Origin of the sequence: Brevibacillus sp. NL20B1 (genome assembly GCF_018195675.1) — a bacterium.
Lineage (GTDB): Bacteria > Bacillota > Bacilli > Brevibacillales > Brevibacillaceae > Brevibacillus > Brevibacillus aydinogluensis.
Genome location: NZ_JAGTPT010000019.1, coordinates 1 through 56,285, shown reverse-complemented (window position 1 = coordinate 56,285; position 56,285 = coordinate 1). Strand labels below are relative to the sequence as shown.

The 56,285-nt window shown below is 45.8% G+C and carries 66 protein-coding genes and 2 pseudogenes (1 of these 68 running past the window's edge); 58 read left to right on the top strand and 10 right to left on the bottom strand.

The window, feature by feature from the left end:
- The 7 genes from KDN35_RS13800 to KDN35_RS13770 all read left to right on the top strand — a co-directional run.
- A protein-coding gene (locus KDN35_RS13800; RefSeq protein ID WP_212132988.1) for a CpaE/TadZ family protein crosses the window boundary here: on the top strand, positions 1-634 show its final stretch. 698 nt of this gene lie to the left of the window's left edge; only the last 634 of its 1,332 coding nucleotides appear in the window; its start codon lies off the left edge, out of view; it ends in the stop codon at positions 632-634.
- Positions 631-1,503 (top strand): S-layer homology domain-containing protein, encoded by an 873-nt coding sequence (locus KDN35_RS13795; RefSeq protein ID WP_212132987.1) that lies wholly within the window; start codon positions 631-633, stop codon positions 1,501-1,503. Before KDN35_RS13800 ends, KDN35_RS13795 begins: the two co-directional genes overlap by 4 nt.
- A 26-nt stretch (positions 1,504-1,529) precedes the next feature.
- Entirely contained in the window at positions 1,530-2,873 is a 1,344-nt protein-coding gene (locus KDN35_RS13790; RefSeq protein WP_212132986.1) for a hypothetical protein, read from the top strand.
- A gap of 14 nt (positions 2,874-2,887) precedes the next feature.
- Positions 2,888-4,063: a fibronectin type III domain-containing protein gene (locus KDN35_RS13785; protein WP_212132985.1), complete on the top strand. Its 1,176-nt coding sequence runs from the start codon at positions 2,888-2,890 to the stop codon at positions 4,061-4,063.
- 12 nt (positions 4,064-4,075) lie between these two features.
- Positions 4,076-5,623 (top strand): fibronectin type III domain-containing protein, encoded by a 1,548-nt coding sequence (locus KDN35_RS13780; protein WP_212132984.1) that lies wholly within the window; start codon positions 4,076-4,078, stop codon positions 5,621-5,623.
- 131 nt (positions 5,624-5,754) lie between these two features.
- Positions 5,755-6,306 (top strand): Panacea domain-containing protein, encoded by a 552-nt coding sequence (locus KDN35_RS13775; RefSeq protein ID WP_249179103.1) that lies wholly within the window; start codon positions 5,755-5,757, stop codon positions 6,304-6,306.
- Positions 6,307-6,337: 31 nt separating this feature from the next.
- Positions 6,338-8,365, top strand: a complete 2,028-nt coding sequence (locus KDN35_RS13770) for a hypothetical protein (protein WP_212132983.1) — start codon at positions 6,338-6,340, stop codon at positions 8,363-8,365.
- Between the two features lie 207 nt (positions 8,366-8,572).
- On the opposite strand, the gene KDN35_RS20245 is transcribed toward KDN35_RS13770, so the two are convergent.
- Together KDN35_RS20245 and KDN35_RS13765 are read right to left on the bottom strand one after the other, a co-directional pair.
- Entirely contained in the window at positions 8,573-8,656 is an 84-nt protein-coding gene (locus tag KDN35_RS20245; RefSeq protein ID WP_481752777.1) for a putative holin-like toxin, read from the bottom strand.
- Positions 8,657-8,888: 232 nt separating this feature from the next.
- Positions 8,889-8,996 carry a putative holin-like toxin gene (locus tag KDN35_RS13765; RefSeq protein ID WP_035296997.1) on the bottom strand — a complete coding sequence of 36 codons (108 nt, stop codon included), beginning with the start codon at positions 8,994-8,996 and terminating at the stop codon, positions 8,889-8,891.
- A 238-nt stretch (positions 8,997-9,234) separates the two neighbouring features.
- On the opposite strand from KDN35_RS13765, the gene KDN35_RS13760 reads away from it, so the two are divergent.
- The 41 genes from KDN35_RS13760 to KDN35_RS13565 all read left to right on the top strand — a co-directional run bounded on the left by KDN35_RS13760 (position 9,235) and on the right by KDN35_RS13565 (position 45,108).
- Positions 9,235-10,149, top strand: a complete 915-nt coding sequence (locus KDN35_RS13760) for a stalk domain-containing protein (protein WP_212132982.1) — start codon at positions 9,235-9,237, stop codon at positions 10,147-10,149.
- Positions 10,146-11,579, top strand: a complete 1,434-nt coding sequence (locus KDN35_RS13755) for a hypothetical protein (protein ID WP_212132981.1) — start codon at positions 10,146-10,148, stop codon at positions 11,577-11,579. The genes KDN35_RS13760 and KDN35_RS13755 overlap by 4 nt, the downstream gene beginning before the upstream one ends.
- A 42-nt stretch (positions 11,580-11,621) precedes the next feature.
- Positions 11,622-13,826, top strand: a complete 2,205-nt coding sequence (locus KDN35_RS13750) for a hypothetical protein (protein ID WP_212132980.1) — start codon at positions 11,622-11,624, stop codon at positions 13,824-13,826.
- A gap of 11 nt (positions 13,827-13,837) precedes the next feature.
- Complete coding sequence (locus tag KDN35_RS13745) at positions 13,838-14,278, top strand: hypothetical protein (RefSeq protein ID WP_212132979.1); 441 nt, start codon at positions 13,838-13,840, stop codon at positions 14,276-14,278.
- Between the two features lie 38 nt (positions 14,279-14,316).
- On the top strand, positions 14,317-15,162 hold the full coding sequence (locus tag KDN35_RS13740; RefSeq protein ID WP_212132978.1) for an RcpC/CpaB family pilus assembly protein: 846 nt from the start codon (positions 14,317-14,319) through the stop codon (positions 15,160-15,162).
- Complete coding sequence (locus KDN35_RS13735; RefSeq protein WP_212132977.1) at positions 15,159-16,358, top strand: CpaE/TadZ family protein; 1,200 nt, start codon at positions 15,159-15,161, stop codon at positions 16,356-16,358. The genes KDN35_RS13740 and KDN35_RS13735 overlap by 4 nt, the downstream gene beginning before the upstream one ends.
- Positions 16,359-16,370: 12 nt before the next feature.
- Positions 16,371-17,762: an ATPase, T2SS/T4P/T4SS family gene (locus KDN35_RS13730; RefSeq protein WP_212132976.1), complete on the top strand. Its 1,392-nt coding sequence runs from the start codon at positions 16,371-16,373 to the stop codon at positions 17,760-17,762.
- Positions 17,763-17,773: 11 nt separating this feature from the next.
- Positions 17,774-18,631, top strand: coding sequence for a type II secretion system F family protein (locus KDN35_RS13725; RefSeq protein ID WP_212132975.1), 858 nt, complete (start codon positions 17,774-17,776; stop codon positions 18,629-18,631).
- A 3-nt stretch (positions 18,632-18,634) separates the two neighbouring features.
- On the top strand, positions 18,635-19,507 hold the full coding sequence (locus KDN35_RS13720; RefSeq protein ID WP_212132974.1) for a hypothetical protein: 873 nt from the start codon (positions 18,635-18,637) through the stop codon (positions 19,505-19,507).
- 94 nt (positions 19,508-19,601) lie between these two features.
- Positions 19,602-19,820 carry a hypothetical protein gene (locus tag KDN35_RS13715; protein WP_212132973.1) on the top strand — a complete coding sequence of 73 codons (219 nt, stop codon included), beginning with the start codon at positions 19,602-19,604 and terminating at the stop codon, positions 19,818-19,820.
- Between the two features lie 310 nt (positions 19,821-20,130).
- Positions 20,131-20,496 (top strand): hypothetical protein, encoded by a 366-nt coding sequence (locus KDN35_RS13710; protein WP_212132972.1) that lies wholly within the window; start codon positions 20,131-20,133, stop codon positions 20,494-20,496.
- Between the two features lie 4 nt (positions 20,497-20,500).
- A complete protein-coding gene (locus KDN35_RS13705; protein WP_212132971.1) occupies positions 20,501-20,905 on the top strand; it encodes a prepilin peptidase in 405 nt (134 codons plus the stop codon).
- Positions 20,906-21,008: 103 nt separating this feature from the next.
- Positions 21,009-21,266, top strand: coding sequence for a helix-turn-helix transcriptional regulator (locus KDN35_RS13700; protein WP_212132970.1), 258 nt, complete (start codon positions 21,009-21,011; stop codon positions 21,264-21,266).
- Positions 21,267-21,559: 293 nt separating this feature from the next.
- Complete coding sequence (locus tag KDN35_RS13695) at positions 21,560-23,014, top strand: cell division protein FtsZ (protein WP_212132969.1); 1,455 nt, start codon at positions 21,560-21,562, stop codon at positions 23,012-23,014.
- A 159-nt stretch (positions 23,015-23,173) separates the two neighbouring features.
- On the top strand, positions 23,174-23,743 hold the full coding sequence (locus tag KDN35_RS13690; protein WP_212132968.1) for a hypothetical protein: 570 nt from the start codon (positions 23,174-23,176) through the stop codon (positions 23,741-23,743).
- 608 nt (positions 23,744-24,351) lie between these two features.
- A complete protein-coding gene (locus KDN35_RS13685) occupies positions 24,352-25,086 on the top strand; it encodes a replication-relaxation family protein (RefSeq protein ID WP_212132967.1) in 735 nt (244 codons plus the stop codon).
- Positions 25,083-25,586 carry a hypothetical protein gene (locus tag KDN35_RS13680; RefSeq protein ID WP_212132966.1) on the top strand — a complete coding sequence of 168 codons (504 nt, stop codon included), beginning with the start codon at positions 25,083-25,085 and terminating at the stop codon, positions 25,584-25,586. Before KDN35_RS13685 ends, KDN35_RS13680 begins: the two co-directional genes overlap by 4 nt.
- Positions 25,587-25,750: 164 nt before the next feature.
- On the top strand, positions 25,751-26,206 hold the full coding sequence (locus tag KDN35_RS13675; RefSeq protein ID WP_212132965.1) for a hypothetical protein: 456 nt from the start codon (positions 25,751-25,753) through the stop codon (positions 26,204-26,206).
- A 161-nt stretch (positions 26,207-26,367) separates the two neighbouring features.
- Complete coding sequence (locus KDN35_RS13670) at positions 26,368-27,837, top strand: type IV secretory system conjugative DNA transfer family protein (RefSeq protein WP_212132964.1); 1,470 nt, start codon at positions 26,368-26,370, stop codon at positions 27,835-27,837.
- Positions 27,838-27,998: 161 nt separating this feature from the next.
- Positions 27,999-28,178 carry a hypothetical protein gene (locus KDN35_RS13665; protein WP_212132963.1) on the top strand — a complete coding sequence of 60 codons (180 nt, stop codon included), beginning with the start codon at positions 27,999-28,001 and terminating at the stop codon, positions 28,176-28,178.
- 71 nt (positions 28,179-28,249) lie between these two features.
- Positions 28,250-29,128, top strand: a complete 879-nt coding sequence (locus tag KDN35_RS13660; protein ID WP_212132962.1) for a hypothetical protein — start codon at positions 28,250-28,252, stop codon at positions 29,126-29,128.
- 192 nt (positions 29,129-29,320) lie between these two features.
- On the top strand, positions 29,321-29,713 hold the full coding sequence (locus tag KDN35_RS13655; protein WP_212132961.1) for a hypothetical protein: 393 nt from the start codon (positions 29,321-29,323) through the stop codon (positions 29,711-29,713).
- Positions 29,714-30,288: 575 nt separating this feature from the next.
- On the top strand, positions 30,289-30,420 hold the full coding sequence (locus tag KDN35_RS20100) for a hypothetical protein (RefSeq protein ID WP_269320155.1): 132 nt from the start codon (positions 30,289-30,291) through the stop codon (positions 30,418-30,420).
- Positions 30,417-30,857, top strand: a complete 441-nt coding sequence (locus tag KDN35_RS13650; RefSeq protein WP_212132960.1) for a PIN domain-containing protein — start codon at positions 30,417-30,419, stop codon at positions 30,855-30,857. Before KDN35_RS20100 ends, KDN35_RS13650 begins: the two co-directional genes overlap by 4 nt.
- A 126-nt stretch (positions 30,858-30,983) precedes the next feature.
- Positions 30,984-31,424 carry a single-stranded DNA-binding protein gene (gene ssb, locus KDN35_RS13645; protein ID WP_035298771.1) on the top strand — a complete coding sequence of 147 codons (441 nt, stop codon included), beginning with the start codon at positions 30,984-30,986 and terminating at the stop codon, positions 31,422-31,424.
- A gap of 130 nt (positions 31,425-31,554) precedes the next feature.
- Complete coding sequence (locus KDN35_RS13640) at positions 31,555-32,604, top strand: hypothetical protein (protein ID WP_212132959.1); 1,050 nt, start codon at positions 31,555-31,557, stop codon at positions 32,602-32,604.
- A complete protein-coding gene (locus tag KDN35_RS13635; RefSeq protein ID WP_212132958.1) occupies positions 32,601-33,353 on the top strand; it encodes a hypothetical protein in 753 nt (250 codons plus the stop codon). The genes KDN35_RS13640 and KDN35_RS13635 overlap by 4 nt, the downstream gene beginning before the upstream one ends.
- A complete protein-coding gene (locus KDN35_RS13630; RefSeq protein WP_212132957.1) occupies positions 33,350-34,042 on the top strand; it encodes a PD-(D/E)XK nuclease family protein in 693 nt (230 codons plus the stop codon). Before KDN35_RS13635 ends, KDN35_RS13630 begins: the two co-directional genes overlap by 4 nt.
- A 13-nt stretch (positions 34,043-34,055) precedes the next feature.
- Positions 34,056-35,069, top strand: coding sequence for a DUF932 domain-containing protein (locus KDN35_RS13625; protein ID WP_212132956.1), 1,014 nt, complete (start codon positions 34,056-34,058; stop codon positions 35,067-35,069).
- 45 nt (positions 35,070-35,114) lie between these two features.
- Entirely contained in the window at positions 35,115-35,606 is a 492-nt protein-coding gene (locus KDN35_RS13620; RefSeq protein ID WP_212132955.1) for a hypothetical protein, read from the top strand.
- Positions 35,607-35,729: 123 nt separating this feature from the next.
- Complete coding sequence (locus KDN35_RS13615) at positions 35,730-36,131, top strand: DUF6573 family protein (protein WP_212132954.1); 402 nt, start codon at positions 35,730-35,732, stop codon at positions 36,129-36,131.
- 100 nt (positions 36,132-36,231) lie between these two features.
- Positions 36,232-37,356 (top strand): DNA polymerase III subunit beta, encoded by a 1,125-nt coding sequence (gene dnaN / locus KDN35_RS13610; protein ID WP_212132953.1) that lies wholly within the window; start codon positions 36,232-36,234, stop codon positions 37,354-37,356.
- A 59-nt stretch (positions 37,357-37,415) separates the two neighbouring features.
- On the top strand, positions 37,416-37,766 hold the full coding sequence (locus KDN35_RS13605) for a hypothetical protein (RefSeq protein ID WP_143864245.1): 351 nt from the start codon (positions 37,416-37,418) through the stop codon (positions 37,764-37,766).
- Between the two features lie 14 nt (positions 37,767-37,780).
- Positions 37,781-38,305, top strand: coding sequence for a hypothetical protein (locus tag KDN35_RS13600; protein WP_212132952.1), 525 nt, complete (start codon positions 37,781-37,783; stop codon positions 38,303-38,305).
- 196 nt (positions 38,306-38,501) lie between these two features.
- Positions 38,502-39,038 carry a hypothetical protein gene (locus KDN35_RS13595; protein WP_212132951.1) on the top strand — a complete coding sequence of 179 codons (537 nt, stop codon included), beginning with the start codon at positions 38,502-38,504 and terminating at the stop codon, positions 39,036-39,038.
- A 67-nt stretch (positions 39,039-39,105) separates the two neighbouring features.
- On the top strand, positions 39,106-40,221 hold the full coding sequence (locus KDN35_RS13590; protein ID WP_044899236.1) for a Mov34/MPN/PAD-1 family protein: 1,116 nt from the start codon (positions 39,106-39,108) through the stop codon (positions 40,219-40,221).
- The gene (locus KDN35_RS13585; protein WP_212132950.1) at positions 40,208-41,041 is read left to right on the top strand and encodes a ThiF family adenylyltransferase; all 834 of its coding nucleotides are present in this window, start codon (positions 40,208-40,210) and stop codon (positions 41,039-41,041) included. Before KDN35_RS13590 ends, KDN35_RS13585 begins: the two co-directional genes overlap by 14 nt.
- A 112-nt stretch (positions 41,042-41,153) precedes the next feature.
- Positions 41,154-41,708, top strand: a complete 555-nt coding sequence (locus KDN35_RS13580; RefSeq protein WP_212132949.1) for a hypothetical protein — start codon at positions 41,154-41,156, stop codon at positions 41,706-41,708.
- A 457-nt stretch (positions 41,709-42,165) separates the two neighbouring features.
- Positions 42,166-42,414: a LexA family transcriptional regulator gene (locus KDN35_RS13575; protein ID WP_238504249.1), complete on the top strand. Its 249-nt coding sequence runs from the start codon at positions 42,166-42,168 to the stop codon at positions 42,412-42,414.
- A gap of 209 nt (positions 42,415-42,623) precedes the next feature.
- The gene (locus KDN35_RS13570; RefSeq protein ID WP_122905062.1) at positions 42,624-42,995 is read left to right on the top strand and encodes an ArsR/SmtB family transcription factor; all 372 of its coding nucleotides are present in this window, start codon (positions 42,624-42,626) and stop codon (positions 42,993-42,995) included.
- Entirely contained in the window at positions 42,985-45,108 is a 2,124-nt protein-coding gene (locus tag KDN35_RS13565; RefSeq protein ID WP_212132948.1) for a heavy metal translocating P-type ATPase, read from the top strand. Before KDN35_RS13570 ends, KDN35_RS13565 begins: the two co-directional genes overlap by 11 nt.
- A 292-nt stretch (positions 45,109-45,400) precedes the next feature.
- Here KDN35_RS13565 and KDN35_RS13560 read toward each other — a convergent pair whose 3' ends face one another.
- Genes KDN35_RS13560 through KDN35_RS13545 form a run of 4 tightly spaced genes read right to left on the bottom strand, consistent with a single transcriptional unit; the run spans position 45,401 to position 47,454 of the window.
- Positions 45,401-45,895 carry an arsinothricin resistance N-acetyltransferase ArsN1 family A gene (locus KDN35_RS13560; RefSeq protein ID WP_212132947.1) on the bottom strand — a complete coding sequence of 165 codons (495 nt, stop codon included), beginning with the start codon at positions 45,893-45,895 and terminating at the stop codon, positions 45,401-45,403.
- Between the two features lie 26 nt (positions 45,896-45,921).
- Positions 45,922-46,068 carry a hypothetical protein gene (locus tag KDN35_RS13555; RefSeq protein ID WP_212132946.1) on the bottom strand — a complete coding sequence of 49 codons (147 nt, stop codon included), beginning with the start codon at positions 46,066-46,068 and terminating at the stop codon, positions 45,922-45,924.
- 14 nt (positions 46,069-46,082) lie between these two features.
- A complete protein-coding gene (locus KDN35_RS13550; protein WP_212132945.1) occupies positions 46,083-46,949 on the bottom strand; it encodes a permease in 867 nt (288 codons plus the stop codon).
- Positions 46,950-47,004: 55 nt separating this feature from the next.
- The gene (locus tag KDN35_RS13545) at positions 47,005-47,454 is read right to left on the bottom strand and encodes a MarR family winged helix-turn-helix transcriptional regulator (protein WP_143864386.1); all 450 of its coding nucleotides are present in this window, start codon (positions 47,452-47,454) and stop codon (positions 47,005-47,007) included.
- A gap of 206 nt (positions 47,455-47,660) precedes the next feature.
- Between KDN35_RS13545 and KDN35_RS13540 the strand changes: the two genes are divergently transcribed.
- The 6 genes and pseudogenes from KDN35_RS13540 (at position 47,661) to KDN35_RS13520 (ending at position 52,072) form a co-directional block, all read left to right on the top strand.
- Entirely contained in the window at positions 47,661-47,984 is a 324-nt protein-coding gene (locus KDN35_RS13540; protein ID WP_212132944.1) for an ArsR/SmtB family transcription factor, read from the top strand.
- Positions 47,985-48,005: 21 nt separating this feature from the next.
- Positions 48,006-49,304: an arsenic transporter gene (locus KDN35_RS13535; protein WP_212132943.1), complete on the top strand. Its 1,299-nt coding sequence runs from the start codon at positions 48,006-48,008 to the stop codon at positions 49,302-49,304.
- A 39-nt stretch (positions 49,305-49,343) separates the two neighbouring features.
- Complete coding sequence (gene arsC / locus KDN35_RS13530; protein WP_122905067.1) at positions 49,344-49,769, top strand: arsenate reductase (thioredoxin); 426 nt, start codon at positions 49,344-49,346, stop codon at positions 49,767-49,769.
- Between the two features lie 466 nt (positions 49,770-50,235).
- Positions 50,236-51,171, top strand: a pseudogene (gene trxB / locus KDN35_RS13525) (thioredoxin-disulfide reductase); the annotation flags it as partial.
- Positions 51,172-51,612 (top strand): protein-tyrosine phosphatase family protein, encoded by a 441-nt coding sequence (locus KDN35_RS19940; protein ID WP_283092143.1) that lies wholly within the window; start codon positions 51,172-51,174, stop codon positions 51,610-51,612. It begins immediately after the preceding pseudogene.
- Positions 51,613-51,628: 16 nt separating this feature from the next.
- Positions 51,629-52,072, top strand: a complete 444-nt coding sequence (locus tag KDN35_RS13520) for an arsenate reductase ArsC (protein WP_212133011.1) — start codon at positions 51,629-51,631, stop codon at positions 52,070-52,072.
- A 15-nt stretch (positions 52,073-52,087) separates the two neighbouring features.
- Here KDN35_RS13520 and KDN35_RS13515 read toward each other — a convergent pair whose 3' ends face one another.
- The 4 genes from KDN35_RS13515 to KDN35_RS13500 all read right to left on the bottom strand — a co-directional run bounded on the left by KDN35_RS13515 (position 52,088) and on the right by KDN35_RS13500 (position 54,112).
- Positions 52,088-52,288 (bottom strand): hypothetical protein, encoded by a 201-nt coding sequence (locus tag KDN35_RS13515; RefSeq protein ID WP_143864388.1) that lies wholly within the window; start codon positions 52,286-52,288, stop codon positions 52,088-52,090.
- A gap of 22 nt (positions 52,289-52,310) precedes the next feature.
- Positions 52,311-53,528: a M20/M25/M40 family metallo-hydrolase gene (locus tag KDN35_RS13510; protein ID WP_212132941.1), complete on the bottom strand. Its 1,218-nt coding sequence runs from the start codon at positions 53,526-53,528 to the stop codon at positions 52,311-52,313.
- Positions 53,529-53,541: 13 nt separating this feature from the next.
- On the bottom strand, positions 53,542-53,709 hold the full coding sequence (locus KDN35_RS13505; protein ID WP_212132940.1) for a hypothetical protein: 168 nt from the start codon (positions 53,707-53,709) through the stop codon (positions 53,542-53,544).
- Positions 53,710-53,782: 73 nt separating this feature from the next.
- Positions 53,783-54,112 carry an ArsR/SmtB family transcription factor gene (locus KDN35_RS13500; protein ID WP_143864390.1) on the bottom strand — a complete coding sequence of 110 codons (330 nt, stop codon included), beginning with the start codon at positions 54,110-54,112 and terminating at the stop codon, positions 53,783-53,785.
- Positions 54,113-54,205: 93 nt separating this feature from the next.
- Here KDN35_RS13500 and KDN35_RS19935 point away from each other — a divergent pair.
- From KDN35_RS19935 to KDN35_RS13485, 4 genes and pseudogenes are all read left to right on the top strand, one after another.
- Positions 54,206-54,388: pseudogene (locus KDN35_RS19935) on the top strand (hypothetical protein); the annotation flags it as partial.
- 200 nt (positions 54,389-54,588) lie between these two features.
- A complete protein-coding gene (locus tag KDN35_RS13495) occupies positions 54,589-54,831 on the top strand; it encodes a LexA family transcriptional regulator (RefSeq protein ID WP_212132939.1) in 243 nt (80 codons plus the stop codon).
- The gene (locus KDN35_RS13490) at positions 54,816-55,154 is read left to right on the top strand and encodes a YolD-like family protein (RefSeq protein WP_212132938.1); all 339 of its coding nucleotides are present in this window, start codon (positions 54,816-54,818) and stop codon (positions 55,152-55,154) included. The genes KDN35_RS13495 and KDN35_RS13490 overlap by 16 nt, the downstream gene beginning before the upstream one ends.
- A 57-nt stretch (positions 55,155-55,211) precedes the next feature.
- On the top strand, positions 55,212-56,087 hold the full coding sequence (locus KDN35_RS13485) for an ATP-dependent DNA ligase (protein ID WP_212132937.1): 876 nt from the start codon (positions 55,212-55,214) through the stop codon (positions 56,085-56,087).
- Positions 56,088-56,285: the final 198 nt, after the last annotated feature.

Below are 56,285 nucleotides of genomic sequence, written 5' to 3'. Positions count from 1 at the left end.
GGAAGTGAATTTGAAAACGTGGGAACCGTACTTTGAAAGCAATGCGCTGGTTACGGATCAAGTAGTTCTCACGAAACTGGTGGTCAAGCACCCTAATGGCCTGTATGTACTGCCAGGTGTGAATGTAGGACAATCTTGCTCTCCCGAACTTGTTGGCTACATTTTGACTCATCTCAGCCGCATATTTGACTATGTCGTGATTGATATCGGGCCAGAGCGGCAAGATCTGCTCAGTGTGGCGATGTCTATGGCGAACAGGACCTTGTTGATCGTTGACTACGATTTGGCAACCATCAAGGATACACAGGAATATCTGGAGCTGTGGAGCAGACGGCAACAATCCCTGGAAAAAGTCAGTGTGTTGGTCAATTTTGAACCAGCGAAGAAAGACCGAAATACACTTACGAGGGAAAAATGCAAAGCATACCTCAACGGATTGCCCATTATCGGCTTTCTTCCAGAGGCAGCTGGAATGCGGGCCATTCATAATGAGGGGAAGGTGCTGGTGCAAGAAGATAAATCTCATCCTTTTTCTGTTGCACTCATCCGAGTGATGGAATCGCTCGTATCTGGATTCGCGGTGAAAGAAAAACAAGGCTTTTTTGCAAGACTGTTTGGAGGAAAGAAATCATGAAGAAGTGTTTCGCAGTAATTTTGGCGCTTTCCCTAGTGGGAAGTGTCAATTCTTTTGCGGTTGCGCAAAAAAAGGCTACGGTATCAATTCCGGAAGGGACGAGCGCTTATAAAATCGTAGACAAGGAGGGGAATTTTGTAGATTTGGAGTTTACGTACAAAGAGGATGAAATTACTGTGGTGGTTACGGTTCCTGACACGAAAACCGCCCCCAAAATTATTTCAGTTCCTCTGAAAAAAACAGAAAAAACGAACGGAGACAATGCCGGGGGAGATAGAAAGAATGATTCGGTGTTCAGGGTACCAACGGATTCAACAAACCACTGGGCGAGAAACGACATTCTGATTATGAATCAGCTTGGTTTACTGAAAGGGTATCCAGATGGAACGTTTAAGCCGGAAAAAGCCATCACAAGAGCAGAGTATGCTGCACTTTTGGAGCGTGTTTTAAAAATGACATCAACTGTTCCTCGGCCGATAGAAACACAGGTCTTTTCGGACGTAAAGCCAAGCGACTGGTTTTTTGGATCAATTTCTTCTCTAGTGGTTCGCAAAAACATTGATCCAGCCGTATATTCAGAACGGCTTTTCTCGCCTAATACTGCGATCCCGCGTGAAGAGATTGCCCTATGGACAGCCATAGATGTTCCAAAAACCTCTTTGCAGCATGTAAAGTTCAAAGACGAGAGTGCCATAAAGTACCCATCAGACGTGAAGAAAGTGGTTTCTGCTGGCCTGTTAAAGGGCTTTCCAGATGGAACCTTTCGTCCCACCAGTAACACCACTCGGGCAGAAGCTGCGACCATGATGGTTCGTTTTTTGAAGATGAAAGGAATTATCACTGAACAAAACGAGGCAGAGAATTCTTGAATTGATTGGAAAGGGAGAGAAAGACATTGAATAAGATACCTAAAACTTTCTTGGTGTTTTTACTTGGAATCGTTCTTTTGACAACAAACGGCCATTTACCGAAGGTATCAGCGGCGACGCAATCAAAGACTTTTCCGGAAAGTACGTCTCGGACGCAAACACACTCTCTCAAGCTGCCTAACTTAAAATCGATTAGTAGCGTTTCAGTTAATACCGGGAATGTTTCGTATTCAGTGAGTGGAGAGACGGTCACGTTTACATTTTCCAATGGCGCCGTTTCCCGCACAGTCCAAACAGGAGGTACTTACACGCCAGCCGATTCTAAAACAGTTTCTACGAGCCGAACCTACTCATCAAGCGGAGCATGTTCTGCACCAACTTATCCATCTACTATCTATTATAATTACGATGGGTATTCTGGTATATTGAGTAAGACTTCTGCATCTTCGGGTGGGTTTCAATTATGTGAAGCTGATGGCCATTACTATGCCACAACTGCAACTGTTAGCTATAGTGGAACAGTAACGCGGCCAGCTTCTGACACCAGAACCTACGCATATTACTATCAGTACACCGTTACTATTAATTACGTTGATAATTTAGTTCCAAATCTAACGATAGTTTCACCTACGAATAATCAAACATTATCTGAAGTTCCCGGGTTCAACACTTACACAATTTCCGGGCAAGTGAACGACGCTGATGTCGGGGATGAGATCACAGTAAAGTATCAAGTTGATTCAAATCCCGCGAAAATCATTGCAATAAAAACTTCTACTGGGTCACCACAGTCATTTCATAAAACCATCACGATTGACTCAACAATTTCGGAAGGGAACCATGTTTTGAAAGTTTGGGCCGAGGATAATAAGGGGGGGATCAGCAGCATAGAATCCAGGAATTTTGTGGTGGACAAAACTCCTCCGGCAGCACCAACTTTTTCGGAAAATCCAATCGGACAGGCAGTCTCTAAAACCGTCACGATTAACTTTCCTCCCGATGCAAGTATAAAGGAGTATAAGATCGACGATGGAAACTGGACGACCTATACTGAACCGATCACGCTGACAAAAAATGCAACCATCTATGCAAGGGCGGTCGATATAACGGGCAACCAGAGTGATGCTTCACATTCCGTTACGTCGATCGGCCCGCCCAATCCGATTGTGAATGTTGTAGGGTTGTCGGAGAACAGCGTAAAAGTAACAGACACCCAAACATACTCTGAACCAGTAGAACGTAAGTTTAGTATTCTCAAAAGTGGGCAGATCGTCCAAAATTCAAACTGGACTGGCGAAGAAGAATATACATTCTCAGGGCTTGATCCAAACACCATATATGATATTCAAGTCGACGTCAGATTCAAGTAAGGGGGTGGGGTATTGTGAAAAAAGTACGTCAGATGGCAATTCTAACGCTGTTAGGTTGCTTTTCTTTTGCTCAACTTTCATTCGCTGCAAGTGGGGGTTCCACGACCACCATTACCGTTGTAACCTTGGCCAAAACACCAACAAACTTAACAATCGATAAAACGGCAGCGACAGATACGTCGCTGCCTTTGCGTTGGGATGCGAACGGAAACCCTACAAATACAGGGTATACTCTCGAAGTGTCTGAAGATAAAACCAGCTGGACGGTTGTGCAAGACAATAGCATTGACGACATGGAGGAGACAGTCTCAGGATTGGCGGAAAACAAGATGTACTACTTTCGGGTATCGTCGTTCAACCAGGATTCACCTCCAAAGACAAACGGGGAGTACTTGACCGGTCAATTTCTGACGAAACCTGCAAAACCTCCGACACCAACTGGGAGTGTCGATGGCCAAACCATCACGGTAAACTGGGAGAACGAGCCTGGTACGACGACCAAACTGTTTGACAGCAACGATCAACAGCTTATGATTAGCGATGGAGATACGAGCAAAACATTGGCCGACTTAACACCGGATACCGCATATGAGTTTTACATTGTTCATGCTAATGACACAGGTGATTCAGTGCCCTCAGATAAAGTGAAGCTCTGGACGGATGCCAAAGTTCCAGCTAACCTGCGAGTGACTGACAGCACAGAATCGTCTTTGACCATTGCGATTGATGCAAACGGAAATCCATCTACGACCCAATACAAATATCGGATCACCACAATCGATGGTACGGCCGTTGACGAAAGTGACTGGACTACAGACCTTACCTACAACTTTAGCTCCTTGTCGCCCGGAAGATATAAGGTATACGCAAAAGCCCGAAATAATCCGCAAAACCCGAATGCGAAGGAAACGGCTGAGATCGAGCTGGTGACGGGAACTGTACCGGCTACTCCTACAGTAGAAACTGCTCCGACAGAAGATTCGATCACAGTAACCCTTACACCGAATTCGGATCCAACGAATGTTGAATTCCGGATTGTTCTGCAGGATGAGAACGGCCAGGAGGTTGCGACTACGGATTGGGCACAAGCAGGAACAGGATGGGCTGCATCTGAACTGAAACACACCTTTACGAGTTTGCAGCCGAATAAGAAGTACAAGGTGCTTGGGGAAGCACGGTATGCAGAATAAGGAGGTTTCATGATGAAACAACGCTGGCGAAAAGTTGGCTTGGCCCTTGTATTCTTGGCTGGCCTACCTGCTCAAACGATATTGGCGGCCAATCCATCCATAGTTGCTGAACAAGAGGAATGGACCTTGGCAACTGTACCTAAGTTGCATGTCATCGGGGTATCGGGAAATACGCACACCGTTCAAATTGACACCAATAATCCACCGGGAACGGAAATGAAAATGGAGAAGTCGGGTTCTCCCGACTTCTCTGTTTTTGATGTCGTGCAAGATTGGACACCACACAATGACGGAGATACGTTCTCGCTTGATCTGCAAGATGCGGAAACCGTGTACGTTCGTATCAAAGCACGAAATGGTAAAGGGATTGAAACTTTGTACTCGGAGCCTCTTACACTCATTCAGGCGCCAGCCATGCCTACCTTGGCTTCCCAAGATAGTACGGATCGTAGTATAACCTTGGTTGTCAATCCTGTGAAGGGGGCGCATGTTTACAAGGTGAAACGCTCCGATTGGGATGAGGCGAAAGTGTCTACAGATACGACTTTTACAGATGATACGGTTTCGCCAGGAAGACCGTACACGTACGAGTTTTGGGCCGAAAATAGTGTCATGAGCAACAAAAATACGATCACCATTTGGACCAAGCCGGCGCCGCCAATCTTGAAAGTCCAAAACGTGACCGCAACAAGCATCACGTTAAAAGTTGACCTCAATGGAAACCCGGATGATGTTTTGGTAGAGGCCAAACGTGAAGGAGGAAACCCTGCCGTAAACGGAACCTTGATCGAAGAAACCGGACTCAAGGAGAATACGGAGTACACCTATGAAGTCCGGGTTGAGTCTTCTAATCACGAGTATTCCGAATGGGTATCCAAAACACTTCGGACAGGAACATTGCCTGTCACTTCTGACCCTGATGAGGAATTTGCCAAAGCTGCGGAGGACATTTTCTCCAGGGTTGTATACCATGTGGATGCTGACGATCATGGTGCATGGGTCGATGTCTCTGTGACAAACACCCGAGGAATAGATGTGCGTGGGACGGTCAACGGGATTACCCAATTTTTAAATGCCACGCCTGTTCGATATGGAGACCTTGAGTTGGATAAGGAATACCTCCTAACGGTAGTGGTGAGCGACGGCACCAGAATGAAGGAAAAGCAGTATTCGATTAAAACTCCGAAGAAAGGGACAACAGAAGAAGAGGCCTTCCGTAAAGAAGCAGAACAATTTATCCGATCGATCAATCTGGTCGCCGATGGTCTGATCAATTCCGGAAGAGCCTGGATCGACGTTGAGGCACCACAAACAAACTTCGCCGTCACAGCAACCATCGAAGGGGTATCCCAAGAGATCACAAAGAAAGTACGCTTTGACAATCTGGATGACAACGCTGTTTATGTGGTTTCGTTCGAGGTACGTAACGGCAAATACTCGTATCGCGGACAACGGGAGATCACAACCCCAAACCGGACTGCTCCAGAGGTGGTCAACATCACGAAGATCGGCGGTCAATTGCAGATTGAGGTTCTGACCTATTCGGAGCTGAAGAATTGATCGACATTGGCCCTTGTCAAGAAGACAGGGGCCTTTTCTATTGGATTCAGTGTACGTTGTAGGAGCAAGTCGAGTGTTGAGGAAATTGAAAGTCTATAAGCTGTTGAAGAAGGGATGAAGGAGGCAAACAATTGAATCTGGGTATTTTTGGGATAATGTTGGTGACATGTTTTTTTATCATGTGTACAATAAAATTAACCAATAAAGAAGGGGAGATTTGTATGGGGGTTAGCGTATTTGAAGTGGCGAGATACTTTCTTAGTAAAAGCATTCCTAACACTGAATATGCCATCACCCATCTAAAATTACAAAAACTTGTTTACTATGCTCAAGCATGGCATGTAGCCATCACTGGTGAAAAATTATTTAATGAAAAAATTGAAGCATGGACACATGGGCCTGTATGTAGGGAGTTATATAACGTATACAAAATCTTTGGTTATAGTGAGATTGTTGTGACTACTCATGTAAGCGAGTGGTCAATCCCACTTGAGTCAAGAAAAATTATTGATGATGTTTGGGAAGCTTATGGAAGTTTTAGGGGAGAATACTTAGAGCAACTAACTCATAGAGAAGATCCTTGGAAGCAAGCAAGAATTGGTTTAGGAGATCGTGAAATTTCAAACAACGAGATTGAAATAGAAAGCATGAAAAAGTATTATAGTCAATTTTTAAACAAATGAAATAATCACAAGACGTATAAGGGAGATACATATGATTTTTTATACGTTATACTTTCTGTTTATAGGAACTATAATAATTTTTTCTGTAATCCCTAGCGAGAAAAAGGAGATATGGGATCAATCATTTAGACAATGGCTGCTTTCCCTACCAAGAGGGAGTTCACTTGAACAAGTTTATTCCTTGACGAAGCGTTATATTAGATTAGGTCTTTATTTTGTATTACAAACAATTGTTACTGTAATTAGCTTTTTAATGGATATGTTAAACAGATATATATTTAAAAAACCCATAAACAGACTAATACTTTGGGGGATTTTCTTTTATTTAGCTCATTTTAATGTAGGAAAAGGTGGAGGTTTTTTTGTCTCATTTCTAAAGAATTTTTATCTGAAATGGGGGTTTGATAATGCATCGGATAAAACTACCTTGTTGATATTAGAGGGATTATTAGCGGGTTTAATAGTATTCTTACCCCTCAGTCTGACTTTGTATATTTTTACTTACAGGGAACAAAAAACAATGTCTGAGTCTGCAAGTAATATGACAACAGGGAAAATCCCGCTAATCCTTTTTATTGAATTTTCCTTGTTTACAATAATTTATGGAAAGCTGTTAAGCTTTTTAATTGGACAAGATCCCCGATTTGAAACAGGTACATTAATATTAACCTCTGAATATACCATCAAGTTGTGTCTCTGGACTCTCTTTTATTTATGTTCTCTGGGATTTGGGATAAAAACAGTATTAGAATTATTGAGGAATATCAATATATCAGCATTGCTAAATTCTACAATAAACAAGACAAGCCAAGAATTTATAAAGCTTCCATTGATCATGCCTTATTCAGGATTTAAAAAGCTTCGTAAACGAACGTTTGATATATTATGTAATAACATCGAAAGTATTTATCAAATGTTGTCTTTGACAATAGATAAAAATATGGATAGTTTATTTCATGAGTATTACGCAAAATGGGAAAAAGTTTTTCTTAATTTTCGTGATCGATTAATATTTATTCGGGATGACAGTTCCAATGTAACTATTTATTATATGCCTATAAATACAGACAGAGAAAACTTCCTTAAATTTTACCGCTCCATTATTAAGAATCACCTATCTCTTATAGCAACCTTATTCAAGAAACATAAATTGGGGGAGGTATCTAAATGTATTGATACATTATTCCAAATGAATCCCCGTGAAAATGAGATGTATCCAACATACTTAGATGGCTTAAGAGAATTAGCAATTTACATTTATGAGAATGATAGCAACAGTCTTAGATATTTTTTAAGAAAATTAGAGTTATTAAGTAAAGAGTTAAATGATAATGACAAAACTGGGATTATTTTAATTTATAAAGAACTTATTGTTCGTGCGAGTAATGAAAATAGTACACAACTTCTTTCAAATTTGTGCTATTCAATGACATTGATCTATAAAGAATTGAAACCTTCTAATCAGAGAGTCTCATCAATGCTTCAATCATTTCATGAGGAGCCAGTTGAGCGAGTTCAAAAAGCATGCATTTTCATAATGTTACAAGCTGCACTCAAATGTATTGAACTGCCTCACTATGCAAGTGTAGGGTTTTTAATGAAGTTCATGGTGTCCAATCTTAACCCTACTGTCCTTAGAGAAGTGGTTGAGAGTTTTGTGATGATGCGTGCTCAAAACAACCCATATTTAATTGATTTTGAAAACTATAGGGCTTTAAATAGTTCGTTTAATTTTAATCAAGTAACGATAGATTACTGTATGAAAAAATTGATTATCTTATTATCAGGGCAGCAACTTTATGTCATGAAAAATAAAATCGATTTCGGATATGTGCCGGATCATGTTATTAACTTGAGATCATTGTCATGTAACTATTTAGATTATCTGTTTTCTAAAATTGAAAAAGCTAAATCTAAGTATGGTTTGATGTACCTAGATGACAATATGTTCATGAAGGAATTCAAATTGGAGGTTTATTTTCAGACAAGAAAATTGGAGGAAGAACAGTTGGAAAAAAGTATTGTCGAGAATGAAAAAAAGGTTGCATATGTCGGGTAGATATGATAATGTAAATATTGACAATATGAAAGTGCTTGAATTGCGTTTGCTTTCTGGTTTATCTGCTAATTACCACAGTAATTGTACACAGAAAAGAAAACCAACAGCGCGGCAACGCTGTCGGTCTTGCACAATAGACGTTCCCCACAAGGGGGCGGCTCAAGTTCTTTCGGAGTAGACCGCGCGAGTTGTCAGCTCAAGGGCGGTCTATTTCCTTTTGTGGAAAGATAGTATGGCCACGGGCAGCATGACAAAGGCAATCATCAAAGAAAGAGCCTCGTATACTGTCATTGTCTCACCCCCTTCCCTGAGGGGGTAGAGAGTGAGCCGATCACCCTAATCTGGTCGGCAAAATGGACTTTTACACCAATTAGAAGTATAATATCCTCCAGAGGATGACATACAATAAAATGACCGCAGGTGCTGCGGACACCTACGGTCATACACAATAGACGTCCCCCAACAAGGGGGCGGCTCATATTATGGGAAAGTAGATCACCATGCTGCCAAGCTCAAGGGTGATCTACTTTTTTCTTCCGATGTTCAGCAGTGTTACGACCAAAGCGATCAACGCAACAACAAATGTTCCAAACTGGATCATCAGATTCATTGCGTCGTGTGCTGACATCATGGATCTCACCCCCTTCCCTAATGGGATAGAGAGTGAGCCGACCACCCTTGAGGAGCCGATTCTATTGTGCAAGTACCATTATACCATCAGTTGGTAGAAACTGCCTCGGTCTCAGCGACCGGGGCTTTTTCTTTTTTATAGAAACGGTTAACGACAACTTTCAAAGGGGGAACGATTATGAAATAATGGGGATTGCTAGGAAAAATTTAGAATTACATTTCTCAATGAGGTGATTTATATGAAAAAGTATCGTTTTGCTCAATATCTCCTTGGAGCAGCTCTGCTGACCGCCGCCGTTAGTCCGATCACTGTACTGGCAGACAGTAAAGATATCCAGGTGAAAGTGGACAATGTCTCTGTCCAGTTCCCAGATGCGAAGCCTTACATCGATCCCTCTACCAGCAGAACAATGATCCCAATTCGTTTCGTTAGTGAGAAGCTGGGTGCCTCTGTAGAATGGGACGGAGCGAACCGAACGGTTACTATGACCAAAGAAGGTAAACAAATCTCGCTTAAAATCGGGGAAAAGAAAGCAATTGTATCTGGCAAACAGATCGCATTTGATGCAGCAGCGACTTTACAAAACAATCGTACGTTCGTCCCGTTGCGCTTTGTCAGCGAAGCCTACGGTGCTAAAGTAGACTGGTTGGCAACTGAACGCCTTGTATTGATCACCACAAACCTGTCTGATGGGACTGGAACATCGGGTACCACACCGGTCGCTAGCCAACCGGGAACTACAAATCCGGGAAGTGGAAACACGTCAACTTCAGGGATAGGATCGAAAGTTGGAGTGGATGGGCAGTTTACGGTTGTTGATCCGTCTTATCCTGACCTCCTTCTCCCCAAAGATCCCACGACTGAGCCGGCAGTTGAAGCATTCCTTAATAGCTTGAAGTTCGAAAATGGAGTAATCACGGGTAAAATTCCTCAACTACCGAACGGGCATGTAATGGCACTTACGTATACGGACAATAAAGACAAAAATTTGAATCAAAATTTAACGAAAACCAAAGAAGGAGAAACTTTCTCAATTACCGTTAGTGGAAATGGAGGACAAATAAACTTTGCTATCTTCCAAGGAAATGTAGGGAAAAATGGAGTGTTTGTATATGTACCAGAAATGAGAGTCGAATGGGGTGCTAAAAGATGAAGCCCAAGAGAATAATTAGTTTGGCACTCGCTTTTATTTTCTTGTGTTCAACAATGGTTTCAGCAGTTGCAAATTATCCTTATGGAAAACATTATTATGGGGAAAAAGACATTTACTTGCAAGGTGATTTATCTTATTCCGGATTATCAGGAGTACAATTGAGACCTTCTATTGCGTATCGGCACGATTTGAAAGTCAGGAACGTTATTACTGGAGTGCAAACTCCAGCCAACGGTTACTTGAAAACAGTCCAATTCGACATTCAACCACTTCTTGGTATTGAACCAGTAGACAAGTTTAAAGACAAATCTGGGTATCACTTGATCCCGCTTGAGGAAGAACTCATTAAAGACCTAACGACGAAAGCGAACGGTAATGCGCAATGGGTGTGGGAGCAAGTCAGCAAGTCAAGTCCCCATCCGATTGTCAAGCGATACCTAGTTAACAACGTCCCCTATATCAACATAGGGGCCGTTTTTTATTTGTCCGGCGGTGGATTGAACAACATGGCGCGGGTAGCTAACGGCAATGGGATTACATCTCCTTTGTTCCAGACTCTTTATTACAGTACACCTTGGCCTTCAATCCCGATCCTGGAACAAAACTCGAATGGTAGTCTGCACATCAAAGCGCTGGCTCACTCGATTTTTGATACGGCTATCACCGGTGTCGTCACCGTGAATGGAACGGCTACCAAGCAGCTCTTTTCAAAAAATACGCCAGTTAGCAATTACACGGTGACTTATGAGGGGAATTTCCCCTTATCGGAACTGCCTGGTCTAAAACAGGGTCAAAATCAAGTCACACTCACGGTCAGTGACAAGTTTGGGAGAACCGCTTCGAAATCCATTGTTATTCAGAATGGAGCTACACAAGGCTGCCAGCCGGTTCTTGTGAAAATGAGGGATGCGACCCAGAAAATTTACTTCCCGGATGTGTCAGATGGCTCAAACATCAAATACGGAGGGCCTCTTGTATGGGGAATGCAATATAACTCCGCAGTTTGTTCGGTATTTGAATCGGTCAACAAAAACAACGGCATTGGCGACAAACTGAATCAACCCATTCGGGTGTCGGACATTCATACAAGCATCTTCCTGAACCGATGGGAATTCAAGCTCGGTAAGAGCAAAAATGGGGTCATCCTGGAAAATCACTCAAAAGATACAAAGCCATTGGTTGCCTATCTTATTGAGACAAAAGGAGAAAAGGTCTTGAAGCGGTATGTGGTGAACAAAGGCCAGTCGGTGGAGATCGTCCTTCCCTCTAAGAAGTACAAGGGGGAATATTCCATCCAATTCCCGTCCCCATTGGTTGATAGCGGTTTTTGGGCCAAGGCTACAGCAACTAGGGATGGAATGCCGGCCAGCAATACGTATCCAGACCAGGTAAGGGGAGCCATTCAAGCGATCGTTAATTTCAAGAAGTGAGAGGTGGGATAATTGAAGACCAGACAAAAAATCATGCTCCCTATGATCGTGATCGCGATCCTGATGGTCACAGTTCTTCCGGCGTCCGGCTTTTCAACGAGCAAGCCCCCTGTGATCTATTCGCTGACGATCAATGGACAAAATGCTCCGACTGTATACGCCGACGTTGGAGAAGTAAGTTATTCGATTTTGGTGGAAAGCTATTCGGCGAACAAGAAGGCGTTAGTCTCCTTGGAGTACCGAAACACTGAAACGAATCAAGTGACAACCGTATTTGAAGAACAATGGCTCGAAGAAAAAACAAACTCCGGAACCTTTGCACTTCAAAAGGGAACGTATGAGGTCACGCTTCATGCGAATGACGAAGAAGGAAATGTGGCGCAACCATACACAGTTACGGTTATTGTCGGGAGCGACACAAACTTGAAACTGCTTGAGATGAGTCCCAATCCGATCTTGGTCAAACAAGATAAGGAGACAAGAGACGTATCCGTTACTGTGGAAAATCAATCACCAAGTCCGAAAACAACGCAGGTAGCATGGAAATGGGAGGGGGATCAACAATGGCAGGAAGTCAAGCAAGTAACCTTGCCGGGGAGGTATGAGAACCTTGGGCGCAAAGCCATAACGTTTTCGATCATGTTTGACATGCAAGGGAAAAAGGAGAGGTCCATTGAATTTGAAGTAAATCCCAATCACAATCCGTTGGAAAAAGATTATGGGGATAATCACGCGAACACGCTCGTTCAGTTCGACCTCCCAGACTTAGAAATCGGGGAAGGGATTTTGACCGCAAAAACGGCCACTGGAATTACAGTTGAATTTCCTGTGAAGCAAAAGGATTTGCCGGGACGTACTCAAACCTTGATTACATCCATGGAGTACGGTCTGGGGGCAGAAGCAACCAAATTGGGCGAGATCTCCAATATTTCGCTTGGGGTTGGGGAAGAAAAAATCATTGCGGCAAAATTCCCGCTTCAAAATACTGTTTATGCTCGGCTCAATCCACATGAAAATGCTCCCCCGGTTGAGTTGTATGGATTCCATAACAACCTGGAAATCACCACGCTTGATTTGACGAAGGACGTGAACCTGTACGTCAAATCAGTCAAAGGTGGGGTATATCGTCAGGGAGAAAACGTTACGACCATCGTACAGGTCGGGAATATTCCAAATAGTGTCATGCCTGAAGCGGTTGATCTCGTTCTGCGTTTTGATGGAAAGGAGGTTGGCAGACAATCCGTTCATCTGAATCCGGGTGAAGAGCGGGAAATTCCTTTCGAGTGGAAGACGCCTGTAACCGGGAAATTGGAAAGGAAGACATATAAATTGGAGGCCGAGATTCATCCGAAGCCACGAAAATTTGACGAGATTACGTACTCGGACAATATCAAATCCGGAAATGTTGTGTTGCTGCCTGAAGAGGTGGTCGGGGCAGCATGTCGCGGGGCTAAGGTTCAGACGACAGCGGTTTCGGGCACCTATGAGTACTATTGCAATTGTACACCTACTGGCTGCAGCATTTGCACCGGTAAGTATTATGAGTCTATCGTGGTTACACCGGAATACCAACCGGCAACTGTGAAAGCTGGGATGGGTTTTGCCTACAAGCTGAAAACGGAGTACCACAACTCTAATCCCCACAACGGATCGAAACATGATTTTTCTAAGATCATAGCGGAGTTCGATACCGAAAAGGATCAGGGAGGTACGATCATCCTGCCGTCAGTTGAATTGGTGCCCAAACAGGCTCCGCCGGTATCATCAAACATCTGGCAGTTTCCACGAGCCAAGATTGAGCGGGGCCAGAAGGACATAGAGGCCATTGAGTACATTCACACACTTGATTCATTGGAGGTGGATGAAAGTCGGTACGTGGATGGGCAAAACAAGTATTACACCAGCTTTTATCAAAAGGATGGGGAGTATCCATTCGTGGTGAAGGGAGAAGGAGCGGGAGTAAACTACATCACTCACACAGATATTCATGGCAATACGACGGTAACTCCTGTTTCTCCGCGTCTCGCAACATGTATTGACCAAACATACAACATTCAAGGAAGCCCGCATGACGATTATATTTATCGACGGGTTGATCCAAACAATCCGTATCCTCAACACCTTCGGCCGGGATGGGATTGGCTGGGTCACGAAGGATACTTTGATAAACTTGTGCCTTGGTACAACAGCAACGGAAAAGAAAATGCCAATGGGATAGAGGTTGAGGAATTCTCCGTTTATCCATAAGAGGCGGGGAGGTGATCACGTTGACAGGGATACCCAAGATGGTAGCCTTTTTTATTTGCTTGGCTTTTGTGATTGCGTACTTTAAAGACATCTCTATCGTTGTATTCGGAAAAGAAGACTTTCGGAGTGCAGCGATCGCAGCGGCTCGACAGGCCATTATCAAACATCAGGATTGGGCTGCATTGCGAGTAGGAGATCCACCATATCTGATAAGGGAGGGATTGGAGGATACCATAAGTCGGGTATTGCAAAACAACCTGAACGTGGGGGCGAAGGAATTAAACGTGCGGATGAACGCACAAACGTCCCCCGCTCTTCTTTCTCTTGCGGTAGATGCGAACTATAGCAGCTCCCTTCTCAAACTGCTGAAGGAGGACAACATTCTTGTAAACGTTCCGGTCCAGACAACGGAAATCATCGAATCGAAATATGACGTGAAGAATTACGAATAAAAGGTGGTGAATGGGCGCATTACGGGCGCCTTTTTCTTATGCAAAGAAACCTCAGAATCATCATCCTGCTATTGCTTATCGCATTAGTGGGAGGGGGGGTTTACTTCGGGTATACCGAGTATGAAGAACGACAAAATGCATTGGTTCCAGTATTGACTGTTTCAAAAGAGATTCCTCCTCGCACCATGCTTACTCAAAAGATGTTTGATGACGGGGTAATCAAAGTGAGCATGCACCCGGCCAAGATCGTTCCACCAAATGTGTTCCGAAAACCGGAAGATGTCCTGAATAAGTTTACAGCCACAAACTATACGGTACCGCCGAACAGCTACTTATACGTCGGGAAGGTATTGACGGCTGAGGAAATGAAAGATGGTGCGGCAATGCTCCTTAACGAAGGGGAGAAGATGATTGCGATCAACACAAATTTGCGATCTTCCTTAGCGGCCCAGATTACGGAAGGGAGTTACATTGATCTGTGGCTGTCAGCGGTGGCCAAAGAGGATAAAAAGCCGGTGATCGGCCCGTTCTTGGAAAAAGTGAGAGTGATCGGGACGTATGCAACCAGTTCTCAAAAGTCGAGACCAACGACAGATACCGTTACCAAGAACAGTAGCGATGAGCAGCAGCCGGTAACCATCGGCGCAAATGTCGTGCCGCAAACGATACTTCTCGCGGTCAATAATGAACAGATCGCATTGATTCAACTGGCTGAGAAACTCGGAACGATACAAGTAGCGGGAGTAAGTTACAAGGATTATGACAAAACAACTTCAACTGCGGATAACGGGCTTTGGTCAGTTAATAGGATACGCGAATGGATGACAGCAGAATTGAGTAAAACGTTTCAAGTTCTCGAAACGACAAAGGGGGATGCTCAATGATTATTAACGCAAGCAGTTATGAGCAGATTACTCAGCTCGCACGATCTTATGGAATCGTGTGCGAAGAACGGTATGATCTTGGAGATGCACAATCACCTGTCATTTTGTCTGATTCAACCGACTCGACTGGTGAAGTGGCGAATACGTTGGCGAGCCAGGGAGTTCCTGTTCTTTACTTGGCGTGCGATCCTCCTGTTAATTTGTCCCCCTCTATCTCGATTTTGAAGGGGCAGGAAGTTAGGTGGGAGCAAATTTACGCCTGGATTCAGTCCTCCCTGCAAAGGCACGAGCAGAAACAGCAGATTGCCCATTTGAACGTAAAACGAACGATTGGGTTTTTTGGAATCCAACCGGGGGTAGGAGCTGGTTCGATTGCTCGAGCCTTGTCTTTTTATTCGGCCATGAATGGGAAGAAAACACTGTACATCGACATGGACATTCGATTCCCCAAGGCACCATATTTGATAGGGTATAAGGATTCTCGTTACACATTGGAAGGACTGCTAGAAACCCTGCGAAGCAAAGAGCGGCCTAACTTGGAACCCTACTTTTTGCATAAGTCCAAGATGGGGCAAGTCACCAAACATCTGGCGGAACACTTTAAGAAGATGCCGGATTTGTTGTATGTCTTGTCTCCGTCGGCCGACCTTGGTTTTGAATATTTTCCAAACGTGGGGACGGATCTCGATGAGATTACTGACTACATGAAGAAAATCGTGGAAGGTTCCAAACCATTCTTTGACAACATCATTTTTTCCATGGGAAGCGATCCGGATGAGCCGTTACACTTGGCCATACTGAGAGCTTGCGATCAACGTGTCTTTGTTACGGATACCAGTCCGTCTGCTGTGCGGCTGTTTCCACAACGAATCAAACTGCTGGAGAATACCGGTGTTCCAGTAGAAGGTGGCCAAGTAATAATCAACAAGCTTCCTGAGAAGATGAACAAAGCCATATTTGAAGAGTTCTTACAACGTCGTGTTACCTACACCATCCCGTATGATCCGCAGATGATTACCGAGATACACAAATTAAACCTGCTCGGTGGAAAGTCATTTGAATCCGCCATTGGTGAAATAGCAGAGGGATTATTAGGGCTAGAGAAGGAAGCGAAAAAACGGGAGGTCGGCTCGAGAAAGGCAGGACGTGGCAGCCTCCTTTCACCATTTTCTCTGTTTCGTGAAAAAACCGTGTGAGGTGGATCAACGATGTCACATGAAACGATCTTGTTAAATAGAGGTCGTGTAAATCTGCAACAACTGCAAAGCCAGCAAGCCGCTACGAAGATGGTTAGGGCAGAGGAAGAACAAACGGTGGAACCCACCAGTACCGACTATGAATTGGTGAGAAATGAGGTACGGAACTTTCTCATGAACGAACATAACAAACTCGTTCAAGATGCACTGTTCAATAAAAAACGAAAGCCGGAAGTAGAGCGGACTATCCGTAACTACCTGCAGATCGAACGAAAATTTGTAGCCGGCATGAGTATTGATGATGTTGTTCTTCGAATTTGGAAAGACATTTTTTCATTGGGGCCTTTGGATGATGCGTTGGAGGATAACTCCATCACCGAAATCATGATTAATGGGTACGATCAACCGTGGGTAAAGCAGAACGGAAAAGACCGACCTGCTGGTGATCTGATTCAATTTGACAATCAAAAGCACCTTGAGACCATCATCGTCACCAAAATCCTGAATTCTTGCGGGAAGTCTGTATCGGATAAAAATCCGATTGTGGATGCGCGAATCGGTGAATGCAGGGTAAATGTGGTGTGGCAACCCATCAGTCAAATGAAGGGGCCCATCTTGACCATCCGAAAGTTTCCTCCGATCACGTTGACCGAAAAGGAATTCCTGGAGAAAGGAACGGCGTCGCCTGAGATGTTTGAGTTTATCAAACTGATTGTAGAAGGGGGATGCTCCATTTGCATGGGCGGGAGTACCGGTTCCGGAAAAACCACGACCTTCAAACTCATGGCCGGTTTTATTAAAAAAGGCGAGCGGGTTATCGTTATCGAGGACACCGCAGAAATGCGATTGGAAAAGTTGTATCCCTACGAGGAAGGCTATCACTTTATTTCCGAGGAGTGTCGGATTATGGAAGATGAGGCGTTGGACGTTGTGATCCAAAAGTTGGTCGTAACCAGTTTGCGTCAGACGCCAAAGCGATTGATCATTGGGGAAATCCGTAAAGAGAAGGATCTCCTGGCGGCGATTGAAGCTGCCTTGATTGGACACCCGCTGTGGTTTACCATGCACGGCCTCAGTGCTTCAGAATTGGCAGAACGAATCAGTATGCTTTTGGCACGGTTTATGACCAAACAGGACGCCAACCGACTGTTATCCAAGTCGCTCAACATTATCATGATGCAGAAGCACTTTGCCGAAGATGACCGTCGTCGTGTGTTTGAAATTGTGGAGATTGTTGGCGTTGATAAGGATGGTGAATTGCACCTCAATCCGATTTTTGAGTTCGATTGGGAGAGTAAGGAGTTCGTACGCAGCAATCCCATCTCTGAACGCTTGGTCAAAATGTTCCAACATGCTGAAATTCCTAAAGCGAGATACGAAAAGTATCTCCAACCGGTTGGTTGAGGTGGACATTGATGAGCATGGCGGTTTTATTGGCCTTAGGAGTTGTGTTACTTTGTCTCCTCTTCTTGCTGTGGTTTGAATCAGGAAAAAGAGAGCCGATTAAGTGGATTGAACTGAACAAGCCAGCAAAAAAAGAGCGAAGCGGATTTTTTGCAGAGGGAGAAAGACTGGGGGTTTCGGTTCAGAAACAAGTCATTTGGTGGGGGCTTGCTTTTGGAATCGGAGTTGGCCTGTCTTTTCTTTTTCTTAACCCTTTTATCATGATACTCGTATTGATTGCCAATTACTTCTCGATCAAGATGTTTTATCTCAATAAGGAACGCCACATTCGGGATCTGGCGAAAGAGCAATTGGGACCGGCGCTTCAAAATTTAGGTGCCGCGTATCGCATTCAGAAAAACTGGAAACGTGCGTTGGAGACTACGATTCCAAGTCTGGATGAACCATTGAAAAGTGAGTTTATGCGTGTGTATCAACTCCACAGCAGTGATGTTTTGATCGGGGAAGCCTTACAAGAAATGATGGAACGGCTAAAGGTACCCGAAATGAAGCTGTTTGTGAAAATGGCCGAAATTAGTCAGTCGGTTGGTGATAGCGCAGCCGAGGGTGTCCTGGTAGCTGGTGCCTACTTCCAAACCAAGCGAGTGGCAAAAATGGATTTGGCCAATGCGATGTTAAGTGCCGTTCGAGAAAATCGTTGGCTTTCCTATTTGTTTATTGCTGCTGTGGCATTCTTCCGTTTCTTTCAGCCAGACATATTTGCCGTATACACAAAAAGTTTGGTTGGACAGTGTCTGTTGACTTTGTACCTGGGGATTGCTCTTTTTGTCCCCATTGTTAGCTATTTCATTATTCGAAAAGAGGTGTGATCGTTGATCTTCCTTGTGGTTGGGGGAGGGCTGTTGGCCTTCCTCCTTTTTCTCATGCTGTATTACCTGTTTCAACCTTCGTCCGCCTATCGGGCAGCGATCCTTTTGGAGGAAGTCAAACCCGATCAAACTTGGCATCGGTCATTTGAATTCCTTTTTCCTCTGACCCAAAAATATTTGCAGAAAACCAGAGCTGCGATTGAGCAAGAACTAGCGGATGCCGATTCCAAGAAGACGCCCGAGCAGATTGTCATTGAACAGTTTGTGTATTTGGTTGGTGTGTTGTTACTGTTTCTCATTGTTTACATGATCATGAAAGTCTGGCTCATTCTCGTCCTGGGGGTTTTATTAGCCGTATATTTTTTCTTAGAGCCAAGGAGAGAATTGAGAAACAAAGCAAAGAAATTGCGTGAAGAGATACGGAAGGAAACACCTAACTTTGCATTGACCGTAAGACTGTTGCTCAAGGGACAGAAAACCCCTTCGGACGCCCTGCGAATTGCCTGCGAACACGGAACAGGCAGTGGGTTGAAAGCATACACGGATGTACTCAAACAAGACTTGGAATTTCTGTCACCGCAGGAGGCAGTCCAAAAGTTTGCCAGGAGTACAAAAGTACCCGAGTTGATTGAGTTTAGTGCAGCTCTTTCTCAATACATGACGGTTGGGCCTGGGAAAGATGGGCAGGAAATTTTGGCCCAAATGGAATCGACTTTTCGGGAGATGGACAAAAAACTCATGGAGCGCGAAAAGCAAGTACGTCCCGCCAAGATAAAGTCGATGAATATGATTATTGCCTTAGATGGCATCCTGTTCATTGCCACACTGATGGCGTTGTATTTGGTCAGCATGCTGTCAAAAGGACCTGCCTTTTGAAAGGAGGGATTCGATTGAGAGATCCCCCTGAGCAGACGGTACCAACGAGGAAAGAAATCATACCCAATAATTTCTATGTAGGAGAGGATTTATTATGTGGAACAAAATGATTCAAAAAGGGAAAGCCTTGATTAAAACGATTCGTAATAACCGTGGTACGGTATTGATGGAAAAGAAAATTCTGTTGGTCGTAATTGTTGTAGGCGTATTTGGATTCAGCAGCCTTGGCTATATCTTCCTGAAAGACTATTGGGATCAAACGTCCAACTCCATTAAGAACAATAGCCAGATTAACGAAGAAGTGAGCTGGTAAGAGACGGTAACCGGGCTGAAACGCCCGGTTTTTCTATTTAATGAAATGATTTTCGAAAGGAGAGGTGGCGAATGCAAAGGTTTTTCCGACGATGGTATCTTGATACGTCTGGTACGGTTCTGATGGAAAAAAAGGTGATCCTTGTGGTTGCAGCTGTGATGATCTTCGGTATGGCTTCCATGATTTTGCCGTGGCTCCACTCGTATTTTTCCGACTATACAGCCAGTGTACGAAATGCCGGGAAGGTACATGAATTTCGGAGTGTGATCCTTCAATGAAAACGCTCAGAAATCAAAGTGGGTTCATCAGTATGGAGTATTTAATCATCTTCTCCCTAATTTTCCCGTTCTTCATCCTTATGGGCGACTTTGTTCAATGGGGAGGAAAATGGTTGAATGCTCAGGTTTGTATTAACGACACGGCTCAAAAGATGGGGGAACATGGCGGGCTGTTGGATGGCACGATTCCCTATTTGCAGAAACGGTTTGCTGATGCCGGACTTGACCCCGCTGAATGGGATTTGACGATTTCAGCCGGTCCAATGGCAAAAGGGGAGGAAGGTGTGATTGCCGTTTCGTCTACCTACACTTTCAAGTCTTTGAAAATCATCGGAATTACGGCTGAAGTTCCTTTACGAGCGTCGGCAACATTCACATCACAAATCTGGATGAGGTGAGGAAGTGATACTCATTGGGTACTCTCTCATTACCCTGCTCATTGCTGCTTGGGCCGATTGGAAATGGCGGATCATTCCGGATTGGTTGACCTATCCGTCAATGGTGGTTGCGCTCCTGTATCATTACATCCATAACCAATTGGGGAATTCTGTTTTCGGTGGATTGTTTGTGTTCTTGATGCTGATGCTACTCGCATTGTTCGTACCAAATGGGATTGGGGGAGGGGATATGAAACTCCTTACCTTTTTGGGATTTGCGCTCGGGTTCCCGCTTGTAAATGGGGTAATCTTATTGTCGTTTTTGTCAGGGCTCATCTTTTCAAAAGTGAAGAAACAGGTTCATATACCGTTTGCACCGTTTATCGCGGTTTCATTCGTAATCCTGCTGCCGACGATTTCAGTGAGCTAGCAAGGAAAAAGAGCTGCCAGAGGGGGAGTTGTCTCTGCCCGAAATCCATGTAGGCAAACGATCATTTTAATCTTTCCAGATGACAGATATGGAGGTGTTGACGATGACAGAAAACCAGTTGCTTGACAAACTGATGATCGGAGTTTCCGAAAAGTATCGCCTAACTCCCCAAGAATCAAAGGTGCTGTCCATGCTGCTTCAAGGGTACTCCATCCCTCAAGTTGCCGCTCATATGAAGATTTCTCCCTACACGGCGGAAAAACACAGCCAAACTGTGATAAGAAAGCTAAACATTATGTACAAGCGTGAACTGCCATTTTGGCTTCTAAAAGAAATCGAGACAACTAAAGGAATGGTGTGAATTTATGACACGATTGTATGAGGAGAAGCACTATGCCTTGTTTTCTAGCCGACTGACTGAACCCATGAAGGACGTTCTTTGCATTATAGGGGAGAGCGGAGAGATCAATAAACAATCGATCATTGATACGAGCAGATACAGTAAAACGGTTGTCCATGCTTGTGTTGAAGCACTGTATTTTTCCGGACTTCTTAAGTTGAGGACACCACGACGAGAAACGCTCTACTCGCTCTCTGAGGAAGGACAGGCGTTTGTGGATTATTTGTTACTGACTTCAAACGAGGGGGGATATCATGAGCTTGATGAACAGTAAGGAATTAGAGGTGATGACAAACAGCGGCCTTATCCGAGACGTGTCTTTGCGATTTGGTGTGATTGGCGCCGGCCAAAAAGGGAACAAGGATGCGGATATCTTTGCTGGTTATCGTTTTGCAGATGGGACACAGTGCTACCCAACGTTGGCAATCAACTTTGCCCAAGCGGATATGATTCACCTGAAAAATATCCCGGAAAAAGATCGCATTCACTTCGACGGAATGAAAGGAGCTGCCCGGACCCCTTCTCTTGTGGTCGAGTTGTTCGATCCAACGTTGAATCCCAAGGCGAATGAATTGAGAAGCCAGTTGGCTTTGGCCATGGAAAAGAAATTTGCAAATGTGGATCATCTGATTATTTCCCTTGGCGCAGGAGGTGGGGTAGGAACTGGATGGGGGTCGCTGACCCTCAATTTGATCAAAGAGGGATTTTTTCCTGTTCCGATCACCTTACTTATTTCCTTGCCGTTTGACGACCCAGATGAAATCGCGAACGCCTTGCTACTGTTGAAGGAAATTCAGGATTTTCTCAAAACACAGGAGGAGTTGTTTGAATCCTCTGACACGAAACCGTTAGCCAGTGTGATTTTAACCGACAACAAGAAGATATACCATGATTTTGAATTGAAAAAGGGATCACGGACACTCCAGCATACGAGCCTGTCCTGGAAAGACGAAGGGAATAACGCGGTCATTAGTACCATACACGAAGCCAATCTCATCCCGGCCAACTTTGGGAGTGACAACGTCACCTATGACCCTTCCGATTTTATCAAGCTGATGCAGCTATCCGGCAAGCTTCTGACGATCGCGAAAGCACGGTTGGAACCGGATTTTACTATTGAAAAGCTCGAAGCGAAGATGAAAGCGAGCATCGAAAAAGGGTACTTTTCTTGCGGACACCAGTACCAAACCGCAACGATGTACGGCGGTTTTATTTTGCGGCCGTCCAACGCGGACTTTTTCAAGGATGTCATCACGGAACGAACGATCAAAAAAGTGATAAGTGACTTTAATCCAATCACGCAGATGAGGGGCAAGTTTGGCGATCCGATCTGGAATGAAAATTACGCGGTCATCTACACCTTTTTTGCCGGGATGGGGATGCCAAGCCGATTCGCCGAGTTAGCGAAAGAACTCCAGACAATCAAGGAAAAGCAGGAGCAGATTCAACAAGAATCCGAAGTGGAAGTTGATGTGTCCGCTGCTATCAAAAATGTGAAACAGTCTACGTTCAACCCCTATCAGCCGAAATCGAACAAATTCGGAGGGAGTGGTTTTGGGGGAGGATTTCAGTCAGTGTTCAGTCGATCACAGTCGGCCGTCACCAAGAATCAGGAGGGGAGTAACGAAGGGCAGCCGAACCGTTTTGGTCAACGATCAGGAAACCGCTTTGATGCCCTTCGGAAAATTCGTCTTCATGAAAACCAGTAACAGCATCCAACAGCATCCCAATGGATACTGTCGGTATCCTAATACTATTACGAAGAAGAGCCGAGAATCCAGCATTTTGGGGCGAGTGGTACGTATGCCGATAGCATCCCAACGGATGGCGAAGGTATCCTCTGCCCAATCTATTGAGAAGGTGGTTTTATGTGGGAACGTACAGGGGTGGAACAAACCTATGAACTTCTTCTGCAAGTGCTGTATCAGCTAAAGGAATGGATGAAAGAAAGGAATTCCAAGAGACATCCATGCTCTTTTCAACCGGTGTTGGAACCATTGGAAGACCATTGTTTTCGGGTGGTCTATCCGGAATTGGCTCCTGTGTTCAGTCGATTGAAGAATCACGCACCAGGGTTGCGAGAGCAGATCAAGCAGGAGTGGTTGGTGGGAACAGAAGAAGCCTTGCGAGCATTCTGGCAGCCGGACCGCAGGAAGGCTTGGGACAGTTGTAACACGCGAGATGGAGTGGGAAGTTACTACTTCCAGGAGCCCGTAGCGGTCTGGATTCGGAACCATTATCCCTCCAATCTTCTCATCGACCTTGACAACCACGTGTACAAGTGGATGATCGATGCGTTGGTAAACGCCTATTTCATCCCCGACGACAACAAAAGTCGGGTGTCTCTTTTGTTTGATTATGAACCAAACGCCGATCACCCCCACACAGAAATGTACGTGCTGCCCAGACGAAAATTAATGGATTTTTTGGCGGTATAAACCCGAAAAACAGTGGGTGTTTACGTATGGAATCAAAGCGCCCTTTCATATGGAATCAAAAAAATCTACAGAAATTTCCACGCGACGTTAGCGGCTATCCTATGGAATCAAATTAGAATCCATACGATACAGAGGGTAAAAACAGGGGTTCGCTAGAAACATTTGATTCCCTATGTTTGAACGGTGCTATTTAAGGAAAGCAAAATTCAGGTGCCGGGTGTTGAGAAGATTCTTTGGTTCCATATCTGCCTTTCGGGGGTTAACTACAGGGAGGGAGCAAAAAGACAGATTCCATATGAAAGAAGTGTCCTTATCCCATGTCGTTCTAAGGGTTTTAGAGATTGGGGGTCGGGGTTGTGCAATCAAAGGGCAATTCCGGTGGGATTAGGGGCTAAGGCCGGAGGCTGAAGCCCCTAATCTGCCCAGGTGACCAGCAGCCAGGGGATCTCAATAATGCCGGGGGGAAGGCTACCATTCCACGGAGGTGGAAAGAGGGAATGTTGGCTATTCTGAAAGTTGATCGGTAAAAGAAAACGGGCGAGCAAGTGGGAGAGTGCCCAGCACTCGACGGTTGCGAGCCGTACAGCAACGCAGAAGGGGGAACGCTTTTGAGAACACCAGAAATCACGACAAATGACATTGCACTGTTTCGGATGATATGGGCGTATCGTGGTTGCACGTCAGATGTACTGCGGCAACGGATTTTTGACGGTCGAAGATACGGGTATACCCGAATCGCAACATTACAAGAGCGCGGATACATTGCCAAACGAGCAATCTACAACCGGGAGTGGCCGAGGGGATACTGTTGGTATCTACTGAAAAAAGGGCTAGAAGTGTTAGCTGAGGTAGAGGGATGGAGCCTGGAACGTTTGGAGATCGAGATTCGCCGATGGGAAGAATGGCGGAATGACAGCAAAGTTGCGCAATGGAACCGCCTATGGATTATGAACGTAGCAGTAGCGTGCGAAAAAGCCGGATGGAGATGGATACCGAAATATGAATTTGTCGGGTGGGGCCGCCAAGAACGAGAGCAATCTCGTATTGGCGGCATCCTTATTTGGGAAGAGCAAAAGTATGCCTTGTTCGTGATCGAACCGCAGGGAGGGAGATTGCCGATCTACCGGGCAAAAGAAGAATCCCGTCGGGTACGAGGTGTCGTGGACGGCGTGATCGTTCTCAGTCGAAATGGGTGGTGCATGGAACAGTGGGGTCTTCCTGATTATTGGGAGTACGTTCTTCCCTACGATGAAGGAATCGCCATTTTGAGTCTCGGCGCCGGATGGGAAGCAGCCATGAGAACAGCAGGGGGGAACACCTGGAAAGCGGAGGGGTCCTTATGACGGGTGAGGGTAGAGTATCGTTTCTCGTCATCGTCGTAGCAGGTTTTGTTCTCGCGAACACCCTCTCGATGACCTGGATTCCTCTTTTGCTTTGGTTGGGGATTTTGTGGATACTGGGGATAACTCTGTGGGTATGGAAAAAACAGGAGTCTTATTCCGGATGGTGGATGGGCGCGGCCTATTGGATTCTTATGGGATGGAAGGGAGATGAAGTGCGTCACGTCTTGTACCAGGTGGCCTTGGAGTATTGGAACGGGGATGGGTCAATGAACTGGATGTTGATCACGTTAGCGGTGACCATCTTATATGCTGTGGCCGGCATCAAGATGTGTCACCGCTTTACTGTTGCCCTTCCCCAATGGGTAACGTTGCCCATGGGGACGTTGACCCGCTCTGTAAAAAAGGCCATGGGACAAGATTGGGAGCTAATCGAATTCCAGTTGGGGGTAGACCGTACAAGCGAGATTTCAAGCGAACCATTCCGTCCAGGCGGGGAATGAGGGATGAATGAGTTCTTGGAAAGGTCCTTTCATGAGTGGGACTCGGTAACGTGTAAAGATAAGTTAACCTTCGGATAACGGCCAATTATTAAATCCATGATCGACTGGAGGTGTAACAAATGATGATATAATCAAGTTATATCAAGCAAGGGTGTGAGATCTTAATGGCGAATGATATGAGTTTGGAATTTGTTGTACGATACGCTGTACCCCAATTTAAGAGTGATGCTATACAAATTTTTGAATTAATTGAATTTATGAAAAGTAAAGAAGTTGCTCTTAACATCATAGCTAAGCTCCCATTAAACATACCAAATCCTTTTGAAGACAGTATACGCTATAGATACGTTATTGCTGTTGAATTTTTCAAGAAGGTTTCAAAATGTATCAAAAAGGCATATTCTTTTAAAGACTATGAAGAAATGAAACAAAAGATACTACCTAAAGAATTGCAAGATGCGATTAAACCTTCGTTAGATTTAAGAAATACTTTTGCGCATATTTTTGTTAGTGACGTTTTAGATTTTATTGATCTGGAAATTAGTGAAATTGTCACTAATTTAAATGCTCTAACTAAAATTTTGGAGATCTATGTTGCATATGTAAAATCTCGTTCTTGAATGTTGCTCATTCGGGCTGCTTTTTCTGAAGCGTTTGGTGAGGAACTTTTCGATGAGAGTAATGCAAGGAACAAAGGCCATTTACGATATAGGAAGGAGGAAGAACATGGAAACAAAACAAGTCCGTGACCGGTTGAATTTTGACGGAAAGGAGGAGGAATATGATCGTTACCTATGGCGGCTTGGATGCGTTTTTGCACACCTTGGTTGTGGGACCAACGGGGAGTGGGAAAACGAGTTACTTGCTCTCTCCCATGGCTATGCAGATCTTGGAGTCGTATAAGCGGGGAAACCGTGTCGGGATGCTGATTTTGGAGCCAAGCGGCGACTTTGTGGAGGATATTTACCAGGGGTGCCTTGCCTATGGAATTCCAGTACGACGCATTGATCCAACATGGGACGGGAGCGATGGTCTGAACCCGCTGCTGGGCGAACCTCAAGTCGTTGCGGAAATGACGAGGACCGTATTAAAAAGGCTTTTTGGCAAACAAGAAGCCTTTTTTGCATTGGTGCAGGAAATGGCCGCGCGAAATGCGGTTTTGCTGTTGAAGCGGCTGTACGGAGACGATGCCGATCTGCTGCATATTGTCCGCGCGCTCCGGAATCTCAAAACGCTGAAGGAACACATCACGGAGTATGAACGAAAACACAGGCGAGATGACCTTGTGGAGTTTTTTCAGGTTGAGGTTTTCGACAGTGAAAACTTCACCAAAATTTCTACCGGTCTTCGGATGCAGTTGGAAGATTTGGTGGGGAACGAGCTGGTGTTGAAACTGCTAACGAAAAAGAAAGAGGAAAGCGTCCGGTTTGATGAACATTTGGCTAACGGAGGGGTGATTCTCATCAACTCCGCATTGGGTGAGTTAGGGAATCTCAGCAGCATTTTCGGTCAGTTTGCCATCATGACCTTTCAAAACGCTGTTTTCCGTCGGCCAGGGAACCAATGGACGAGACGCCCACATTACACGTTTATAGATGAGCTGCCCGAATACCTCAATCCGGATTTTCGCCGACTATTGACGTTGGGACGGAAATATCGAAATGCGTGTACAATCGCCATTCAGAATATATCCCAGCTAAAGGTAGATGGTTATCCCGGATTGGAGGACACCATCATGACCAACTGCCGAAACAAGTTAATCTTCGCCTGCGAACACGAAGCGGATGCGAAGAAATTTAGTGCCTTATTTGGGACGGAAAAACGCGTAAATCAGACTAAAACGTACGACACCCATATGGGCATTAAGGCATTCATGGCGGAGAAAGTATCGCAAACGGAAAAGGAAGTACCGCGGTTTACCCCGACACAGCTCATGGAGTTGCCGGCTTATCACTTTGTCGCCAGGATCGTAAAAAATGGGCAATTACAGGTCCCCAAACTTGTGAAGGGGGAGTTTGTTCACATACCGGAAAGGAAGGAAGCACATCGGAAAGCATTCGCATGGATGGAGAAAGTGACGAGAAAGCAGAAGGAAGAGACGAGGGATTTCCCAAGCGAATCACAGGAGACAGCAGTCTCACAAGAGGTGGGAACGAGAAAGAAGATCACGATTGTGTTTCCAGAGCAGTCCAATCTTACAGGGGAAGAGACATGGTTTACGTTACGAAAAATCAAACGAAAAACAGGGTAATACGATTTCCTTTCAATGAAGTGGGGGTGTCCAGCGTATGAAAAGCCGATTTTTGACCCTGGTTTTGGTAGGAATCACGATCGTAGCGGGTTTAACTTTGATGGGGGCGTTCTCCTAGCGGAGACGACTCAAGATATTTGGTAAAGGTGGAGAGTTGGAATATGGCAAGACAAGCAGTTGTCAGTAAACAACAGTTGGTAGCAACTCAGAAGTCAGCAATCAGAAAGAAGCGATCGGCAAAAACCAGTGAGGAGGTACCGTTCATTCCTTTCTTTCGCGTGGATATAAAAACGGGTGAAATTATCCTGGACGAACGAGAAGAAAAATACTGGAAAGTTTGATCATAGCTACTCTCCATAAGGATGAGGGCTATTTTTATTTTCAAATTCATGTAAAAGAGGAGGAATTGTTTATGTTGGCAAACATTTTGGAGCGCAAAGGAGATCAGAAGAACATTTGGGCAGAGCTGTTCGCGGCCAAACAAAATAACATGGCCATTCAAGCAAATGTGGTCGGGTTGGAGACACACAAATTGAACGGAGAGCCTGTTCGTTGCTGGGTATTGGAAGTGGAACCGACTGGTACGGTGAAAGGAATCGTTCCACGTATGGAATCGGGCGTAGCAAAATCCTCCGAAATGAATGAATTCTTGGGACAGACCATTCCCGTCATGATCCTGCATATTGACCAGGACGCCGAACAAGTGTTGTGCAGTCGTACCCGTGCCATTGAACTGATGCAGGAAATTGCTCTGCGGCGAATGAAGGTGGGAGATCAATACACGGCAACGGTAACAAAAGTATCGCAAAACCGAATCGTGGTGGAAACCTCCGGGTTCTCTTTTTCGTTTACCAATTCCGATTTGAAATTACCCTATAAGGATTTGCGAGATGTGTATCAGGTCGGCCATGCGCTTACCGTTGAAGTCAAGAAGATCATTAGGGATGAGCAATCGGCGCAGCAGGATGCAGCAGCGGAAGAGGAAGAACAAGGCGAGAAAGTGGCTAACTCGTCCACTAAGCTCATCGTGGCCCCTGTTCTCCAGGACAAATGGGAGCTAATCGGAACTAAGTTTAACCTACGTGGTGTGTACAAAGGCGTGATTAAACGGCAATTCGATGCAGGGTATTGGGTCGAACTTGTACCTGGATTGGATGTATATTGCCTGCATCCGAAGCGAAGCCTGCACAAAGGTTTGCTGAAGGAGGGGCAAGTGGTGTTCATCCAGTTGCAGCGGATCAACAACAAAGAGCGACGGTTGAGTGGAGAAATTATTCGAGTAATCGGGTGAGATAGCATGTTTGAGAAATCATGGACATTCCACTGGGAACCTACACAAAGCTCATCCCTTGAAGTTCACTCACCGGTTCTGGAATGGATAAAAACCATTGGAATCATCACGGCCACCTCCGCCGACTGGTTTCATGCCACCAAAAGGGCAACGCGGGAAACGATCAAGCAACTTCTGTCGGCTGGGATCATCATGCGGGGCCAAGCCCAATCTGAAGACAACCAAAAGCTGACTGTTTACGCCATCGAACCAATTTCCGGTGAAGAGGCTGTGAAGAAACTGATCCTGGAGCGTGTCTTGGACCACTGGCTGGACTACGTGGAGCCGATTGACATTCAGGTAAAACAAAGCGGGGGCACGATCCGGATTGGAGATGATCTGGTGGACATTCGGATTCTGTATGGAAATGTCCACCCTCCCGAACGGGAGCGGGTCATATGGTTTGGAGGAAACTGGGACGAGTTTCAATCTGTTGTTCAGCCGGGACACTTTGCCGCAACCCTGGACGTATGGGAAAAGGGAATGGTGATGAAGTGGGAACAAAATTGGACGCCCGTACCTCTCTCCCTCTTGACGAAGGGATAAACTCTCAGGTAAAATATGGGCAAATCAAGTCCAATATACGAATCATCAGAGGCTTTTTCCGTGGAGCGGATAGGGGTTCGTATACAATCAACCATGTTGAGCATGGGAGATTGCGAAGAAACGGGATACCTCATACCGTTGGGTAGTTGGCAATACCTGTTCCCTATGAGGTTAATGATCTGCGTTGAGCGCAGAGCCAGATGGAATGTGTGAGGCTTTGACCCATGGTGCGCCTCTTCCAATCCTGCGAAGGGAAGCAGATTGGACAACATGGGCGGAAAAGATATCGTGCTTGTCGTTACCTGGCAGAGACAAGGCGATATGGTGGTTACGAGAGAGCTAGGCACGGACTCGTAACGGTCGCAAGCTGCAGACGTGTTGTGCATGACTGCGGAACTTGGCGAAAGAAATTCTCGACTGAAGCATAGGCGTAGTACGCTTTTTGCAGGATTGTTTCGTGCAAAAAGAGGTACTACGCCTTTTTGCGTTTTCAGGACATCTCCTCTGAGATACAATAGGTAGAAAGACGTTGTATCGAAGGAGGTGGAATACACATGCAAAAGGAGAGGGATGACATGGACACTCTTGAAAAAGAACTGGAAGAGTGCTGGAAAGAGGCTGCAAACACGGAGCCATTAAGCGATGAGGAACTGGATGCGATCATTAAAGACGTTCGCAGATCCATCCGCAAGGTGGTGGAACAATGAACGTGGTGATCGACACCAGCACAATCATTCGTGCGACGTTGGAACAAAATAGGATGGCTCAAAGGGCTCTTTCGTTGTCCATTCGGGAACATCAGGTACTACTGACAGGTGAGATGGCGAAAGAGCTTGCTGCCACGATTGTCATCGTCGCAGAAAAGAAAGGGCAAAACCCGAAACCACCATTGAGAGTAGCGGCGACTTATTTGCTTCGGGCCAATAGGGTACGCTCAACAACCGTGTATTCCTGGTGCTACGATCCGGATGACTCCATGTTTATTGAGTGCGCAATTGATGGTGGTGCACAAGCGGTCGTCTCCAATGACCGGAGTTTAACGACACTCCATGAGTATGTCATCGATGAAGAGGGGAAAAGACTCATCCAAGAGATTGAGTTTTTGACCCCGGAGGACTTTGTAAGTAAATACAGCCTGTCATGATTTTTTTCATCAGGCACAGGAAACCAAGACTTTTCAACCGCTAAGGTTAGGAAGTCTTTTTTTATTTGGTCCCTCGTGCGGGCGTACCAATAGCACGGGCCGAGAAATCGGCGGAAAGGAGAAGAAATGAATCGAGTCGTCTTGATTGGTCGTCTGACGAAAGATCCGGAGATGCGCTACACGACAAACGGGATCGCTGTTACGACGTTTACGTTGGCTGTGAATCGCCCGTTTGCCAATCAAGAAGGAGAAAGGCAAGCAGATTTTATCAACATCGTAACCTGGCAGAAACTTGCCGATCTGTGCGCAACCTACTTACGAAAGGGCCGACAAGTTGGGGTGGAAGGAAGGCTGCAAACCCGGTCATACGAAAACCAGGAAGGACGAAAGGTATACGTGACGGAGGTTGTGGCGGACCGTGCTTATTTCCTTGAGAAAGCAGAGGAGACTCGTACGGGCAATCAGCAACCAAGCCATGATCCTTTTGCCCCTGGAGATCCATTTGCCGATCCGTTTGCTGGCTCAGGAAAACCAATCAATATTACGGATGACGATTTGCCGTTCTAGGGAATGGGTCATCGCAGGACAAAAAAGACTTCTCTCTGATGGATCGAGAGAAGTCTTTTTGTATACACAAAATCCCTCGTGCGGGAGAAAACAATAGCACGTTGGCCGAGAGGCGAAGAAAGGAGATGCTATGAATAACCAACTGACGGTCATCGATGGACAGGAAGTTCGCTTGATGGAGGGCTACAGTTCCCAAGAGATGCACGCTGTCTTGCAGGAGATGAAACAAAAACTCAATCTGACGCAACAATTCTTCAAGGAAGTCATGATTGAAGGGCAAGATTACGGTGTGCTGGAAGGTACCGCGAAACCGACGCTGCTGAAAGCGGGTGCCGAAAAACTATGCGAACTATATGGGTTCTCACCGATCGTAAAAATGATCGAAGAAACGGCGGAAAGAGATACCGGCTACTATCGGGCTCGGGTAACGATTAGCCTGATCCATCGTCGCAGTGGGGTAACCATTGCTGATGGTGTTGGGGAAGCCAATACCATGGAAAGTCGATATCGCTGGCGTTGGGTCTTCGAAAACGAGTTGCCGAGGGGGATTGATAAAAACTCCTTGGTACAGAAGAGTTTTCCGAAAAAGAACGGAAACGGAACCTATATCAAATACCGCGTCGAAAATGAGGATCTCCACTCATTATGGAATACCGTTCTGAAGATGGCCAAAAAGCGCGGGCTGATTGACGCTGTGCTTTCAGCAACCCGTTCTTCGGGTATCTTTACCCAGGATGTTGAGGACTTGAAGGATTGGGCAGAAGCGGCTCCAACCTATGAACCCAACTTGCAACGTGAGAATGGAGCGCCTGGGCACAACAGGAACGAAAGCAGAAGGACGTCAAACCGGATGCAAGGACAAGAAGGGAAGCCGGCGCCACAAAATCAATCCGGTGCGTATAAGGAACACGCTGCCATCACTCCGTCCGATACGCCCCGTTGGATTACCGGAACCGTAACAGATGTGCAAGGAACAGCTATCAACGACACCCCTTGCTTTATTTTGTTCCTGCATAACGGCTGCAAAGTTCTGATTCCGGAAGATCATCCGGTAGCCCGACAAGATTTGAACAACTTGATGGGCGGTCAATTGTTGAAGTTCCTTACTCGCACAATGGGAGACTTTGAGGCAATTGCCGGCCGCAGCGGACAAGAGATTCAGGAGGTGCGCAGTGCATGAGCATTTTTCCTGAAATCCTTGACGTTGCTGATCGTTTTAATCTCTTGGCACAGCAAAAGCCTGCACCGAGAGGTGAGATTCGCATCCATTGCCCGTTTTGCGCAGAGATTGTCGGTACAGCAGATCGCGGGTTCCATCTTTACCTGAATCCTTTCAAGAATACGTTTCACTGCTTCCGCTGCCAGGTAAAAGGGGGCGTGGCTAAATTTATCGGTCTTCTGCAGGGAAAAGGAGAACAAGAAGTGATCGATGAATATAAGGCCAAACATGAAGCCGCCAGGAGGAAAAAGCGGAAGAAAAAGACTTGGGAAGATCATCCGGCCATGAAACTTTCCGCTCACCAGTGGAAACTCATGGGCTTCCTTGGAAAGATCGACGGGAAAATGTTTCACACCAACCCGCATTATGCACGCGCTGTTCTTCAGTGGGCTTGGCGGGAGTGGCAACTATTCACGTCTGAGAAATCGAAGGAAGCCTTCCATGTCCTTCTGCTTGGCAAATACCTGGACGATGAAAAAGCTGCAGAGGAATTTGTTAGGAAAACCGAAAAAGAAACCGGCATTGAAAGTCTTTGGGAGCGCGCCGTGAAGATGCATCAGCTCCCCAAGGATTTGTGGGCAGAATGGGCCAAACGAGCGGATGTCATCGTTCGCGAACTTGTAGAAGCAATTCGGAACGAAGAGAAAGCGGCGGATTTGGAAGGTACCATCCAGCGAGAGTTGCAAAAGATGAAGGAGAGAACGGCGTGACCTGGAAATGGAGTTATAGCCGACTCTTCAAATATGACTCCTGCCCCCACGCGTACTATTTCCGGTACGTGTTGGGGATGCCGGAGGAGGAAACGGAAGCAATGGCGATCGGGAAGCAATTCCACGAAGTCATTGCTTCTTCTGTTTTAAGGCAGCCTCCGCCGGTGGGAATTCCGAAAGACGTGCAGGAGTTGGCGATAAAGGCGTATCGACTGTTGCAGACCCACATTTTCAAAGGGGAAATTGTCGCGGTCGAGCGTGAAATCATCACTCCCATTACGGAAACGGATCTGTTCCATGGGGTGATTGATCTCATTGTCCAATACGATATGTTTTCCCTTTCAATTTACGACTGGAAAACATCCTGGGCAGTTTATGAGGTCATGCAGAAGCCCAAGCAACTGCTTCTCTATGCTTGGAGCGCATGGCAATCCGGCCTTTACGCTTCGGAAGTCGCTTATCTGTTTCCGAGAAAGTATGAAATCAAAACAGCACAGGTAACGCCTGAAGCGATTGCAGAAACCCTCAATTGGGCCAAGACGCAGATTCATCAGGCGAGAAACGCCTATCAGGAACTAAAAAAAGGGACCCCACCGGAGATAGCATTCCCGCCCAAATTGGGAAGTGGCTGCACCAATTGCAGCTATATCCGCGAATGTCCCATGACGAAAAAATACCACGTTCATTGAGGAGGAATGAATCATGAATTACATGCACAATGCAGGAGAAAATTTCAAGCGGATTTTGGACGAACTGAACCGTCAAGCGCAGCAAAAGGAGGATTTCGTTGTACCGGCCAATCAGATTCGGATGCGTGACGATGGAAACTTTACGTTCCAGACACTCTTTACGAATGCGGCCGCCAGCCCGGCAACCGAATGGGCGGAAAACCAGATGTATCAAAAACTGGAGCTACCGGCTCGCTTCATGCGCCGCTGCCCAAGTGATTTGAGGGCAACTAACTTTAACTACTTCGCAGAGCGGCTGCCAGCTGACGAGGAATGGCTGTTACGTACGTATCGGTCACGGTCCGAACAACTGGGCCACATGATTCGTGGTGCCTTGTCCAAGGACTATAGCCGGTTCGATGATGAACAGTTCCTGGGCATGATTGAATCCATGATCGGGACAGAGGAAGACCATCGGATTTCGTACTGGTATCGCGATGAGCGCGGCATGCACCTGCGGATTGTGTTCCCTGATCTGACAAGAAACATCGGGAGGACACTGGAGGGACGACCGGATGTCCACATGGTGGGGGTTCACTTGTCCAACTCCGAGGTGGGCGCCCGTTCGGTTACGATTCAGCCGATGGTATACCGCCTGGTTTGCTCGAATGGTTTGATGCGCTGGACCAACGATGGGGAAGTGTTCAAGCAGCGTCACATTCACCTGCGGGAGCGGGAGATGTACGCTCGGGTGGCCGAAGCGTTTACGGCTGCCGTCAAAGCCGGGGACGACATGTTGGAACGGGCTTTTGCTGCCAAAGAGGTGAAGGTGGAAAACCCGCTGGATTTCATCAAAACGCTGGCCAAGGACAAAAAATACAGTCAGTCCATGACAGATACCATTACCAGCACCTACATGGCAGAACCCGGTGACAGTCTGTTCTACGTAATGCAGGCTATGACCCGCGCCGCCCAAACCCTTCAAGGGGATGCTCGGGTGGAGTTGGAACAAGACGCCGGCGAACTGCTTGCCAAGGTGGCTGTCTAACAGAACCAAAACGAGGAAGCCGATCTGCATGGGTCGGCTTCTCCCATGATCAAAATCGAGGAGGAATATTGTATGAATATGAACGGTCAAACGGTGATATTTCCATGGGATGAACCAATGGATATAGATGCTGCAGCTTTGATTGATGAAGGAGCAATCCCAATGGATCTCCCGGAAGAAAATAAAGAAGAAAGGCACAAACAGGCTCAACAATTGGCGGCTGAGATTCTTCATCTGGAAGCGATATTGAAAGCCAAGAAAGAAGAGCTGAAGCAATATGTTGAGCAAAACGGAAAAGTCGTGGTGGGAGACACCCAATTTGATTTTGTCCCGTCGTATTCGTGGGAGGGGAATTGGGAAGCTCTTGCCCGACATATCCGGGAAAAAGGGTTGAATCCGTTTGATTTCTTCAAGCTGGGATCAACGGAGGCAACGAAGCTCATGAAAAAGACGGGATGGGACGAAGAGCAGATGAAAGAACACGGTGTCTTTCGTGTCATGTCCGGTAAGCAATTCCGCTCCTCCAAGGTGAAATAACGGAGAAGGGAATACCAGAAGAGCTTGTATATTAATTGCAGCGGAAACTGCAAAGGACCGTAAGCCAGTATCTCAAAGGAGATGCTGGCTTATTTTATTTATCCGAGGGGAGGATTGCCAGTCATGAAATTGGAAACGTTTGAGGATTTCCAACGAGCCATATGCGAAGGAAGATTAGTCGACGTATCGGATACGGCTAAAGAGATTGGGATCAGAATTCCGGTAGCGGTCTCTTCTGCCTTATGGAAAACCTATATTGAACCCGAAGAGTTGATTACAGTAGGACAAACGAAAAACGGACGACTCTGGAATGTGATTAGTTTACTGCTTTCAACCCTAAAAAGCGGGATGAAACCGTTCGACGATAGCACCTCTCTCATGGTTCAGTACCAGGTTCATTTCGTAACCGATGGAGTCCTGACCATGACATCCCTTAGGGCGATCATCCGGAAAGCGGCAGAAGGACAATCATTTATTCAGATCATGTTGGAGGAAGAAGCTGAACGTAAACAAAGCAATGGCTAACTGGTACGAATAACCATTTCATTTTCGCCTACCACCGAGGCGGTAAACGTGTGGCTCGAACTTTGGGGCCACACGGCCCCGGTTCGAGTAGGGAGGAAACATGAAGAAGAGTATCGTGATCAGGGATTCTGAACGTTTAGTTGCTGATCTGTCGAAAACGTACCGAGTCGTTGCAAAACAGACGACGATTCCGATTCTAACCGGTTTTCATCTCCAATTCACGGGAGAATCTTTGACCATTACCGGTTCGGATACGGATAACACCATCCGGATAACGGAGGAAGACAATTGCTCATCGGCTCAATCATGTGCGGTCGTCGTACCGGCAAGAATATTCCTGGACATTGTGCGTAAGTTGCCGGCGGGTGAGATCCAACTGAAAATGGGTGAGAATGAAATCTCCATTGCCGCGGGGAAATCGACTTTCGAGCTTAAGACGATGAAAGCTGATGAGTACCCATCCTTTTCGTTGGACGATAGCGGCGTTTGTGTTGAGTTACAAGCAGCGGATTTGGCAAACGGGTTACGTTTGGAGTACGCCTGCTCGGTATTGTCAATGCGACCCACCCTGCAGGGCATCCATATCTTTAGCAAGGAAAAGGCAGTAACGTTTGTCGCAACGGATTCTCATAGGCTGAGCTCTTGGACAGTGCAACTGGATCAAGAACTGAAGTTACCGAAGATGATTTTGCCTGCGAGCGCTGCAGTAGAGATGTTAAAGCTAATTGAAGATGCTGCCGATAAGGTCACCATCCACTGCACAGAAAACTCGATGCGATTGACGCACCAAAACGTGACATATATATCACGACTGATTTCTGGTACCTACCCGGAAACATCCAGGGTAGTCCCGACAAATTTTTCAACAACATTTGTGGCAAATCGGGATGAATTAGTCAAGGTAATGGAACGGGTGAGTATCGTCTCCAAAGAAGGAAAAGCCAATATGTGTCGCTTACAGGTGATACCATCCGCAATGCCTTCTCTTCTCATTTCGGCCAGTCAGGAGGGAATGGGAAAAGTGCAGGAGGAAGTGTTTATCTCGGATCTCGAAGGCGATATTTTGGAGATGAAGTTCAGCACGAAGTATCTTCTGGAAGCGTTACGCCATATGAAGGCCAAAGAAGTCATGTTTCAAGCATCAGGAGCAAATGCACCGATTATCATCCGGCCAACAGGTAATGAACCAGGGTTTGCCTTGATTCTACCTGTGCGGTCTGCATAATTTACAGAGCAGAAGGGGATTTCATTCCCCTTCTGTGTTTTTGAAAGGATGCATGAGCGATGAAGAAAAGGAGATTTTCGACTGTTGAGTTCCTAAAACAACTCCAGGAGCGCAGCATCCCATCAAAAATTCCACGTATGCAAACTCCTGGTATGTTTCGCATTGTCGAATATCTGTATGCCGGTGCCGATGCATCAGAAGTCGATTTCGACAGCTTCACACTGGACGAACTGGATTACGTATACAATGAAGCTCACGCGCTGTATTCGATGGAGGACATCTATGATGAAGAGACTGAGCGGGCCAATTGGTACAACGTAATCTATGAGTATGTCAGGAGCACGCAGAACATTTACACACTGCTTCATTCTAGGAAGAAACAGTATGCAGAAGAAGACGATTTTATCTGAGGGAGAGCATTGAGATGTTTAGTATCGAGGATTGCCAAGTCATTCAGTCGTCCTTAGATAATTTGCTTTCGTTAAAGCTCCTTCACGATGCTGGGTACCGGGTATCCGACATGGGGTGCTGGGTAACGGATTATGCATTTGAAAACATGGGAGGAGATATTTTTATTATGGCAACGGAGCGACTGTTTGGTGCTTGCGCTGAGGAAGAAGAGGAAGACGGGTCATATGACATCCGGAAGTTTGTCGTCCTTTGTCCAGACGTCGAAGAACTTCTTGGGGTGTTTACAAAAGAATGGGTCGAAAGACAGCTCCGATGGAATAAGAGAGTTGTCTGCGACTGGACGGGAGCTGAGATGATCATCGAACTGAAGAAAATGGGCTTTATCATCGAGTTCCACGAAAGTCCGTCCTATTTCAATCAGTTCATTCAAGAGCTCATCCAGATCAGGAAGTCACTCGATAAATTGTTGGTGTATGCCCAATACATGAAAGGAAATAGAGGTGCGAGATATGCTGCATTTTACTGTGAAGTTCAGTGATGATTTTACGCAGCACATACCATACTGTACTGTCCAGGTAACCTCATCGGAGGGTGTAAAGGTAGACGAATACGTGATGAGTTTTGATGACTTTGTCGAGTCCATCCGAAATTCTGAATCGGAGATTTTAAAGCCAATGAGAATCCTTGGGGTTCAGAAACGGAAACAACTACGGAAAATCGTCGGAAGGAAACGGATGAAAAATCCGGCGATACGTATTGAGACTCCTACCTTGCCCATCAACTGCGTCAAACACATTTGGATTAATCGAGCGCAGAAGATCCAGATGGTATTTATCGAGGTGCCGAAAGGAAAATGGGACATTGCCTACTACAACACCGCTTTTGAACAAGTGGGATTCCCACGGATGTTGTTTGGGTACCGAATCCGGGAAGGTCGCATCCAACAGATGCACATTTTGGCCATCAAGGACAAGGGGAGGATTCGCGAGGACACCGAACTATACAAGTTTCCTTACGCGAATGTATCGAATGGTGTGGTTTGTATGGGGGGAAATCCGTTGCCGGTTATCAAAGACTTGGCTCAACTTGCTACCATGCACCAGGTCTTTTTTGCGGCCCCCAGTTCTACCTGCTATTACGATACGAAACGGAACGAATCCGGGTTCAGTGATTTGCGGGAGCTATACAATCGCATGCAAGGGCAGGATTTTCCAGAGGAATGGTTAACATCCAAGCAACAAACGTTTGGACAATACTGCCAAGGATTGTAGACCAAAGACTTTAGCGAAAGCTACAGTCTTTATTTTTTTGATAAGAATCCACGAGGAGGAATAAAACATGACTGACAAACTGTATCAAGAAACCTTGTTTAGTTTCTTGGGAGAAGGAGAACCAGAGGCCATCCAGGACAAAGGAAAGGGCAAAAGGACGACGGCAGCCAATAAATCACGGGTGGCTTCCAAGGACCAAAAGAAACCGTCTGTATCTGTTACGAAAAGTGAACCAGAAACATGGGAGCTGAATACCGAGACGATCATCCGGTATGGCGGCGAGAATATTCCTCTGACCGATTACTTTACACCTGAAGAAATTACAAATGGTCTTCCAAACAGTTCTCCAACTGATGAACAAATCGGGGAAGAAAATACCGAAGTGAAGTTGAGGAACATTACTGGCGAAGACGTGCGGAAGCGGTTGGAGAACGACTTTGGCGAACTAACTGAAGAGTTAACAACGATGACATTCATTAAGGAAAAGAATATGATTATCCCTGTTCTAACCGCACGAAAGAAAGGAAGCGGCATGATCTTGGAACGCCGACATGGTATCTATCTGAAGCTGGAGGATGCTGTGGCAAACCGCCGGTCCAACATGTACGTTCCCGGAGCTGATGGTCATATGTACCATATCCGCGAAACAGAAGCGTTAACGATCTGCAAAAGGGCCCGGAAGGTTCCTAGTGTTCCGACGTTGGTAGAAGGTGTGCGTCTAAAATACCCCAGGATTCCCTGGGGGATTCTGACGCAGTTTTTGGTTGTCGCCCGCCACTTCGCCCGGACATATGGCGCTGAGGTTCATGGAGAGATTTACTGGGGAGAAGAAGGGTATCGACTGGTGATACCGGCACAGATTGTGAGCAGAGACATGTGTGAACCAACTGAGCAAGTAGCTTACGTGGAAAACGTCGTGAAAGTGATGGAAATCCACTCTCACCATACGATGGAAGCCTACTTTTCTTCCCAAGATGATCGATCTGAGCAGGCGCCGATCCTCTATGCGGTTGTGGGAAGGGTGCTGGATTTCTTCCCGCAAATTCTGGTGAGGACGTGTCTGGACGGGGAGTATCTGATCATCAATCCCCATATTGTCTTTGAATCACCGTTGGAGTCTCCGACGAACCTGGACTTTCCTCAAGTGTCCGTGAAAGGAGCGGGAGACGATGATACGGTTTAACGAACGGAAGAAGATCTTTTACTATATCGTTCAGATCGGCGCAGGCGCAAATGGCGGATATATTCTGCAGCAATGCGCTCAAATGATGAATATATTCAAGGTACAGGGGTTTTACCTGGTGGCCGATCCGGATACGGTAGAACAAAAGAATTTGGCCAATCAACTCTTTATACCAAAGGATGTCGGACAGAAGAAAGCTGCGGTACTGGCTAACCGGTACCGCAGCCATTATCAAGTGCCGATCGCTGCGTTTGATGAACGGTACATTGAGGATGAAAGAACGTTAGACCGATTGTTTCAGTTTACGGATTATCGAGGTTGTTACAGTTGGGACACGTTTTTTCTTCCAATTCTGATCGGCGCAGTAGATAACAACTACACACGCCAGATCATGCACAGTTACTTTCTCAGTCAAGAAAAGCTGCTCTACATCGATGTGGGAGTGGAAGCTGCCTGGGTTCCTCGTGACCGCCGGCCACGAGAAGAGTGGACGGAGGAGGAGAAGCAGCGTCACGCGAATACTGGATGGACAGGACAAGTAGTAGCCGGATTGAGATTGAACGGAAAAACGTTTCTGGAACCGGTGGCCGGCCGCTTTCCGGACATATTGGAGGATGAGGACGAGATCGCTCCCTCTGAAATGGCCTGCTCACAGGTGATCGCGTCTGAGCCACAGAGGTTAATTACCAATCGGTTTGCTGCGCAGGCGGTGGCTGGTTATTTGAACGAACTGTTTGGGGAGCGAACCTTGTCTACACACGTAACGTTCTTCCACGCGAAAAAAATGTACATGCGTGGGGAAAGGATTCAAGAAGGTTGAGAGTGTCCAGGAAATGGGCACTCGATTTTTGTTTTTGCTGCGAAAACGTAGTACTATTCGGATACTGTTTCGGTTCACCTGACTGTTACACGTCAGTGTATGGATGGTTGTTGTGGTAAGAATCGCAGGAAAAAATATTGAAGATATCAAATTACTCAAAAAAACAATCAAAAAGGAGTCGAATATGTCTACAACATTTAACGAACGTCAGGCACTACATATGACATTGCAATCTCTGCTTGAGCAACGACTATCTCTAAGAAGAGAGTATATGGAACGAGACAAAGAACTGGGGGAGGAGATCAAGCAGCTTTTGCACCGAATCCGTGAGTTGGACGAGCAGTATGGTGTACCTTCCAGCACGGATGATCGGCAAGGAGAAACAACAAGTGGATCGGCGGTTTCCAATGATATACCGGCCAAGCAAGCAGGTAAAGCTCGAAAGCCGTATCAGCACCATGATTATCCCGGAATCGCCCGGGAAGTGGCAGCCATTTTGGAGGAAGCGGCAGCACCGCTGACACTGACAGAACTTTACGGGGAACTGCAAAAACGTCGGGCAGTCGAATGGGCGAATCCGTACATGATTCTCCAAAAGGCGCTGAAGCATTCAGAGAGAGTCAAGATCGAGAAGGAAGGCAGAAAACTGGTGTTTTCGATTCGGTAAATTCTCTGATATGAGGCCTTGCCAGGGCACCGGAAAGACTGCATGTAGTTCGTCGCCTGGATGACAGTTGCGGGCGGATCGCTGGTAACGGAAACGGGCGACGCAGGACCCGAGGAATGAAGAAGGGCGTCTGCTCTTTGATCGGTTGATAACGACAGCGCGTGGCAACCAATAAAAGGCGACCTCGGCCAGATCGAGACGGAGTGGTGTCCTTCTCGTTGCCGAAAGCGGCCCAGACTGGAAAGCAGACAGCTGCGCCGGATGAGTTCAATTCGATTGGGGAGAAAGAGGCACGCTGATGTTTCTTGACGGTGGACCTGGATGGTCTCCAAAACTGTTAGACCCCAGGGAAAATAACTTACCGATGCTCCACTAATGTGGAGATTTTTTATTTGCATGTTCGTCCTTGTTCGCATATAATACAAACAAATGTTCGTATCATTGGGAGTGAGCTTCCATGCTGTCTGACATCGAGCGAAAGGTTTTGCGCATTATCGCCAACTTTTCCGTTGGTCGTCGGCGCACGCCGACAGTGGATGAGCTGTGCGTAAAAACCGGGCGCAGTCGTAGCGGCGTGATGGAGGTACTGGCCGCGTTGGCTCGGGAAAAGAGTATCGAGTGGATGCGATCCAGCCCCGGACGACATCACATTGCTGGAGGCGTGGGAAAGAAGGGAGTCAATAAGCTGGAGAGTAAGATAGGATAGATAACATGTTTGCTGCAAGTCGATTTGTTCTGCCTATATCTTGATGAGATTGTACATAATTCACTTAAAAGTAATTAGATGCTGTTAGGTAAATCCTAACAGCTTTTTAATTTATGCACACATACATTCAAAAGTTCATTTGAATGTATAAGGATAATGGTTTATGATAATAATGATCAAACGATGGTTTGATTGTCGGAGGTGATTTCATGAAAGAAAAAGATACATGTGAAATTTATTGTTATGACGAATCCAAGGTTCGTCGTGTCCAAGAGACTCTTGGTCAACAAGACATCCCAACTATGGCAAAGATGTTTAAGGTATTAGCGGATGAAACACGCATGAAGATAGCGTTCGCGTTATGCCAAGAAGATGAACTCTGCGTATGTGATGTAGCCAACATCATCGGGTCTTCGATGGCAACGGCTTCCCATCATTTGCGGATGTTAAAAGAATTGGGATTAGCAAAATATCGCAAGGAAGGGAAATTGGTTTTCTACTCGTTGGAAGATGAACATGTACGACAGCTTGTTCAAATTGCTTCGACACATAGTCAGGAGGTCGTGACCCATGGGAAGTAATGCAGAGCAAAAAAAGGTCTATCGGGTTCAAGGTTTTACCTGCACCAACTGTGCAGCCATCTTCGAGAAGAACGTCAAAAACCTGCCTGGCGTTCAAGAGGCACAAGTGAACTTTGGAGCTTCGAAGGTAACTGTTTTTGGAGAAGCAACTGTCGAGGAACTAGAAAAAGCAGGGGCATTTGAAAATCTGAAGATTATACCCGAAAGTGAACGGGTTGAAGAAAAGAAAGAACCGTTCTGGAAAGCGCACGGTAAAGTAGTGCTTTCAGCTGTCCTTCTACTCTTTGGATACCTGTTGGGTCAGCAATTCGGGGAAGAACATGTCCTTACTGCTGTAGTCTATGCTGCTTCCATTCTCATCGGCGGCTATGAGCTTTTCATTAAAGGGATTAAAAACTTGTTCCGTCTCCAGTTCGATATGAACACTCTCATGACCGTAGCCATATTAGGGGCGGCGGCGATTGGTGAATGGGGTGAAGGAGCAACAGTAGTCATCCTCTTTGCGATCAGTGAAGTATTGGAGCGTTACTCCATGGAAAAAGCTCGACAATCCATTCGTTCGTTGATGGACATCGCTCCGAAAGAAGCGTTAATCCGTCGTGGTAGCGAAGAGCTAATGGTTCATGTGGACGACATCCAAGTGGGCGACATTATGATCGTCAAACCAGGGCAGAAACTTGCCATGGATGGGGTTGTAATCAAAGGAACATCCACCATCAATCAAGCTGCTATTACAGGGGAATCTGTACCTGTCACAAAAACCGTTGGTGATGAAGTGTTCGCAGGTACGCTAAACGAAGAGGGGCTTCTTGAAGTCAAAGTAACAAAACGGGTTGAGGATACGACGATCTCCAAGATTATTCATTTGGTGGAAGAAGCGCAAGCGGAACGCGCTCCGTCTCAAGCGTTCGTTGACCGATTTGCAAAGTATTACACGCCAGCGATTATGATCTTAGCACTGGGCATTGCTGTTGTTCCTCCGCTTCTACTTGGAGGCGGTTGGGGTGAGTGGATCTACCGAGGATTGGCGTTACTAGTGGTAGGATGTCCGTGCGCGCTGGTGATCTCCACACCTGTATCGATTGTCACTGCCATTGGGAATGCCGCAAAGAACGGTGTCTTGATTAAGGGTGGCATTCATTTGGAGGAAGCAGGACGATTGTCTGCAATCGCTTTTGATAAAACAGGAACTTTGACGAAAGGGGTACCAGTGGTTACGGACTTTATCACCTATGGTGGTCAAGAGAAAAATAAATTGTTGGCTATTGCAGCCGTCATCGAAAAAGGGTCCCAACATCCACTGGCTTCAGCAATTATCCGCAAAGCTGAAAACGAAAACGAAAACGTCGATTTGTCATCCGAAGTAGAAGAGTTCCGATCCATTACTGGTAAAGGGGTAAAGGCAAAAGTAAAAGGGGAACTGTACTACATCGGCAGTCCGAATTTGTTTTCCGAGTTGAATACTTCGAACCTAACCGAAAAAATAAAAGCCGAAATCGAAGGTTTGCAAAAACAAGGAAAAACGGTTATGGTACTCGGAACGGAAAATGAGATACTTGCCCTAATTGCCGTTGCCGACGAAGTCCGGGAAAGCAGTAAAAACGTAATTCAAAAACTTCGAGAGTTGGGTATAACGAAAACCGTTATGCTTACAGGGGATAACCGTGCAACCGGGGAGGCAATTGGAAAACGGATTGGAATTCATGAGGTAAAGGCGGAACTGATGCCTGAGCATAAGCTGGAGGCCATTAAACAGCTGAAAGCACATGGGAAAGTAGCAATGGTGGGCGATGGTGTCAACGACGCGCCGGCACTTGCCACTGCTGATGTAGGGATCGCCATGGGTGGTGCCGGAACCGATACGGCTCTAGAAACAGCCGATATCGCACTAATGGCCGACGACTTGACCAAACTGCCGTTTACAATTAATTTGAGTCGAAAAACACTCAGTATCATCAAACAAAACATTGCTTTCTCGCTTTTGATTAAGCTGGTAGCACTACTGTTAATTGTTCCAGGATGGCTCACACTATGGCTTGCCATCTTTGCCGACATGGGAGCGACTCTTATCGTTACGTTGAACGGATTACGCTTACTAAGGGTAAAAGAATAACTGTGTAAAGTGACTAAGAGGTTACGTCGGGACAATGAATTTGATCCGAAGGGTAACCTCTTTTTGTTTGGAACGATGGTTGCAGAAAAGATGGGGTTGAAGAAAAGTAAAAGGGAATGGTAAAAAGCGCCCTTATTTCAAGGCGATTCAGCGTGTAGACCTTGATATCCGGACTTGCATGTTATTATTGGGGGGATGTTTTTGATACGAAACTTCTAACTGGAAAATTTCTATCCATTTGATTAGTAAAAAAAGAAGGCTCCTCAACATGAAGAGCCGATAGCATTAGGAGCTATAAGATTTTTTCCATCGCCATCACGTCAACGAACTGGCCGTCCAGAATGCCCTGCTTTTCAAACACGCCGACTTCCCGGAAGCCCCTCTTTCGATATAGTCCCTGCCCGAGGCCATTGAAGGGGAATGTAAAGAGAACGATTTTATAGAATCCGTTGTTTTTCGCCTCTGTTTCTAATGCTTCGAGTAAATGGTTACCCACCCCACGGCCTCGTACACTGCGATCTACATAGACGGAAAGGTCAGCTACGCCGTTATAGGCACAACGATGAGAATAACGGTTCAAGGAGGCCCATCCTACAACTGATCCCTCCACTTCAGCAACAAGTACGGTATATCGACCTTGATGTTCTTGAAACCAGTTGTCCATATAAGTTAAGTCTTTTGTATCCAACTCCAACGTGGCAATCCGGTCCTCAATTCCCTGGTTATAGATGTGAAGGATGGACCCCAGATCGTGATGCTGAGCTTTCCGAATCGTAACCTGTTTCATGGCCTTTCCCCCAGTATCCTGTTTCGTTATTTTTGATCACAGTAGTTCTCTTTTTCATTCTTCATTTCTTCGATTTTTACATTACAGCAAGAATCTTTTTCGCTTTTCACTTCTTCAATCTTCACATCGCAGCAAGATCCTTGCTTTCCAAAGATTTTTTTCAACAAACCCATAGATATCACCTCCTTTAAATGAAGTAGAACAGGAATCCGGATAGGGTAGCCATCATCATAACAGAAGCCACGAAAGCAGCAACCAATCGCTTCTGAAAGATGGTATTCAACAGTGTTACTTCAGGCAAACTGGCTCCGGCAGAACTGATCATCAAGGCCATGACCGGTGCAATTGCCATGCCTTTGGCAATCAGGATCTGGGACATGGGAATCATCATCGACAGACGAACGTATAACGGAATTCCAATGGCTGCAGCCACAGGAACCAACCACCACTGGTTACCGCCAAACATAGAGGAGATCCATTCAGTTGGAACCACGCCATGAATGACCGATCCAATAGCGGCGCCAATGATCAGATAGGGGTAGACGGTTTTCATTAGCCCTACCGTCTCCGACCAAGCTGCTTTCCAACTGAATGTGTTCGTTTTTTCTTCAAAACCGGTCATAACCACTCGCTTCACAGCCTTTTCGAATCCAAGCTTTTCAAGGGTAAAACCGATCATGACCGACAATACAGAGGTAATCACGGTATAGGCTACAGCTACTTTGACACCCAGCATGGCGCCCATCAGCGTGATAATGGTCGGGTCAAGGACAGGGGAGGAGAACAAGAACACCATCACGATGCCAAAACGAACTTTCTTGTTCAACAAGTTCACGACAACGGGAATGGTGGAGCAAGAGCAAAACGGTGTGACAAAAGCAAAAAGCAGAGCTGCCAGCGCTCCCAAGACAGTGTTTTTGCCTGATAGGTACTGATTCAATTTGTCATAAGGAATAAATCCTTGAATTAGATTAATCAGGAGCGAAATAACCACAAATAAAAGGGTTAACTCAATGGCAATAGAGAAGAAACTTTGCAACACATCCCAAAACATGAACATCACCCTTGTCTTTTTATTTGTAAAATGCAAGTATTAAGCTAAAAAGAAACTACCCCAAGGGAGTAGTACAACACTTGTCGGTTTTGGCCATCGCCTCATTCAACAGCTTAATGGAACGGATGACAGTCTCTTTTTCAAACTCGTTCATATGCGAAAAGATTTCATCCAAGTAAGCGTTCATCTGCCGGTCGATTGTCGCGGCCACTTCTTTTCCCTCTGGTGTAAGGGAAAGGATATGTACCCGTCTATCTTCCGGATCGGGTGTTTTTTTCACCAGATTCATTTTCATCAACGTTTGGATCTGCCGGCTAAACGTTGTAATGTCTGTCCCCAACGCTTCTGATACTTGTTGCATGGATGGTTTGTGCTGCCGTTCGATTTCATATAAAATGTGGCTTTGAATCAAGGAAATCTCCCGGCCGCCTGAGATGCAGCAGTATTTATTGAGAAATCCGAAACGGCGGGTCATGATTTGGAATAGTTCTCGAAGGTTTTCCATGGAAAATCACCTCTGCTACAGTTATATACGTTTTATTTGCAAAATGCAACTAAAAAATTATCACGAAAAAAATTTGATCGATATCACATAATAAAGTGAACTTGGAATCAAAAATGCCCAAATGTGGGGGAAAGCCATTTTTTATATTGAAATAACCATATGGTTATAATAATATGATGTCGAGAGAGGAGGGTGTGGAATTGGACATGGACACAAAGCAATTAGTCAATGCATTGAAAGCATTAGCTGACCCGACAAGGCTAAAAATCATCGCCTTGTTAAATACCCGCAGCTGTTGTGTCTGCGAACTGGTCCCCATCTTTGGGATTTCCCAACCGGCTGTGTCTAAACACATGAGCCGTCTAAAAAGTGCAGACCTGGTGATTGAAACAAGAAAGGGGCAATGGGTCTTTTATTCTATCAACCAAGAACGGTATGAACAAGTATGTCATGCATTGGGCAACCTGCCCGATTACTCCCATGAATTTGAGAAACTGGGAGAGCAGGGTCTCCTGGTGACCTGCGAATAGAAAAAAGATGGGAGAGAGATCATGTTTGCCATCTGGAGTGCCTTTCTGATCTTCGCCGTGACGTTGACCTTCGTCATTTGGCAACCGAAGGGACTGAACATTGGTTGGTCCGCAACGGGCGGAGCGATCTTGGCTTTGTTGTTTGGCGTGGTAAGTATTACAGATGTTGTTACGGTAACCGGCATTGTATGGAACGCGACGCTTGCCTTTGTGGCTATTATCTTGATTTCGTTGATTTTAGACGACATCGGCTTTTTTGAGTGGTCAGCCTTGCATATGGCGCGGTTAGCAAAAGGAAACGGCCGACTGATGTTCGTGTATGTGGTTCTCTTGGGAGCCGCCGTTGCAGCCTTTTTCGCCAATGATGGAGCAGCGCTGATTCTTACGCCGATTGTTCTTGCGCAAGTGAGGGCATTGAAGTTTCCAGACAAGATGATTCTTCCCTTTATCATGGCCAGTGGGTTTATTGCGGATACCACTTCGTTACCGCTTATCGTCAGCAATCTGGTCAACATCGTTTCTGCCGATTACTTTGACATTGGATTCGTTGAATATGCGTCACGCATGATTGTTCCTAACTTCTTCTCACTGGGAGCCAGTTTACTTGTCCTGTACTTGTACTTCCGAAAAGATATTCCCAAGCAGTACGATCTATCCCAACTGAAACAACCCCATGAAGCGTTAAAAGTCGTTCGCCTGTTCCGGTTGTCCTGGGTCATTCTGGCTATCCTACTTGCAGGCTACCTGATGAACGAAATCGTCGCCATTCCGGTTTCGGTTACAGCAGGAGTGGCAGCCATCATCTTTATGTTGGCTGCACAAAGGAGTAAGGCCATTGAGACAAAACGTATCATTAAAGAAGCCCCCTGGGCGATTGTTGTTTTTTCCATTGGGATGTACGTTGTCGTGTATGGCTTGCGTAATGTCGGTCTGACCGACATGTTGGGGCAGTTGATCCAAACGTTTGCCAATCAGGGACTGTTTGCCGCAACGGCTGGCATGGGTTTCTTGTCCGCAGTCCTGTCTTCCATCATGAACAACATGCCGACCGTCATGATTGACGCGCTGGCCATTCAGGGGACACAGACGTCCGGCGTCATCCGGGAAGCATTGGTGTACGCCAACGTAATCGGCAGCGACTTGGGTCCGAAAATTACCCCCATTGGCTCACTGGCGACACTGCTCTGGTTGCATGTCTTATCCCGTAAAGATGTAACCATTACCTGGGGACAATACTTCAAAACCGGTATCGTTCTGACGATCCCGACGCTGTTTATCACGCTGGTGGGACTCTATTTGTGGTTGCAAATTGTTGCCTAATAACCGACATCGATAACATCGTAAAGGAGATTGAAACACATGGAAAAAAAACCACTCGTGTACTTTCTGTGCACCGGAAACTCTTGCCGCAGTCAGATTGCAGAAGGCTTCCTGAAAGCATTAGGCAGTGACCGTTATGAAGTAAAAAGTGCCGGTCTGGAAGCACATGGGCTGAATCCCCGCGCCGTACAGGTGATGAAAGAAGCCGGTGTAGACATCAGCAGTCAAACATCCGATGTGATTGATCCAGAAACCCTCGCTCGTGCTGATTATGTGATTACGCTTTGCGGTCATGCCGATGAGCATTGCCCGATGATCCCCAACAAGAACGCAGTAAAATGGCACTGGGGTTTTGATGATCCCGCGAAAGCTACGGGAACCGAGGATGAAATCATGGCAAAATTCCGTACCGTTCGTGATTCCATTAAAGCCCGAATCGAACAGTTCCTTGCTGAAGGCAAATAAGGAGGAACAACATTAGAAGCATCATTACAGTTTTAACGTATCTTCTTCAGTGCGGAACCGACAAAGGTAAAAGAGAACTACGCCAAATTTGAACTGGACTCGCCAGCCCTGCATTTTTTCCTGAATGTACGTCCTTTTTGAGAAATAAGGTGTACTAAACCACTTGGGCTTCCAAGTAGATAACACAGAAGATGTGGTTGCAATGGGGCAAAAGGCTCCGTCAGGAAAAGCTTCTTACCATCGATGAAATGAATACGACTTGCTTCTATACCGTGCAGGATAAAGTGCGGGAGTATGATCCAGATTGAAATGCATGGGAGATATTCTACACGAAGGAAGATTCCGAGACCGGGATTTATCTCTATGCTGTGCACCACCATCTACATCAGCACCAATTGAACCTAGTTCAATCACATACCCCTCTAGCATGAGGGGTATTTTACTAAACACCTCAGGAGGAATAATCATGCAAAAAGTCGTTGTCCTTGGAACTGGTCCTGCAGGACTTACTGCCGCAATTTATCTTGCTCGTGCAAACATGAATCCGCTTGTCATTGAGGGAAATGAACCAGGAGGTCAATTGACCCTGACAACGGAAGTAGAAAACTTCCCTGGGTTTCCTGAAGGAATTATGGGACCTGAACTTATGCAAAACATGCGTAAGCAAGCAGAACGGTTTGGAGCGACATTTCAGAGAGGGTGGGTAACGAAGGTAGACCTCACTAAACGCCCTTTCACGCTAACCATTGATGGATCGGAACAAATTCAAACGGAATCCCTAATCGTCTCAACGGGGGCTTCTGCAAAGTTGCTCGAAATCCCAGGTGAGAAGGAGAATATCGGACGTGGTGTTAGCACATGTGCTACCTGCGATGGTTTCTTCTTCAGAGGGAAAAAGGTCATCATTGTCGGTGGTGGTGACTCTGCGATGGAGGAAGCCAACTTCTTGACGAGATTTGCAACAGAGGTAAGAGTTGTTCATCGTAGAAGCGAACTTCGAGCCTCAAAAATTATGCAAGATCGAGCTCGTAATAACCCCAAAATTACCTGGAGTTTGAATTGTACCCCCATCGAGGTTATTGCAGGAGAAAAGGGAGTAACGGGTCTCAAAGTAAAACATAACGACACTGGTACTGAAGAAATCATCGAGACTGAGGGTATTTTTGTTGCGATCGGGCATCGACCAAACACTGCTTTCCTCCAAGGTCAAATCAAAACGGACGAAACAGGCTATATTGTCGTAACCCCTGGTACAACGGAAACCAATATCCCTGGAGTATTTGCGTGTGGTGACGTCCAAGACCATCGTTATCGCCAAGCGATTACTGCAGCTGGAACGGGATGTATGGCAGCACTTGATTGTGAGAAATTTCTCGAAGAAAATGCCGTTCACGATTGGAGCATGCCCGAACCGAAATCATATCAAGCATTGGTGGATGATAATATTTTCTTTGGTGGGGCAGCGGATGTTGAGTCCATGATTGAAAGAGAGGGAGTGGAAGTGGTAGTAGATCTACGTGGAGAAGCAGAGAAACCCGCATTTTCAAATCCTGATGTTCAGTGGATACAGATTGCACTCGGTGATAATACTATCACGAATCAGGATGTTCTCTTTAAACAAGCGATCGACGAAGTAGTGAATGCCTATAAAAGTGGAAAGAAGGTTGCGTTCCATTGTAATGGTGGGCGCGGTAGAACGGGAGCAGTAGCAGCGGGAGTGCATCTCACTCTTGGCTTAAGCACAACACTCCAGGAGGCAGAGGAAAAAGTAAAAGATATTCGTCCCGCAGTCAACATCAAACCTGCACAAAGAGAAGCTTTGGAAAAGTTGTTTGAAGCATGACGGGGTTCTCTCCATGTTGGGAAACAAGAAAATCATATATTTTCTTTGTACCGGTAATTCGTGCCGCAGTCAGATGGCAGAGGGTTTTACACGTCATTATTTTGGCGAAGATTTTGCCATTTATAGTGGTGGATTATATGCGAAGGGAGTCCATCCTCTTTCGATAAAGGTTATGCAAGAGAGAGGGATAAACATCTCCCAGCAAACATCTGACAGCATTAACTCAGAAATTCTGATGAGAGCATCGCTCGTCATAACCTTATGTAAAAAAGCGGAACGCTCCTGTCCGACACTTCCAAAATCGATCTACACGTTTCATTGGGGAATCGAAGACCCGGCAATGTTTGTTGGAAGTGACGAAGAGGTCACTTCAAAATTTCGGGAAATTCGCGATGAAATTGCAGAGAAAGTGAAGGCTTTAGAGAGAATCCTAAATCGTATAAAAACAGCTGAGGAGTAATCCTCAGCTGTTTCATTATCCGCAGCAAGAAGAGTTGTTTTCTTGCGCATTAGTTGTGCAGCAGGAAGAGTTGCTCTCATTTGTTTCGTTACCGCAGCAAGATTCAGAATCTTTTTCTTGGTTTTCATTAGTCACTTCTGTAATATCAACTCCACAGCAGTTTCCTTGCCCTTTCGCAGAATGACCGTTTACTAATTTTTTAATGAAGTTTGTCATAATAAATTCCTCCTAAACGTTTTTATTTGATCCCCGTAAGAAAAGGGGAATCAACAAGTTGATTGACAATGTCAAATACAACCGCGAATCCTTTTTCGATTGGCTTCACATGAAGATTGTCCGGGTTATCGTTTAAGGTGTGAATGTTCGTCGAATCAGGTAATGTAGGTTTTTGACCTAATCCGATAGTGGGAATTCCCTTTTGAATAAAAGCTACAGAATCATCTCCACCTGCGATCCAACGAACGTCAATACCGTGATTCTTGATTACATCTGAAGCTAGTTCGGTTAACCAGTCGATGGAAGCTTTATGACCGGTTCGAAGTGCAAAAAGCTCTGGCTCAAAGCCCAAACAATCGAGATTTATGACTGCAGATAAGGGTACAGGTGGGTTCGATGCAAGATGCTTTGCACCCCACAACCCAGACTCTTCCCCTGTTAAAAAAGCTACCAGAATGGTAAAGGGGAGTGGTTGTTCACGCTTAGCAAGCATTCTAGCAACCTCAAGCATGACCGCAACACCGGAAGCATTATCAATAGTTCCAGGGAAACGAACTCCTTTTGGATCATCACCAAGGTGATCGTAATGGGCAGTTAAGGCGAGGGTGTATCTTGTATCAACACCTGGAAGAATCCCTAGCACGTTTTTGCAGGGAAGCGTGTTCATTTCTAGGGGGATCTCAATCGAAACCTGAAGCCCCTGTTTCCCAGAAAATTTCTGTGCAAGAGATCGTCGGATGCGAAGTACGGGAAGTTTGTTTTTATCCGAGCCATGAACGGTTTTGTGAAACGACTCCGGTTCTCCCGATTCGATCAGAAGGGCAGCAACGCCCAGACTAGCGGCATAATTAATCGTTCCTCTTACATCAAAATCGTTCGGACGCTCAGGTATTAAGACAATTTTTCCAGCCAGATCTTTGGAGGAAACGTCATCTCCATCGCGAATGGTGATTAACTCTCCAGTTACGGACCCTCCGGATGAGAAGGGAGAGTATTCAGCAAAGTCAATTCGATGGTGCAATCCTTTCACGCCAATGGTAACAAAAGCAGGAGCCATCAGTCTGGAAGCCGGAACATTTACCTTTGAAAAGTAACCGTCTTCCCCAGCAGGAGAGAAGCCAGCGCTTTGTAAAGCAGAGGCAAGGAATTCTGCTGCCTTACGAGCTCCTTCCGTCCCCGAAAGACGACCAGAAAATTCTACGCTACTAAGAACGTACATGTCATGTATAATCCGATCCATCATGGGTATCTCCCTAGCAAGTAGCACATTGATGAACTTGGATGGTTGTTTTTATTTGGCTTGGTGTTTCCGCTTGTGTTAGCTCTTCTCTGTGCAACTGCCATCCTTTCATTGTGATGAAATTCAGTTTTCTTTTTTGATCTTCATAAAGCATTTGAGCCAGTACATCATTGTAAATCACAAGAATCAGCTCCTTTATCAATATTTTTTGATGAATTTATCAAAAAAAATTGATGAAGTGAAGAAAAAAAGAATTAGCAGCAGTTGTTGCGGCGGAAGATGCAGCAAAGCTCTTCAGAGAGAAGATGATTCACTTCGTCTGGATTTAAGGAGTAGTAGTTCATGGTACCATCTGTCTCTTTCATGATCAAGTTTGCATCCAAAAGGATCTTCAGATGGTAGGAAAGTTTGGATTGTGCCATATCTACAATCTCCGTCAAATCGCATACACAAACTTTGCCTTTCTGGGTTAGCTCATACATAATCTGAAGTCGCTTCTTATCAGCAAGAGCTTTAAACTTTGCTTCGTACCGCTCAAAGACAGCATCATTGTTGGTATGTAGGATCGGCAGCTCTTTTATCATGTGTGTCACCTTCATCAATTTTTCTTGATGATGTTACTATACTCCTCATTTTTCCAAAATGCAATAGGAAACATCAAATTTTTTTGATAAAAAATGCTTGCTGCAAATAACAGGTGTATAAATGTGGTAAGAAGTGAGGAGAAGGAAAATATACACGAAATTGTACAGACGATGACTCGGCGTATTGGACTTTTAAATAAGAACTTTTGTTCAGTGGATGGAATTGAGGTATCGGTCGCGCAAAGCCACATTCTATATGAAATCAACCGTCACCATTAGCCATCCATTCAACAGATTGCTGAGACATCAGGAATAGATGTCACAACAAAGTACCCCTGGATTTGCTCCAAAACTGTTAGGTCGGGCGAGTTAACTGGCCGATGCTCCACTAAAGGCGGGGCATTTTTTATTTGCATGTTCGCCTCTTGTTCGCATATAATACAAACAAATGTTCGGATTATTGGGAGTGAGCTTCCATGCTGTCTGACATCGAGCGAAAGGTTCTGCGCATCATTGCTAACTTTACCGTTGGTCGTCGGCGCACGCCGACGGTGGATGAGTTGTGCGTCAAAACCGGGCGAAGTCGCAGAGGCGTGATAGAGGTACTGGCTGCGTTGGCCCGCGAAGAGTATATCGAATGGGATCGTTCACGCCCGGACGACATCAAGCTGCTGGAAGCATGGGAACGGAAGGAGACAACAAGATGGGTCGGAAGATAGATGACTTGTTCGGTTCAATGCGAATGGTATTGCCGGAACATAAAGCAGAGATTCAGCGGATGAATGCGGAAAGAGACTTAGTAGAGCGGGTTATCGACGAGATAGACTTTGACGAGAACTGTTTTCGTATATATGACTCGACGCAATACGACTACGCGATTACCGTTAAGTGGTTTCGTGAGGTGAGCCGTGGCCTTGGCGTGTACGAGACAGCCTGGGGCGTAGTAAAGGAGATTGACGCGGACAAACGACGGTTCCGGTTGGTCAGTGATTGGGAATCGGTTTGGATTCGGGTAGAAGATGTCGTAAGTGTGACGAAATAATTACCAGTAAAAGTATAGCCGATATGATTGATACAATTATATCGGTGATGCTTAACAATGTTTATATCTCCGATGCTGCTGAATCAAGTTGACGGGCCTTTTGATGACGCCAGATGGATATACGAACCCAAGATCGACGGCCACCGGTTGTTGTTTAGCAAGATGGGCGGGGTAACCAAGCTCTATACACGGCATCAGAACGAATGCACTGGGCAATACCCCGAGTTGCACAGTGTCCCGCTGGATGGAGACGTGATCCTGGACGGTGAGGTATTTTGCGTCAATCAGCACGGCCAGATAGACTTTGAATTGGTGATGAACCGGTTTCATACTAAAGGGGCCGACAAGATTGCAGCGGCGATGAAACGGCAGCCGGTCGGGTACATGGTGTTTGACATCCTCTATTACAACGGGCGTGACCTTCGCGGGCTACCGTTGCTGCAGCGAAAGGAAATCCTTGATCAGGTTCTACAGGATACCCCCACCGTCAGCAAGATCCAGTTTATCGAAAAAGAGGGAACGGCGTTGTTTGAAGCTATCAGGCAACAAGACATGGAGGGAATTGTCTGCAAGCGAAAGGACAGTGTTTATGTCGGTAAGCGCTCGGCGGACTGGTTGAAGGTGATTAACTACCAGTATGCTGACGTCTATATTACCGGCTATAAAAAAGGGGAATTTGGTTGGCTTGCGTCGGTGGCCGACTTCTCGGGACGGCTGCGGCCGGCGGGAATCATTGAACTGGGCGTGCCGCCCATTCACAAGCAAGCGTTCTATCGTGTCTGTAAGCAACTGGTGACTGGGGAAGACAAGGAATTCGTTTACCTGGAGCCCCGGTTGCAGGCCACGGTGAAATTCCGGAACTGGACCAAGAGTGGGATGCTTCGATCACCGGTATTCGTGGATTTCGTCCTAACGAAGCATATTTCAGCATAGATACTAAATAACAGACGGTTTGGCGAAAAGAAGTTTATACAGAGCTTAATTGAAGCCAGTAACAAAAGAAGGGCAAGGGAAGAAAAATCATTAGAGGAATTATTCAAACGACCAATTCTTCACAGGCAAATCAACGGTAACGAGGTATATGTACCTCTAGACTTGGTGCGGTTAGGCTGGAAAGTTGAACATTAACAG

What these genes read in the sequence shown, in the direction of transcription:
- KDN35_RS13755 (WP_212132981.1), top strand. Translation starts at nt 10,146, where the DNA reads ATGAAGCCCAAGAGAATAATTAGTTTGGCACTCGCTTTTATTTTCTTG.
- KDN35_RS13795 (WP_212132987.1), top strand. Translation starts at nt 631, where the DNA reads ATGAAGAAGTGTTTCGCAGTAATTTTGGCGCTTTCCCTAGTGGGAAGT.
- KDN35_RS13655 (WP_212132961.1), top strand. Translation starts at nt 29,321, where the DNA reads ATGCGGGGCCAAGCCCAATCTGAAGACAACCAAAAGCTGACTGTTTAC.
- KDN35_RS13650 (WP_212132960.1), top strand. Translation starts at nt 30,417, where the DNA reads ATGAACGTGGTGATCGACACCAGCACAATCATTCGTGCGACGTTGGAA.
- KDN35_RS13670 (WP_212132964.1), top strand. Translation starts at nt 26,368, where the DNA reads ATGATCGTTACCTATGGCGGCTTGGATGCGTTTTTGCACACCTTGGTT.
- KDN35_RS13710 (WP_212132972.1), top strand. Translation starts at nt 20,131, where the DNA reads ATGGAGTATTTAATCATCTTCTCCCTAATTTTCCCGTTCTTCATCCTT.
- KDN35_RS13750 (WP_212132980.1), top strand. Translation starts at nt 11,622, where the DNA reads ATGATCGTGATCGCGATCCTGATGGTCACAGTTCTTCCGGCGTCCGGC.
- KDN35_RS13590 (WP_044899236.1), top strand. Translation starts at nt 39,106, where the DNA reads ATGACTGACAAACTGTATCAAGAAACCTTGTTTAGTTTCTTGGGAGAA.
- KDN35_RS13540 (WP_212132944.1), top strand. Translation starts at nt 47,661, where the DNA reads ATGGACACAAAGCAATTAGTCAATGCATTGAAAGCATTAGCTGACCCG.
- KDN35_RS13615 (WP_212132954.1), top strand. Translation starts at nt 35,730, where the DNA reads ATGAAATTGGAAACGTTTGAGGATTTCCAACGAGCCATATGCGAAGGA.
- KDN35_RS13490 (WP_212132938.1), top strand. Translation starts at nt 54,816, where the DNA reads ATGGGTCGGAAGATAGATGACTTGTTCGGTTCAATGCGAATGGTATTG.
- KDN35_RS13765 (WP_035296997.1), bottom strand. Translation starts at nt 8,996, where the DNA reads ATGATGTCAGCACACGACGCAATGAATCTGATGATCCAGTTTGGAACA.
- KDN35_RS13735 (WP_212132977.1), top strand. Translation starts at nt 15,159, where the DNA reads ATGATTATTAACGCAAGCAGTTATGAGCAGATTACTCAGCTCGCACGA.
- KDN35_RS13575 (WP_238504249.1), top strand. Translation starts at nt 42,166, where the DNA reads ATGCTGTCTGACATCGAGCGAAAGGTTTTGCGCATTATCGCCAACTTT.
- KDN35_RS13770 (WP_212132983.1), top strand. Translation starts at nt 6,338, where the DNA reads ATGATTTTTTATACGTTATACTTTCTGTTTATAGGAACTATAATAATT.
- KDN35_RS13660 (WP_212132962.1), top strand. Translation starts at nt 28,250, where the DNA reads ATGTTGGCAAACATTTTGGAGCGCAAAGGAGATCAGAAGAACATTTGG.
- KDN35_RS13515 (WP_143864388.1), bottom strand. Translation starts at nt 52,288, where the DNA reads ATGACAAACTTCATTAAAAAATTAGTAAACGGTCATTCTGCGAAAGGG.
- KDN35_RS13730 (WP_212132976.1), top strand. Translation starts at nt 16,371, where the DNA reads ATGTCACATGAAACGATCTTGTTAAATAGAGGTCGTGTAAATCTGCAA.
- KDN35_RS13690 (WP_212132968.1), top strand. Translation starts at nt 23,174, where the DNA reads ATGTGGGAACGTACAGGGGTGGAACAAACCTATGAACTTCTTCTGCAA.
- KDN35_RS13495 (WP_212132939.1), top strand. Translation starts at nt 54,589, where the DNA reads ATGCTGTCTGACATCGAGCGAAAGGTTCTGCGCATCATTGCTAACTTT.
- KDN35_RS13555 (WP_212132946.1), bottom strand. Translation starts at nt 46,068, where the DNA reads ATGGGTTTGTTGAAAAAAATCTTTGGAAAGCAAGGATCTTGCTGCGAT.
- KDN35_RS19940 (WP_283092143.1), top strand. Translation starts at nt 51,172, where the DNA reads ATGCCCGAACCGAAATCATATCAAGCATTGGTGGATGATAATATTTTC.
- KDN35_RS13700 (WP_212132970.1), top strand. Translation starts at nt 21,009, where the DNA reads ATGACAGAAAACCAGTTGCTTGACAAACTGATGATCGGAGTTTCCGAA.
- KDN35_RS13725 (WP_212132975.1), top strand. Translation starts at nt 17,774, where the DNA reads ATGAGCATGGCGGTTTTATTGGCCTTAGGAGTTGTGTTACTTTGTCTC.
- KDN35_RS13565 (WP_212132948.1), top strand. Translation starts at nt 42,985, where the DNA reads ATGGGAAGTAATGCAGAGCAAAAAAAGGTCTATCGGGTTCAAGGTTTT.
- KDN35_RS13760 (WP_212132982.1), top strand. Translation starts at nt 9,235, where the DNA reads ATGAAAAAGTATCGTTTTGCTCAATATCTCCTTGGAGCAGCTCTGCTG.
- KDN35_RS13605 (WP_143864245.1), top strand. Translation starts at nt 37,416, where the DNA reads ATGAAGAAAAGGAGATTTTCGACTGTTGAGTTCCTAAAACAACTCCAG.
- KDN35_RS13595 (WP_212132951.1), top strand. Translation starts at nt 38,502, where the DNA reads ATGAAAAATCCGGCGATACGTATTGAGACTCCTACCTTGCCCATCAAC.
- KDN35_RS13550 (WP_212132945.1), bottom strand. Translation starts at nt 46,949, where the DNA reads ATGTTTTGGGATGTGTTGCAAAGTTTCTTCTCTATTGCCATTGAGTTA.
- KDN35_RS13585 (WP_212132950.1), top strand. Translation starts at nt 40,208, where the DNA reads ATGATACGGTTTAACGAACGGAAGAAGATCTTTTACTATATCGTTCAG.
- ssb (WP_035298771.1), top strand. Translation starts at nt 30,984, where the DNA reads ATGAATCGAGTCGTCTTGATTGGTCGTCTGACGAAAGATCCGGAGATG.
- KDN35_RS13570 (WP_122905062.1), top strand. Translation starts at nt 42,624, where the DNA reads ATGAAAGAAAAAGATACATGTGAAATTTATTGTTATGACGAATCCAAG.
- KDN35_RS13535 (WP_212132943.1), top strand. Translation starts at nt 48,006, where the DNA reads ATGTTTGCCATCTGGAGTGCCTTTCTGATCTTCGCCGTGACGTTGACC.
- KDN35_RS13560 (WP_212132947.1), bottom strand. Translation starts at nt 45,895, where the DNA reads ATGAAACAGGTTACGATTCGGAAAGCTCAGCATCACGATCTGGGGTCC.
- KDN35_RS13675 (WP_212132965.1), top strand. Translation starts at nt 25,751, where the DNA reads ATGGCGAATGATATGAGTTTGGAATTTGTTGTACGATACGCTGTACCC.
- KDN35_RS13600 (WP_212132952.1), top strand. Translation starts at nt 37,781, where the DNA reads ATGTTTAGTATCGAGGATTGCCAAGTCATTCAGTCGTCCTTAGATAAT.
- arsC (WP_122905067.1), top strand. Translation starts at nt 49,344, where the DNA reads ATGGAAAAAAAACCACTCGTGTACTTTCTGTGCACCGGAAACTCTTGC.
- KDN35_RS13695 (WP_212132969.1), top strand. Translation starts at nt 21,560, where the DNA reads ATGAGCTTGATGAACAGTAAGGAATTAGAGGTGATGACAAACAGCGGC.
- KDN35_RS13665 (WP_212132963.1), top strand. Translation starts at nt 27,999, where the DNA reads ATGGCAAGACAAGCAGTTGTCAGTAAACAACAGTTGGTAGCAACTCAG.
- KDN35_RS13680 (WP_212132966.1), top strand. Translation starts at nt 25,083, where the DNA reads ATGACGGGTGAGGGTAGAGTATCGTTTCTCGTCATCGTCGTAGCAGGT.
- KDN35_RS13635 (WP_212132958.1), top strand. Translation starts at nt 32,601, where the DNA reads ATGAGCATTTTTCCTGAAATCCTTGACGTTGCTGATCGTTTTAATCTC.
- KDN35_RS13510 (WP_212132941.1), bottom strand. Translation starts at nt 53,528, where the DNA reads ATGGATCGGATTATACATGACATGTACGTTCTTAGTAGCGTAGAATTT.
- KDN35_RS13715 (WP_212132973.1), top strand. Translation starts at nt 19,602, where the DNA reads ATGTGGAACAAAATGATTCAAAAAGGGAAAGCCTTGATTAAAACGATT.
- KDN35_RS13620 (WP_212132955.1), top strand. Translation starts at nt 35,115, where the DNA reads ATGATCAAAATCGAGGAGGAATATTGTATGAATATGAACGGTCAAACG.
- KDN35_RS13625 (WP_212132956.1), top strand. Translation starts at nt 34,056, where the DNA reads ATGAATTACATGCACAATGCAGGAGAAAATTTCAAGCGGATTTTGGAC.
- KDN35_RS13780 (WP_212132984.1), top strand. Translation starts at nt 4,076, where the DNA reads ATGAAACAACGCTGGCGAAAAGTTGGCTTGGCCCTTGTATTCTTGGCT.
- dnaN (WP_212132953.1), top strand. Translation starts at nt 36,232, where the DNA reads ATGAAGAAGAGTATCGTGATCAGGGATTCTGAACGTTTAGTTGCTGAT.
- KDN35_RS20245 (WP_481752777.1), bottom strand. Translation starts at nt 8,656, where the DNA reads ATGACAGTATACGAGGCTCTTTCTTTGATGATTGCCTTTGTCATGCTG.
- KDN35_RS13485 (WP_212132937.1), top strand. Translation starts at nt 55,212, where the DNA reads ATGTTTATATCTCCGATGCTGCTGAATCAAGTTGACGGGCCTTTTGAT.
- KDN35_RS13545 (WP_143864386.1), bottom strand. Translation starts at nt 47,454, where the DNA reads ATGGAAAACCTTCGAGAACTATTCCAAATCATGACCCGCCGTTTCGGA.
- KDN35_RS20100 (WP_269320155.1), top strand. Translation starts at nt 30,289, where the DNA reads ATGGACACTCTTGAAAAAGAACTGGAAGAGTGCTGGAAAGAGGCTGCA.
- KDN35_RS13640 (WP_212132959.1), top strand. Translation starts at nt 31,555, where the DNA reads ATGAATAACCAACTGACGGTCATCGATGGACAGGAAGTTCGCTTGATG.
- KDN35_RS13740 (WP_212132978.1), top strand. Translation starts at nt 14,317, where the DNA reads ATGCAAAGAAACCTCAGAATCATCATCCTGCTATTGCTTATCGCATTA.
- KDN35_RS13500 (WP_143864390.1), bottom strand. Translation starts at nt 54,112, where the DNA reads ATGATAAAAGAGCTGCCGATCCTACATACCAACAATGATGCTGTCTTT.